This window comes from Pseudomonas sp. BW16M2 (assembly GCF_014268865.1).
GTDB classification, from domain to species: Bacteria; Pseudomonadota; Gammaproteobacteria; order Pseudomonadales; family Pseudomonadaceae; genus Aquipseudomonas; species Aquipseudomonas peradeniyensis.
Genome location: NZ_JABWRI010000027.1, coordinates 1 through 57,671, shown reverse-complemented (window position 1 = coordinate 57,671; position 57,671 = coordinate 1). Strand labels below are relative to the sequence as shown.

Sequence of the window (57,671 nt, the reverse complement as noted above, 5' to 3'; positions counted from 1 at the left end):
GCACCTTCTGCCGCGCCTGCAACGACCAGCACTTCCACAACCGCTGCCCGAACTGCGGCGGCCAGCTGGTGGCCCGCCCCACCCGTGTCGGCAAGGTCCTGGACAACAATCCCGCCTCGACACAGCGCGTGCACAAGCCGCACGCACCCTGTGCCTGAACCTTTCTTGTAGGACTTTTCTACAGGTTGGTGCAGGTATTTCAACACACCTATACTCGCCTATTACCAAGGCTCCTGAATATCCGTAAGGTGCGCGCTGCCCAGCAAGTCCGCTGCCCAGCGCCTGTAATCGTAGGCTGGAAGCGGGCTGCACTTTGACAGGAGTTACCTGAATGACATCCGTGCTGTTGGTCGATGACCATCACATTGTTCGGCTTGCCGTACGCATGCTGCTCGAACGCGAACGCTTCACCGTCGTGGGGGAAACCGGTAAAGGCAAGGAAGCTGCCCGCCTGGCCGAGCAGACCAAGGCGGACGTGGTCATCCTCGATATCGGCCTGCCGGACCTCGACGGCATGGAGGTGATCAAGCGCCTCAAGCTGATCGACCCGCCGCCACGGATCATGGCCCTGACCGGCCAACCCGCCGACCTCTACGTGCGCCGCTGCATGGACGCCGGCATCTCGGCCTTCGTCAACAAGGACGAAGACCTCGACGCCCTGGTCTTCGCCCTCAAGGCGCTGGTCAAGGGTTACTCGACCTTCCCGCAGATGGCGGTCAACAGCAATACCCTGGAAAGCGAGACCGAGCGCCTGGCACTGCTGTCCAACCGGGAAATGGAGGTGCTGCGCCGGCTCAGCGCCGGCCAGAGCAACAAACTGATCGGCGAGCAGATGAACCTCAGCGCCAAGACCATCAGCACCTACCGCGGCCGGATCATGGAGAAACTCAAGGTCGAGTCGCTGGTGGAAATGGTCGATCTGGCCAAACGCAACAACGTGGCCTGAGCCATGCACAAGGGGACATCGCTTTGCCTGCTGCTGGTCGCGCTGCTGTCGCTGCCCGCCACCGCCGAAGTGCACAGCGAGCCCCGCCACCTGCTGGCCCGCGCCCTGAGCGCGGCGCCACCGCTGGCGGTGGCCGCTTCCGACCGGCAGTGGCTCAATGAACGCAGGCGCCTGGTACTGGGCAGCTCGCACCCGGACTACCCGCCCTTCGACATCAACATCAGCCAGGCCGACTACGAGGGCCTGACCGCCGACTACGCCGGCCTGATCGCCGAGCAGTTGGGCGTGCCGATCGAAGTGCGTCGCTATGCCAGCCGCGCCCAGGCCCTGGATGCGCTGCGCGCGGGCGAAATCGACCTGCTGGGCAGTTCAAATGCCTTCGAAGCCAGTGATGCCGACCTGGTACTGAGCACGCCCTATGCCGACGACCTGCCGGTGATCGTGTCGCGACAGAACCAGAGCCTGCCCGAGGGTGACAACCTGGAAGGCCTGCGCCTGGCCATGGTCGACCATTACCTGCCCATCCACACGGTGCAGCAGCTCTACCCACGCGCGCAGTTGAACCTCTACCGCTCCACCCTCGCGGGTGTCGCCGCGGTGGCACTGGGCCAGGCCGATGTCTACCTAGGCGATGCGATCAGCGCCGACTACGCGATTGCCAAGGGTTTCCAGGAACGGGTCAAGGTCGATCACTTCGTCAAGGCGCCACCCAGCACGTTCGCCTTTGCCCTGGCCCGCGACGACCAACGCCTGCTGCAACTGGTCGACCTCGCCCTGGCACGCATCGCCGACAGTGAGCGGCTGAACATCCTGCGCCGCTGGACCGGTGGCAGCACCAGCGTCCTGCTCGACCGACGCCTGGACGCCCTGACGGCCGAGGAACGCGACTGGATCGCCCGACACCGGCAGATCAAGGTGATGATCAACACCTCTCTCGCGCCGCTGAGCTTCACCGATGCTCAACAGCAACCACGGGGCATCGCCCTGGACTTGCTGGAGCGTATCGGCCTGCGCACCGGCCTGCGCTTCCAGGTCGTCGAGTCGGAATCGTTCGAGGACATGGTCGAGCAGGTTGCCCAGGGTAAGGCCGACATGATCGGTGCCATCGGTTACGGTGTGCTTCGCGCCCAGCGCGTGCGCTACAGCCGCCCCTACATGATCAGCCCACGGGTCCTGGTCACCCGCCAGGACGCGCCAGCGCTGGACGCCGTGCAACCTCTGCAAGGCCAACGGGTGGCATTGCTGCGCGGCTCGCCTTCGCTCGAAGGGCTCGAACGCCAGTACCCCGGCCTGCACACCGTCGAACGGGAAAACCCCCTGCAACTGATGGAGGCCGTGGCCAACGGTGACGCCGATGTCGCCCTCAGCTCGCAGATCAATGCCACCTACTTCATCAACCAGGTGTTCAACGGCCGGCTCAGGATTGCCGGCTTGCTGGGCGACGAACCGGCGCTGGCGACCTTCGCGGTAAGCCCGACGGAACACCAGTTGCAGGCGATCCTCGACAAGGCGTTGCTGAGCATTCCACCCGACGAGCTGGAGCAACTGGTCAATCGCTGGCGCACCAACACCGTGGTCAGCGACAGCCCCTGGCGCAACTACCGCACCCTGGCCCTGCAGGTCCTGGTGCTGGCCGCCCTGCTGCTGACGGGCGTGGTGTTCTGGAACACCTACCTGCGCAAGTTGATCCACCAGCGCAGCGAGGCCCAGCGCGCACTGCAGGAGCAACTGGCGCTCAGCCGCGGCCTGCTCGAACAGTTGCGCCAGGCCAAGGACGATGCCGAACAGGCCAGCCGGGCGAAGAGCACCTTCCTGGCGGTCATGAGCCATGAGATCCGCACGCCGATGAACGCCGTCATCGGCCTGCTGGAAATGGCCCTGGAGGACAGCCGGCACGGTCATAGCGACCGCCAGGCCCTGGAGGCGGCCCACGACTCGGCGATCGGCCTGCTCGAGCTGATCGGCGATGTGCTGGACATCTCACGCATCGAGTCCGGCCACATGACCCTGCAACCGGTGGCCATCGACCTGGTCGAGCTGATCCGCTCCACCCTGCGAATCTTCGAGGGCAGCGCCCGCCTCAAGGGGTTGGCGCTGCGTGCAGTGCTGCCTGCCACCCCGGCCTGGGTGCTGGCCGACCCGTTGCGCCTCAAGCAGGTGCTGTCGAACCTGCTGAGCAACGCGATCAAGTTCACCGACCACGGCCAGGTCGACGTGTCGCTGCTGATGACCTCGCTCGATGCCGGCCTGCACCAGGCCAGCCTGCAGATCAAGGACAGCGGCGTGGGCATTGGCGCCAGCGACCAGGCGCGGCTGTTCACCACCTTCTCCCAGGTCGATGGTCGCCAGGCCCGTCAGGGCGCCGGCCTGGGGCTGGTGATCAGCCGCGAGCTGTGCGAACTCATGGGGGGCGAGCTGACCCTGCACAGCATCGAGGGCCTGGGTACCCAGGTCGATGTCCGCCTCACCCTGCCCGGCGCCGAGCCCAACGCCGACGCGACGCTCGTCAACGCGGTGGTCGAGGCCATCAGCGGGCCGCTGCAGGTTCTGGTGGTGGACGACTACCCGGCCAACCTGTTGCTGCTGGACAAGCAACTGCGCTCGCTGGGCCACCAGGTGAGCCTCGCCGACCAGGGCAAGGCGGCGTTGGCACTCTGGCAGGCAGGTCACTTTGACGTGGTGATCACCGACTGCAGCATGCCGGTCATGGATGGCCATGAGCTGGCCCGCGCCATTCGGGCGCAGGAGCGCGAGACTGGCGCATCGGCCTGTCGCATCATCGGCGTCACCGCCAACGCCCAGGCCGAAGAGCGTCAACGCTGCCTGGACAACGGCATGGATGACTGTCTGTTCAAACCGATCGGCCTGCAGGCGCTCAGGGCCTGCCTGCCACTGGCTGCCGCGCCGCAGCCTGACCAGGCAGGGGAAGCGCCGCGCTCCAGCGGTTTCGACCTGGCCGAGCTGCGTCACCTCACCCAGGACGACAACCAGCTGATCAGGCGCCTGCTGGAGCAACTGGCACGAAGCAGCGCCGAAGACCTGCAAGCACTGCAGGCGCTCGGCGCCAATCCGTTACCCGAGGCCCTGGTGCCGGTGGTCCACCGCGTCAAGGGGGGCGCCAAGATGCTCAAGGTCAGGGGCGTGAAGCAGGACTGCGAGGCCCTGGAGCAGGCCATCGCCCAAGGCGAGCCGGTGGACCGGCTGCTCGCCCGGCTCCAGGCCAGCCTGCATGGCCTGGAGCTGGAACTGCGCCAGAGCCTCAGTGCAATTGAAGGGTCGAACTGATCTGGCTGATGGCGTCCACCACGTGCCGCGACCCCTGCTGGATCTCCATGATCACCGTGCCGGCCTCGTTGGCCAGCTCCACGCCAAGCCCCGTGCGGGTCAGGCTTGATTGCATGCTGGCCACTGCAGTCAGTGACAGGTCGTGGTTCTGCCGCACCACCTCGACGATCTCCAGGGTTGCCTTGCTGGTGCGCGCCGCCAGGTTGCGCACCTCGTCGGCGACCACGGCAAAGCCTCGGCCATGCTCGCCGGCCCGGGCCGCCTCGATGGCAGCATTGAGCGCCAGCAGGTTGGTCTGGTCGGCGATGCCACGGATGGTCAGGACGATCTGCCCGATCACCTCGGACTGCTTGCTCACCGCGTCGATGGTGCGGGCGGCGTCATTCAACTCCGAGGAGATCTGCTCGATCACCTCGACCGCCTGCTGCACCACCTGGGTGCCCTTGCGCGCACAGGCGTCGGTCTGCATCGAGCTGGCATGGGCGGCATCGGCGGCGGTCTGCTGGGTACTGATCTGGCGGGTGATGTCGCTGGCGAACTTCACCACCTTGTACAACCGGCCCTTGTTGTCGAAGATCGGGTTGTAGGACGCCTCCAGGTACACGGTCTGGCCTTGCTTGTTGACGCGTTCGAAGCGGTGCGAATGGTACTCGCCGCGATTGAGCGAGGCCCAGAAGTCGCGGTACTCGGCCGACTCGCGCTCATGGGGCAGGCAGAACAGCCCATGGTGGCGCCCGACCACTTCCTCCAGGCGATAGCCCATGGTATCGAGGAAGTTCTGGTTGGCCTTGATCACCCGCCCGGCCGGGGTGAACTCAATCACCGCCATGGAGCGGCCGATGGCCTTGAGCAGGCTTTCGCTCTCATGCTCCTCGATCACGTGCCGGGTGATGTCGGAGGCCACCTTGATCACGCTGGTGACCTGCTGGCGCTCGTCGATCACCGGCATGTAGCTGGCCTCCAACCATACCTCGCGACCGGCCTTGTCCAGGCGCTCGAAGGTGCCGCTGATGGCCTTGCCCTCACCCAGTTCGCGCCAGAGCTGCTGGTACTCGGCACTCTTGGCGTAGGTCGGGTCGCAGAAGATCCGGTGGTGCTTGCCGCGGATCTCGTCGGCGCTGTAGCCCATGGTCTTGCAGAAATGCTCGTTCGCCTCGAGGATCGTGCCATCCGGCGCGAACTCGATCATCGCCATGGAACGGCTGATCGCGGCCAGCTTCGCCTCCATGCCCGCCAGGGCCTGCCGGGCGCGCTGAATTTCGACCAGATCGGACTTGCGATGGTATTCGAACATGGGCCGGGGCTCCTGTATCCACGGGATGCCCTGAGCATAGATCGGCCCAAGCGCCATGCAAGCGATCTGATATCACTTTTGGATTAGGCATTTGTACCGTCTGTCTGCCCGTAGCTTTGCTGTGCGATTACGCCTCGACTTACGTGCGACCCAGGCAGATATGCATCGCCCGGCAACCGACAGCCCAATGCGGACCTGCCAGGTAATAACGGCAATCCAGGCCCCGACTCTTGGTTCAGTGCCAGCCGGCTTCGACAGAGGTATCATGCATGCCTCCCTGATACATGAGGCAAGTCCACACCGTGACCAACGAAAAGGAAGTCAAAGCTAAAACCATCGTCGCACAGGGCTTGCGTGACTGGCGAGGCACATACACTGCATTTCAGGAGTTCGCTGCACAACTGCTCGGCAGCAGGAAACGAATCACCACTGTCGATAAACGAGAGGATGCGCTCCGTAAAGCGCTTAAGACCCGAAAAAGTGATTTCTTCGTTCAAGAGGTCGCCTTTAACTTCAGCCGATCAATGCCCATTGAAGGCATCTCGAATGCGCCTGACGATACGCCAAGCTCCAAGGCGCAACAGCAACGCTCAGCGGAAAACGAGCACAAGCTCAATCGGCATCTGCACCAAGTCAACACCCGTAGGACCCATGCCTTCGTGGTCAAAAACGACTCGCCGACGCCAGCCAACGTCCTGCTGGTCATGATTTTCAAGACGCATGGCACCAACACTCGGGAGTTGTTAAGCAACCACAGTGTCGCCACTATTAGCTTTCACTGCTTGGAACGCATCGTCGAGCGCCTGGGTGTGGAAACCATTGAAGCGGCAATCAAGGAAATCCTTCCCGCACTCGTCTGGCTCGAGAGTTCGGGAAGCGAACTCGCTGTTCGTCCCCCTTACAGTTTTGCCGCGGGTGGCATGAAGAGGCACATTCCGACGCCAAACGGCGCTCTGCTGCTAACTACAACAGTTGCGCCCAGCTATTACGGCAAACCGCAACAGGACTGCACGCTGGTCACCTGGATACATGAGAAACAGTTCAAGAAGTCTCAGCGAGTTACGCGCCGAGAGTTCATTTTCACCCATATGGTCAATTATTGGCTCTCTGACCCCAATCGCACCGCGTCCCTTGAAGGATTGCGCAATGACATCCTTGCTATCGAGTCGAGCCACGGTGTGGAGGAAGTGACAATCAACCTTCACGGCGAAAGATTCCCGGCCAGAGAGTTCTTGGCGGCACTCGAAAAAGGGGAGTATCTGGACTATGTCATCGACTTCGAGCGAGATGCCCCGGCGAAACGCACTGCTTGACCGGCATCCTGCACAGCAGATCACCTGAAATATGCTTTGCTTGAAAGAGGAATCAACGGAGCAAGTCTGATGAAGATCGTGGTCACCAGCATCCTCGTCGACGATCAGGCCAGGGCCCATGCCTTCTACCACCATGTCCTGGGTTTTGAACCCAAGCACGACATCCCCATGGGCAAGCACCGCTGGCTCACCCTCACCTCCCCCAACGACCCCAACGGCGTCGAGCTGCTGCTCGAACCCGACGCCCACCCCGCGGCCAAGACCTACAAGGCCGCGCTCAAGCAGGACGGCATTCCCGCCACCTCGTTCGGCGTGCGCGATATCCAGGCCGAGTATGAACGGCTGTGCAAGGCCGGCGTGCAGTTCACCCAGCCGCCCACGGCCATGGGCCCTGTCACCGTGGCCGTGTTCGACGATACCTGCGGCAACCTGATCCAGATCGCCCAACGGCATTGATCAGCCCTGCGCCACCGGCAAACGCAAGGTGGCGCACAGGCCCCGCGGCGAACCGTTGCGCAACTGCACGCTACCGTCCAGACGCTGGACGACGGTACGCACGATCGACAAGCCCAGGCCGGCACCATTAGGCGCATCCTTGCTGTAGAAGCGTTCGAACACGCGCTCAAGATCCGCCGCCTCGATACCCGGCCCTTCGTCCTCGATCGCCAGGACCAGCGCCTGGTCCTCGCGACGCAGCGTGACGTGTACCCGTCCGCCCGGCGGCGAATGGTCCACCGCATTGGTCACCAGGTTCTGCAAGGCAATGCCCAACGCGCCGGCATCGCTGTACAGCCGATAATCAGCACCCTCGACAATGTCCAATGAAGGCTCCTGGCCGCGTTCGAGCATCCAGGGTGTCAGCTGCGCCAAGGTCTCGACGACCAGTGCGGCCAGGTCGACCTCGGCCCAGTCGCGCTGCGCCAGACGGGGTTCGAGTCGCGCCAGGGTCAGCAGCTGGTTGACCACCCGGGCCAGGCGATCGACTCCGCCGATCAGGAATCCCAGGGCCTTGTCGCGCTCAACCGCGCTGGTGGCGGCCTGGGCGTTCTGCGCATGCAGGCGCAGGATCGCCAGCGGCGTACGCATTTCGTGGGCGGCGTCGGCAATGAACCGATGCTCGCGGCGCAACAGCTCGTCGATCTGCGCCAGCAGTCGGTTGATCGCCGCCTGCATGGGCTCCAGTTCCTTGGGCAACGGCACCAGTTGCAGGGGTTCCAGGGACTCGGCATGCCGCCCGCGGATCACCCGGGCCATGTTCTGCAGCGGTTGCAGGCCCCAGCCGATCGCAGCCCAGACCAGCAGGGCCAGGGCAAGGCTACCGAGCAGGAACGGCATCAGGGTATGCCGCACAATGCGGTCGATGAGGTCATAGCGCACGTCGTTGCGCTCCCCCACCCAGATCAGCCAGCGCTTCTCCGGCACCGGCAGCACGAAGCCGCGCCAGCGCTGCCCCTGTACCTGCATGTCGGCGAACCCCGGCGTGCTCGGTGGCGTGGTGAACGCAGGCGCACTGGGCGTGCGCACCAGCAGGTTGCCGCGATCGTCCCACACCTGGAAGGCCAGTTTGCTTTCATACGGGTGACCGACCCGATGGCGCCCCGCCTTGCTCAAGGCTTCATCGAATGCCTGGTACAGCGCCTGGCGGTTCTGCTCCTGCACCGGCAGGCTCATGACCCCTTGCAGCAGGCGTGCGTTCTGCGCCAGGTGGGCGTCGTAGACTTCGGTGATCTCGTGACGGCTGTCGTGATAGTTGTACAGCGCCAGCAGGCCACTGCCAACCAGCAGCAACAGCATGACCCGCCACAGGGTTCGCTGGCGCAGCGAACTCATGCACGCCCCTCCACCAGGTAACCGATGCCACGCACGGTGCGGATCAGGCCATTGAACAGCTTCTTGCGCAACTGGTAGATGTTGACCTCCAGGGTATTGCTCTCGGGCTCTTCATCCCAGCCATAGAGCAACCGGGTCAGGCGCTCGCGGGTGAAGACCTTGCCCGGTTGCGCGAGCAATTCGTGCAGCAGCAGGTATTCCTTGGGTGTGAGCACCACCGGCTGGCCGTTGTAGTGCACCTGCTGGGTGGCCGGGTCGAGGCTGACCCCGGCATGTTCGATCAGCACCCTGGCGCGGCCGGCGCTGCGCCGCAGCAAGGCGCGCAGACGGGCCTTGAGTTCGTTGAGATCGAAGGGTTTGACCAGGTAGTCGTCGGCGCCGGCGTCAAGCCCTGCGATGCGGTCCTCGAGCGCGTCGCGGGCCGTGAGGATCAGCACCGGCAGGGTGTTTTCCGTTGCGCGCAGGCGTCGCAGCAGTTCGAGCCCGTCCAGCCGCGGCAGTCCCAGGTCCAGGACCAGCAGGTCGAAGGTCTCGACACCCAGGGCGTGCAGCGCGCTTTGGCCATCCTGCAACCAGTCGAGGGTATAGCCCTCCAGGCGCAAGCCATCGCAGATCCCCTCGCCCAAGGCGGGGTCGTCTTCAACCAGCAGCAGGCGCATGCTCAGTCCTGTTTGTCCTTGATGGCCTTGAGTAAAGCATTGATTTCCCCGCGCCGACCCTCGTCGGCCAGTTCGCGCCCCGGACGTGGCGCGGCGCGCAGCGCCTTGCCCAGGGCGGCACTGGCCTCGGCGTAGCGGTTCTGCCGGTACAGGTGGTCGGCCCAGAAGTAGTTGCTGTCGATACCGTCGGGGTTGATTGCCAATGCCTTGCGCAGCATGGCCTCGGCCTTGTCCTTGTCGCCGAACCCCAAAGGCCAGCCCGGTACCCGGTCGTACAACGCGCCAAGGCTGGTGTAGGCCGAGCCTTGCAGCGCCTTGGGATCCATCGCCAAGGCCTTCTCCAGGCTGGCGCGGGCGGCCTTGACCTTGCCCAGCGCGCCGAGCCCACCCGTGGCACCGGCCCAGCTGCTGTCGACGATACCTTCCCAGATCAGCGGCTCCGCCGAGCCCGGGTACTGACGAACGAAAGCCGCCGCGTCCGCTGCCAGGGCCTCGAAGGCTTTGCTGCGCTGCGCCTCGGGCAGTTGGTATTGGATCTGCGCCCAGCGCTGCTGCACCTCGTTCAAACGCTGGCTGCCGGCCTGGTCCAGCGCCCAGACAACGGGCGAAAAGGCCAGCACACTGGCCAGTAACAGAGGTTTCATTTGCCTGACTCCTTGCCCGGGTGGGCACTGTAGCGACGAATCAGCGGCAGTTGTTTGCGCAGGGCACGATCGACCAGCCCGGGCAGCATGCCGTTCAAACGCACGAAGAGTTTTTCCGGCCAGCCCAGGTACAACTCGCTGCGGTCGGCCTGGACCGCGGCAAGCACGGCCCGGGCCACATCCCCCGGCTGATCCACGCCGACCTTCAACGCCTGGTTGAGCGCCGTCGCGGCACTGCTGTTCATCGCCGTGCGCGTTGCCCGCGGCGCGGCGTACAGCACGTTCACCGAGGTGTCGGCCAATTCGCGGCGCAGGGCCTCGGAGAAGCCGCGCAGGGCGAACTTGCTGGCACAGTAGGCGGCATAGCCGGGGTAGCCGATCGAGCCGTAGGTGGAGCCGACGTTGACCACCAGCGCCCGAGGCTGCAGGCGCAGCAACGGCAGACAGCCACGGGTGAGCTGCACCGCGGCCTTGAGGTTGATGTCCAGCAGTTCGTCGAGGGCGGCTTCATCGAGCTGGTCGAGCAAGGCGAAGCGATTGATCCCGGCGGCATTGATCAGCACATTGACCCCGTCCATGGCCCGGGCGGCGCTCAGCACCGCCTGGCGACCCTCGGCGCCGCGCAGGTCGGCCGCCTGCCAGCGCAACTGTTGCGGGTAGCGGTTCATCAACTGCGCCAGCTTGCCCATGTGCCGGCTTACCGCCAGCACCCGCGCGCCGGCGGCACACAACTGTTCGGCCAGTTCCAGGCCGATGCCGCCACTGGCACCGGTCAGCACCACCACGCATTCAGGCAGGCGCATGGCGCACCTCGGTCTGGCCGGCCCGCGGCAAGCCCTGGAACATTTCGGTGTACAGTCGGTACACCACCTTGGCGGCGTGGAGCACCGCCTGCTGGTCGTCGCTGTCCTCCAGGCGGTCCATGAGGCCGCGATAGGTCAGCATGTGGTCCTGGTCGAGGGTGCCATGGGAGCTGAGGTAGCTGAACGCCTTGTCCGGCAGCCCCAGGCTGCCCTGGATCCTGCCGGCGGCCTGGGTGGCCAGGGCGATGCTGGTGCCTTCGAGCACATTGACCATGCCGAACAGCCCCACCGGGTTGCCCCGGGCAATCAGGTCGTAGAGGAAGGCCACCATCAGTTCGATCGGCTGTGCCGGCCGGCCGTCACGGGCCTTGGCCGGGTCGGCGCCGCAGGCGGCGATGTCGTCGAGGATCCAGCGCTCGTGGCCGTACTCCTCCTCGATATATTCGCACACCGCGCCGCGCAGCCACTCCAGGCGCGACGGCAACCGCGCGCCGCAGGCCATCATCAGCGGCACGGTATGGCGAACATGGTGGTAAGCCTGGGTCAGGAAAGCCACGTAACCCTCCAGGCTGACCACCCCACCCAGGGCATCGCGGATTACCGGGACGCTGAACAAGGCATCACGCTCCCTCGCAGTCTGCGCTTGCAGGTTTTCGAAAAAGGACATGGCGTACCTCACGGATGCTGAAGGTCGGACAACAGGGATTGGTAATGCCGCAGGATTACGTCGCGGCGGGGACGGCTATTGGCGGTCAGGGTGCCCGCCTCGGCGCTGAGAGGTTCAGGCAGGCGCCGCCAGGCATGCACCCGGGCGTAATCCGGCAGACCGTCGTTGCACTGGCGGACCGCCGTCGCGATCTGCCCATCACTGACTTGCGGGTCCAGGGGCCAGAGCAGGGCCAGGTTGCCGGGCAGGCCCTCGCCGTGCACGAAGGCCTGGCCGATTACTCCGCCCTGGGTCAGTTCGGCCTCGACCCATTCCGGGTTGACGTTGCGGCCGAAGCTGGTGATGAACTGGTTCTTCTTGCGCCCGGCCAGGTGCAGGTAGCCGTCACGGTCCAGCTGGCCGAGGTCACCGGTAGGCCACCACTGGCCATCGAACGCAGGCTCGCCGAGGTAACCGAGCAGCGCCGTACCCGCCACCAGCACCTCGCCATCCTCGGCGATGCGCACCTGCACATGGGGCAGCGGTCGTCCGACGCTGCCCGGGCGCAGCGCCCCGGGCCGGTTCAGGCACACCACCGATGCGCACTCGGACAACCCGTACCCCTCGTACACCGGCAACCCCACCGCCGCAGCGCGCGACAGCAGACTGTCGGCCACCCGGGCGCCACCCACGGCAACAAAGCGCAACGGGCCGACCCGCATCGCCCCACGTTCGATAGCCGTGACCAACCCCAGCAGCAACTGCGGAACCAGGATCAGGCTCTCGGCACCGCTCAGGGCGATGGCCCCGAGCAGACGGCTGAAATCCACCTGGCTGGCGCCGCCTATGCCCAGCTGTGACTGCGGGTAGAGCATGACGCTGGCGCCTGCCAGAAGCGCCGCGTACACGCCCAGGTTCTCCAGCAGCACCGCCAGCGGCAGCACCGCCAGGTATTTGCCCGGCATCGCCGCGCGGCTGGCGACCTCCAGTTCGTGGGCCACCCTGACCAGGGCCGTCGCGCCCAGGCACACGCCCTTGGGCGACCCGGTGCTGCCGGAGGTGTAGGTGATCTTGGCGGTACCGTCCGGCAGGGGCGGCGACGCGACGCTGTCCCGGCTCCAGAATCGTGCGTCCCGGGTGAATCCGCAGTCGCTCAGTTCCGCCGCCAGGCCGGCATCGGCCAGCACCCGTGTCACGCCACCTTGCATCAGGCAATGGCGTCGCTGGGCCGCACTGAAGAAGCCCGGAAGCAGCAGGCACGGACGCTCGGCCATCAGTGCCGCCAGATCCCACAGCAGGGCTTGCGGGCCGTTTTCCAGGGCCAGGGCGAAGGTACCGGGCGGTTGTTCGCGCAGCCAGCCCGCCCGCTGCCGAACCTCGCACAGCAGTTGCTCATAAGTGAAACTTTCGCCAGTGCCCTGTACCGCTGGCTGGGCACCGCGGTGTCGGCCATGGACCTGCAACGTTTCGAAAAAGCGCTGGATGTCATGCGGCATGACCGGCCTCCTGGCGGATCGTCGGCAGACCCAGCCGCTCGAACACGCCGGCATGGGCCAATGCCGCATGGCCCTGGTCGATGCTGCCGACGAACACCTGTGGGTGATGTGCGTAGTAGCTGCCCCAAGTGCCTGAGTCATCGTCGATACGCCGGGGGTCGGCCTGGGCAACCAACGTAGGCTCCAGGCCCAGCCGGCGAAAACTGTTGAGCAACGTCGCCGCACCGGTGAACGCCACCCAGTGCAGGCCACGGGCGGCCAGCAACCAGGTCACGGCAATGATCATGATCCGCGCATTGCCGGCGCTGAGTGCGGCCAGGTTGCCCACCTCCACCAGTTGCTCGCGGGGCACCGGGCTTCCTGCCACAGCCGCCACGGCGTGCTCCAGCGGCATATCGAGGTAGCGTTCCAGAAACAGCGGCGCAGCGACGGCCAGGCGCAGGCCGGCGGCGGCTATCAATCGACCATGGCGGTCATGCAGGCCCAGCAGCTGCGGCAGGTAATGATGGACATCGGCATGGTGGACACAGGCGAATCGTGCGTGGATGAACTGCTCTACCGCAGCGCGACCGGATGTTTCCGGGTCGTGCAGCGTGAGCTGCGCCTGGTGATGCGCATGGGTGCCAATGGACAAGGGAAACAGGCTGTTCCAGGTCGGCTCGGTCATGACAGGCCCCGTAGGTTGCAGTACGGGCAGTATCGGGGGCGAATCTGAAGGCAGCCTGAAGTGACCCCTTCGATAGGTGATGGCGGGCCTTGCCAGGACTGCTACATTGCTGACTTCCCCCGGCGCAGCCAGAACAAGGACAACCCATGCGCTACGAATTCAGTGAAGTGCTCAACGACCTGATCGACTATTTCCTGCTTGGCGATGTTCAACTGCTCGAACAGTTCAAGGAAGACCACGACCTGCCCGACGACCTCGCCCGGGCCTTCACCAGCACCGACAGCGGCGACCTGGCGGTGGCGCAAGGGGTGATCCTGCCGCTGGCCGGGATCGACAACCTGCCCTACCGCATCCTGTTCACCCTCGACGAGCGCACGCCGGCACTGCTGGAGCCCGGCAGCCGTCTGAAGCATCGTCGTGCGGGGTATGTGCTGCGGGTCGAGAATCGTGCGCTGATGCTGTTCACCTGGCGCGTCCTGCAGCACTTCACCAACAAGGCCCTGGGCGACCTGCTGGCGCGCTACCAGGAGCCGGGGCGGCCGATCATCGAGCTGGACAACGGCTGGTACACGGTGGAGGTGCTGGCGGGCGCCGTGGTGCGCGACGGGCTGTACGAGCCGGCGATCGAGTTCGTGCTCAAGAAGGCGTATGCCAGACCGCAGACCTCAGCGGTGGATGTCGGGTACCGATTTACCTTGCGTGGATACTTCGACTGATCAACCGTCATCGCGGGGCAAGCCCGCTCCCACGAGCGTGTGGAGCGGGCTTGCGGCCGGTCAGGTGTGGTTGATGTCGCGATCTTTCGTTTCCGGCAGGAAGAAGATTCCCAGCACCGCGGTCATTACCGCGATCACGATCGGGTACCACAGCCCGTAGTAGATGTCCCCGGTCGCCGCGACCATGGCGAAGGCCACCGTCGGCAGGAAGCCGCCGAACCAGCCGTTGCCGATGTGGTATGGCAGCGACATGGAGGTATAGCGGATCCGCGCCGGGAACAGCTCCACCAGCCAGGCGGCGATCGGCCCGTAGACCATGGTCACGTAGATCACCAGGATGCTCAGCAACAGCAACACCATCGGGTAGTGGATCTTCGCCGGGTCGGCCTTCTCGGGGTAGCCGGCTTCCTTGAGAGCCGCCGTCAAGGTGGCGGTGAAGGCATCGCCCTGGGTCTTCAGGTCCGCCGCGGCCAGGCTGCTGCCCTCGAAGCTCGGGATCACCCGCTCACCGATACGGATCTGCGCCACGCTGCCGGGCTCGGCCTTCTCGTTTTCATACGGGATCGCCCGCTTGGCCAGCAGGCTCTTGGCGATGTCGCAGGAGCTGGTGAACCGGGCCTTGCCCACCGGATCGAACTGGAACGCGCACTGCCCGGGGTCGGCCACCACCACCACCGGGTTCTGCTCCTGGGCGACGAACACGTCCGGGTTGCCGTACTCGGTCAGCGCCTTGAAGATCGGGAAGTAGGTCAGCGCGGCGATGATGCAGCCGGCCATGATGATCTTCTTGCGCCCGATGCGGTCGGACAGGCTGCCGAAGAAGATGAAGAACGGCGTGCCGATCAGCAGCGAGCCGGCGATCAGCAGGTTGGCGGTCTGCGGGTCGATCTTCAACGTCTGCAACAGGAAGAACAGCGCATAGAACTGCCCGGTGTACCACACTACCGCCTGCCCGGCGGTGCCGCCGAGCAACGCCATGATCACCACCTTGAGGTTGTCCCAGCGGGCGAACGACTCGGTCAGCGGCGCCTTCGACGCCTTGCCTTCGGCCTTCATCTTCATGAACACCGGCGACTCGTTGAGCTGCAGGCGGATGTACACCGAGATCGCCAGCAGCAGGATCGACAGCAGGAACGGAATGCGCCAGCCCCAGGCCTCGAACGCTTCGGTGCCCAGGGCGGTACGACAGGCCAAGATCACCAGCAGCGACAGGAACAGGCCAAGGGTCGCGGTGGTCTGGATCCATGCGGTGAAGAAGCCGCGCTTGCCCTTGGGCGCATGTTCCGCCACATAGGTAGCGGCGCCGCCGTACTCGCCGCCCAGCGCCAGCCCCTGCAGCAGGCGCAGGCTGATGAGGATCACCGGCGCGGCCACGCCAATGGTCGCGTAGCTGGGCAGCAGCCCCACCACCGCCGTGGATATACCCATGATCACGATGGTGATGAGGAAGGTGTACTTGCGCCCGATCATGTCGCCCAGGCGACCGAACACGATGGCGCCGAACGGCCGCACGGCAAAGCCGGCGGCAAAGGCGAGCAAGGCGAAGATGAATGAAGTGGTTTCATTGACCCCGGCGAAGAAGTGCTTGGCGATGATCGCCGCCAGTGATCCGTAGAGGTAGAAGTCGTACCATTCGAACACGGTGCCCAGCGAAGAGGCAAAGATGACTTTGCGCTCCTCCCGGGTGATGCCACGTTGGGGCGCGCTACTGCCCGTGGATGCGCTGTCAAGGACCGCCATGGGTCGCCTCCGTCTGGTTGTGGTAGACCGGAGTGCTCCATCAGATCCCAAAGCACGCACCCAGGCCCAAGGGCATTGCAGGCTGCGCGAAGCACGACGAGGCATCGGCCTCGGATCGCGGCAAGTCACCTCAAGCATAATCGGCCTTTGAACGATATCCACTCGCATGAGTGTTTATCGACCAGTACGGATAGGACGCCCGGAATGAACGAACGACAGGACAGCGCTTGGCGGGGTCGACTCTGGCTGGACGATGACCATTGCCTGCTGCTCGGCACACCAGGGCGCACCAGTGTCCACGCCCACTATGCCCACCAGGTGCTGTTACCACTCGAGGGCGAGGCATGCGTTGAGATCGCTGGCGAACAGTGCAGCGGCAGGTTGCTGGGCATCGAGTCGTTGCAGCCCCACGCCATGCCCGGGCATCAGCCCCCCTGCATCACCTTGTTCGCCGAACCCCTGGCGTTTTCCCTGCAGACCTTGCTCGACGTCTGCCAGCAGGCGCCCCGTGATATCCCGGATCTGGCCCAGGCGTTGCGCCTGGCACCGCGCCGCTCGTTGGACCCGCGCCTGACCCGGGCCCTGGCGCGGATCCGGGCTTTGGACGAGCAGCGCCTGCCAGCCACGACACTGGCGCAGGAAGCCACGGTGTCGATCAGTCAGCTGGAGCGCTTGTTCAGCGGCAGCCTAGGCCTGTCGGTACGACGCATGGTGCTGTGGCAGCGTCTGCGCCATGCCCTGCGCCAAGCGCTGACCGGCGCCTCCCTGACCGAAGCGGCCATGGCCGCAGGCTTTGCCGACTCGGCGCACCTGTCCCGCAGCCTCCGTCAGCAGTTCGGTATCCGCGCCAGCGAGGCCCTGCGCCACCTGCGCTCAGATTCGCTGGTCTAGGGCCTGGCGCAGGCCGCGCGGCAGTGGTGCCGGCGGCTGCGCCGTGGCTGTCGGGCGAAACGGCTCACGCAGCTGTGCCAGGTACGCTTGCGGGTAGTCCGGGCGATCACCGATGCCCATGTCGTCATCGGCCAGCCCATAGCCAGGCAGGTGCAGCGCGGTCCCCAGCAGGCGATCCCACAGCGGGAAGAACAGGGCAAAATTGACGTCACCCAGCGTGCCGTACTTCAGGTGGTGCAGCCGGTGCACGGGCGCCCAGGCGAACAGATGGCGCAGGCCGCCGATGCGCATGTCGACATTGCTGTGCTGCAGCAGCAACTGCACCGAGATACTGAAAGCCAGCAGCGCCGCGACATCCTGCGGCAAGCCCAGCAACAGCAGCGGCAGCACACCGCCGAGGGCCTCGGCGAGCTGGTGCAGCGGGTGCTTCATCAGGCCATTGAAGCCGTACAGCCGGGTCACGCTGTGATGTACCGCGTGCAGGCGCCAGAGCAACGCGCTGCGGTGGCTGGCGTAGTGCACCAGGGTGATGCCCAGGTCGGCCAGGGGTATGGCAAGCAGCAATTGCCACAGCACTGGCCAATGGCTGGGCCACAGTCCGCTGGCCGGCAGCCAGCCGGCGAGCAGTGGAATCGTGGCGATGCTGGCGACATTCAGGGTTTCGTTGACCAGCGCGTGCAGGCCATCGCGCCCGCCCTCCCCGTCAGCCTCGCTCCAGGCGGACTTGTAGGGGTACAGTGCCTCGCAGGTGAACGACAGCAGGATGGCCACGCCTAGCAGGGGCAACAGCCAGAGAATGTCGGCGCCGAGGTTGATCAGGTAGACGGCTGTGCCGATGAAGCCGAGGAAAAAGCATGGGGCATAGAGGATGCGCATGGAGGGCTCCGGTCATGGATGGAGCCCCAGTGTTGCCTAGTGCCTGAGCGTGACGCTTGAACGAACGGCGCATTTCCTGTTGTAACAACTGTCTTGGGCCGTACGCGCACCCTGTAGGAGCGGCCTTGCCGAGGCGTCGGACCGGTCGGAAAGGGCTGCGTAGCGGCCCCAGGATTTCAGCGTCGATGAAAGATCGCCGGGGCCGCTTTGCGGCCCTTTCGCGGCACAAGGCCGCTCCTACAGGGGACCGTCGATCATTATGGAGCGCCTTGGATTCGCGTCGCCAACTGGCGGCGCATCTCGTCATTGGCGCCCTGGGCCTGGGCCAGTATCGCCCGCAACCCTTGCACCTGGGCATCACGCTGCTGCAATTGCTCGTCCAGCAACCGGCTCTGTGCCGTTGCCTGACGCTGCTCGGCCAGCAGGCGTTCGTTGTCTCGGTGCAGGCGGGTCAGCTCATCCTGGCGGGCGATGGCGCCCTGCTGAAGGGTCTGCAGCTGGCCTTGCAACTGGCGCACCTGGGTCTCGCTGCGGCGTTGCTCCTGCTGGCGCTGTTCGAGGCTGACGCGCAGTTGCTCGTCCTTGTCGGCAAGACGTGCCTGCAATTCGCCCTGGGACTGGCTTAGACCGGCGCTGCGCAGCTGTTCGGCCTGCAGGCTGGCCTGGCTGGCGGCCAGGCGTTCGGACTCGACTCGCAGCGCACCACTCAAGGTCTCGACCTGGCGCAGCGCGCCGGCCAGCTCGCGCTGAGCCAGTTGCAATTCAGCCTGCATCGCCGCGCAGCGTGCTTCGGCTGCGGCCTCGGCAGCGTCGATGCGCGCCTGCCCTTCCTCCTGCAGTTGCGCGGCCAGTCGCCCGACCATCCGACCCAGCGGTTCGCTCAGCGCCGTGCTGTTGCCCAGCAGCGACGCAGGCTGACGATCAAGTTCCTTCAGGTAGCGGTGGATGGTGGTCTTCGACCCGGTATTGCCCAACTCGATACGTATCGCATCGATACTCGGATTCTCACCGCGGGCCATCAGTGCCTGCCGCGCCTGCTGAACAGCTGCCTTGTCGATGCCTATGCGGGCCATTGCTCACTCCACCATTACATACCATGGCATGTACCATGTAATTTGGTGAATACTGCACGTCCCGCGCCGCCTTTTCAAGCGCGTCGGTAGCCGGTCATCCAGCGGCCTGCTCGAGGAAGTCCACCGTCGGCACGAAGAACAATCCACCGGTGACGGCACGGCTGTAGTCCAGCAGGCGGTCGTAGTTGCCCGGCGGTTTGCCGACGAACATGTTCTCGAGCATCTGCTCGATCGGTGCCGGCGAGCGGGCATAACCAATGAAATAGGTGCCGAACTCCCCGGCCCCGGGACGGCCGAAGGGCATGTTGTCGCGCAGGATCTTGATCTCCTCGCCGCCCTCTTCCAGGGTCGTCAGCGCGCTGTGCGAGCAGCTGGGCTTGCTGGCGGCATCCAGTTCGATATCGGACAGCTTGGTGCGCCCGATGATGCGCTCCTGCGCCTCGGTGGACAGTGCCTCCCAACCGGTCATGTCGTGCAGGTATTTCTGCACCAGCACATAACTGCCCCCGGCAAACGCCGGATCCTCGGCGCCCACCAGGGTGAAGCGCGCCACATCCCGCGGGCCCGGGTTCTCGGTGCCGTCGACGAAGCCGATGATGCTGCGCATGTCGAAATAGCGAAAACCCTGCACCTCGTCGACCACCGTGACGGCCTGCCCCAGACGCTTGACCAGCAGCGCGGCCAGTTCGAAACACAGGTCCATGTGCTCGGCGCGAATATGCAGGAGGATGTCGCCCGGCGTGGCCACCGCCTTGCGCTGGCCACTGCCGAACTCGCGAAAGGCATGCAGGCCGGCCGGCTGCGCAGTACCGAACAGGCGCGCCCAAGCCGACGCCGAGAAACCGATGACACACGAAAGGTTACCGGCCGGTACGCGCTTGCCCACCGAACGCACCAGCCCGGCAAGGTCAGCGCACAGTTCGCGTACACGGTCAGCGCTGCCCTCGTCCTCGGTGAGCGTCGCCACCAGGAACATCGCACTACGGGTGATCGGGCTGTCGACAGCCTGCGGTTCGATTTCGACAGTGTTCATAGGTATTTTCCCTCCTCGAATAGATCGAACAGGCCAGTACGTTGCCAGCCAGCTCGATGCACGACTACCATCACGGTCGCTTTGGTATAGCACAGCCCGCTTGAACACCCGCCTCTCATAGATGAGATCTATCACCTCATCCAGCCTATCGATTTGACCGCGTCAAATTGCCTCAGCTAACGTGCCGCCCGCTTCGAAACCGCCCCGCCGCTGTCAAACCCCGATCCACGGCCCAAGCCGTCGTCCTTGCGTTCGAGTTGTTGAAATGTCTGTGAATACCCCCTCCCGGATCACCGAGCTGGTCATAGAAGCCGGCACCCGCAAAGCCCACCTGCCCACCCGCGCCACCCTGATCCTCGGTTTCCTGGCCGGGGCGTTCATCTCCCTGGGTTTCCTGTTGGCGATCCACGTCAGCGCCATGATCCCCACGCCATGGGCTTCGTTCGGCACCCTGCTGGGCGCCGCGGTATTTCCCATCGGCCTGATCCTGGTGATCCTGGCCGGAGGCGAACTGCTCACCGGCAACATGATGAGCCTGCCCCTGGCGATGTTTGCCGGGCGTATCCGCCTGTGGGCGGTGGCGCGCAACTGGGCCCTGGTGACCCTGGCCAACCTGCTGGGCGCGCTGTTCGTCGCCTACTGCTTCGGCCATCTGCTCGGACTGACCGAGGGACCGTACCTGGGCAAGACCCTGGCGGGCGCCACCAGCAAGGTCAGCGCCGATTTCCTGCATGCCTTCGTCTCCGGCATCGGCTGCAACTGGCTGGTGTGCCTGGCGGTGTGGCTGTCCTACGCCAGCCGTGAGATGAGCGGCAAGATCCTCGGCATCTGGTTCCCGATCATGGCCTTCGTCGCCATCGGCTTCCAGCACGTCGTCGCCAACATGTTCCTGATCCCGGCGGCGATCTTTGCCGGCTACCTGAGCTGGGGGCAGTTGCTGGAAAACCTGGCGGCGGTGTTCCTGGGCAATGCCGTGGGCGGAGCGATCTTCGTCGGCCTGGCCTACTACGTCTCGTTCGGCGCCCCGGCGCAGGAACAGGGCGCGCTGCAGTAGCAGGCTTCAGCCAGCCACGGCCTTCGCGGCCTGGGCCAGACGCTGCACGGCCTGGCGGATCTCGTCCGGATCCAGCGAGGCGAACCCCAGGCGCAGGGCATTCTCGGGCTGGCCGGCGGGTGAAAACTGCCGGCCGGCACGCACCACCAGGTCCAGTCGCAGCGCCTCGACCACCAGCCGATCCACGTTGATCGACGGGGCGAACCTCACCCACAGCGCCAACCCGCCCTCCGGCACCTGCACCGCGATGCGCTCGCCGAAGGCTTCGCGCAGGCAGCCCAGGAGCATATCCCGGCGGCGCCGGTACTCCCTGGATACCCGCCGCAGGTGCTTCCTGAGCTCACCGGCTTCGATCAGGTCGGCGAGCATCCGCTGCATCACCGCATCGCCCTGCCCCAGGATCAGCGCCGCAGTGCGGCTCAGCGTCTCGGTCACCGCCGGCGGCGCAACGATAAAGCTGCAACGGAAGGTGCTGCCCAATGACTTGGACAGCGAGCCGACATAGATCACATGGCGCTGCAGGGGATCACTGGCCAGCGGCAGGTAGGGCCGCCCGGCAAAGTGGTACTCGTGGTCGTAGTCCTCCTCGATCACGCAGAAGTCATGACGTCGCGCCAGTTCGAGCAAGTGCCGCCGGCGACCGGCGCGCAGACTGACGGTGGTGGGAAACTGGTGGTGGGGCGTGACATACAGAAAGCGCACCGGATGCAGCCGGCACAGCGCCTCGATCTGCTCGACCCGACACCCCTCCTCGTCCAGGTCCACGGTCTCCAGCCGGGCGCCCAGCTGGCGGAAGATTTCCCAGGCCGGCGGATAGCTCAGCCGCTCCACCAGCACCACGTCACCAGGCCTGAGCAACACGCTGGCGGCCAGGTACAGCGACATCTGCGTGCCCTGGGTGAGGCAGATATGCTCGGCCCCCACGTTCAACCCACGCTCCTGGCGCAGCATGTCCGCCAACACGCGGCGCAGGTGATGGCCGCTGCCGTCGCTGCCATGGCGCACGGTATTGCTGGCGAAGCTGTGACGCAGGGCCTTGCGGTAGTAACGGTGCAGGACCGCCTGGGGCAACAGGCGATGGTCACAGGCGCCGTTGTCGAAGAACAGCGCCCCGGGGCGCTGATGCCACGCCGTCGCCTGTTCGCTCGCCGCGAAATACGCAGTGGCAGGCGCATCGCGCAATTTCGGAGCGAATGGCTGCGCCACCTTGCGCGCCGGCGTCGCCTGCGCGGCGAGCTGCTGGCTGACGAAGGTGCCACGACGCGGCACGCTGTACAGCCACCCCTTGGTCGCCGCTTCTTCGTAGGCAAGGATCACCGTCTTGCGATTGACGTCGAGCAGTTGCGCCATGTCCCGAGTACCCGGCAAGGGGGTTCCGGGAAGCAGGCGGCCATCGCTGATCGCGTTGACCAGTCCCTCGACGATCTTTCGATAGGAGGCCTGCGGCTCGTCCCCTTCCAGGTTGAGCAGCGGCCGCCATTTGCGTAACTGGACCATGTGAATTATCCAAAACTGGAGGTTCTCCTGGTCCAAGTCTACCGCAACAATCACCGCTCCCACTGCCGCGAGGTCGCCATGCCCAACCACCATGTCATTGAACTGTCGCCCTCGGGCAGAACCTTCGAGGCCGGCGACGAACTGCTGCTCGACGCCATGCTCGCCAGTGGCCTGGCCGTGCCCTTCTCGTGCCGTCGCGGCGCCTGTGGCTCGTGCAAGGTCAAGGTGGTCGCCGGTCAATATCGCGACAAGCAGCGCGACACAGACACGCCCGCGCCCTCCTACCCCTTGGCCGCCGACGAACTGCTGCTATGCCAGAGCCACGCCTGCGGCGATATGCGCCTGGCGATTCCCGGCTGGTCACTGGACACGCCGACACTGACCTTCAGCGCCCGGGTGCTGGGCAAACGCCCCCTGAGCACTGATATCACCGAGCTGGTGCTGCAACCCGAACAACCCGTCGAGGTACGTGCCGGCCAGTACGTCAGGTTCCGCCTTGATAACGGTGACAGCCGCTGCTTCTCCATCGCCAACCTGCCGGCCCTGGATCAGGGACGGATGGTGTTTCAGATACGCAGTGTCGCTGGCGGCCTGTTCTCCGAACGCCTGCTGCCGTCACTCGACATCGGCGATGTGCTGATGCTCGAAGGCCCGGTGGGGGCCTGCACCTGGCAACATGAAGATGAACGCCCCGTGGTGCTGTTCGCCACAGGGACCGGTTATGCCGGCATCAAGCCCCTGCTGCTGACGGCCCTGGCGCGCAATACCGAGGTCACGCTGTATTGGGGCGGCGCCTCGCCGGCCGACTTCTACGACCGTGCGTTCCTCGACCAGAGCAGCCAGGCGCACCCTCGCTTTCGCTGGTACCCGGTCCTGGCGGCACAGGCCCGCGTACAGCAAGTGGCACTGGCCCAGGCACATTACAGGGCCGATACCCAGGTCTATGCCTGTGGCAACGGCACGATGATCCAGCAGGTCCGCGAACAATGCCTTGGCGCAGGCGTGCAGGCCCATCGCTTCATCGCCGAGGCCTTCGTGCCCAGCGGCGCAGCGCTGCCGTCGACGGCACTGGACCCACAACTGGAGAAAGTCGGCCCGCGCTACTCGCTGGACGGCATGCTCGCCGCCCGCGAACAGACGGTACGGGCCCTGGCCGCCATCGCCAGCCAGCTGGAAGTCGGCATGACCACCGCCCAGGCCTTGGCCATGGCCGAGCGCACCTTGCGGGCCATGGGCGCCTCGTACACCTGGCACCCGACCTATATCCGCTTCGGCGACGACACCGTGCGCACCCCGCGCCAGGGCATCGACCCGCAGCGCAGGCTGCGCGCCAGCGATATTGCCGTGGTCGACCTCGGCCCGGTCTGGGACGGCTACGAGGGCGACTATGGCGACACTTTCGTGTTCGGCGACCATCCCCTGCACCACGCCTGTGTCGAAGCGCTGCACGCGGTGTTCGCCGAAACGCGCCAGGCCTGGCGCGGTGGGCTGACCGGGCGCGAGCTGTACAACGTTGCCGAGCGCAGCGCCCAAGCCAGGGGCTGGCGCCTGGAGCGCAACCTGGCCGGGCATCGCATCGCCGACTTCCCCCATGTCCTGTACGGGCAGGAGAAACTGGCCGACCTGCAGATCGTGCCGGGAGAGATGGTCTGGGTGCTGGAGATCCAGCTGTGCCACCCCAGCGAACCGGTCGGGGCGTTCTTCGAGGATATCCTCATCGCCCGTTGACCCTGCCTGGCTGAGCACCAATCGCATTGCTGGATGTTAATGATTTGCATTGAGGTTTTTCCGTACTGGGTCGGAAAGCCTAGTGAATGCCTTCACTCACTTGCGAATCGAAAGGAATCCAGCATGTCGCAACAGCGTGTCAGCCCGGCGCAGCAGCCGGCTGTGCCCCACTTCGACCTCAATCGCACCTTCACCGCCGTGCACATGGCCTTGCTGCTCGGCCTGGGCGGCGCGTCCATGAGCGTGACCGCGGCGCAGACCGTGGAACGCGCCGAGGAAGTGGAAAAATCCCGCCAAGGCCAGGCCAGCGGCAGCCTCGAGCTGACCGAGACCCGGGTCGAAGGCGACCTCGACGCCCCGAGTGCCTTGCCCCCCGCCTACGCTGGCGGCCAGGTGGCCTCGGGCGGCCGGGTCGGCTTGCTGGGCAACAAGGACTTCATGGAGACGCCGTTCAGCACCATCAGCTACACCGACCAGTACATCCAGGACACCCAGGCGCAAACCGTCACCGACGTGATCGCCGCGACCGACCCCGCAGTGTTCAGCAATGGCCTGAAGGGCACCTACAGCGAGAACTACTCGATCCGCGGCTTCAACTCCAACATCAACGATGTGAGCATCGGTGGCCTGTACGGCATGGCGCCCTACTACCGGATCTCGCCCGAGATGTACGAGCGCATCGAAGTGCTCAAGGGCCCGTCTGCCCTGCTCAACGGCATGCCACCGGCCGGCTCGGTGGCCGGCAGCATCAACCTGGTGCCCAAGCGCGCGGGCGCCGAACCGCTGACGCGGATCACCACCACCTACATGTCCGACGCGCAGTTCGGCGGGCACCTCGACGTCGGCCGGCGCTTCGGCGAAGAGCAGCAGTTCGGCGTGCGCTTCAACAGCGTCTATCGCGACGGCGACACCGCGACCGACCATCAGCGCATGAAAGCCGAGCTCAACGCCCTGGGCCTCGACTGGCTTGGCGAGCGGGCGCGCCTGTCCGCCGACCTGTACGAAAGCGAGGACAGGGTCAGGGGCCAGAACCGCGGCATCGGCCTGGCCGCAGGCGTGCCCGTGCCCAGGCCGCCGAAGTCGGAGACCTTGCTCAACCCGGACTGGGGCTTCGTCCAGACCCGCGACAAGGGCGTGATCGTGCGCGGCGAGTACGACCTCAACGACAACCTCATGGCCTATGCCGCGGCCGGCACCAGCAAGACCGACTACGCCTACAGTGGCACCATGCTCGCCGAGGTGTTCAACACCGCCGGGGATATGGAGACGAACATGGGCCAGTTGAAGATCGACCTCAAAAAGTCCTCGGGCGAGGCCGGCCTGCGCGGCCATTTCGACACGTTCGGCGTCGGTCACCAGTGGTCGCTCAACGCCACGCACTACTCGGACAAGCAGCACGACTATGGCCGACGCAACGTCCCGGGGGCCGAGTGGATCAACAACATCTACCACCCGGTCTGGGGACCGGAAGCCGCCAGGAGCTACCCGCCGATCTCCCACACCGAGTCGCGCCTGAGCAGCTACGGCCTGGCCGACACCCTGTCGTTCCTCGACGAGCGTCTGCAACTCACCTTGGGCGTGCGTCGCCAGCAGGTGCTGACCGACAGCTTCGACGTCAGCAGCGGCGCGCACACCACACGCTACAACGAGAGCGCCACGACCCCGGCGGCGGCAGTGGTGGTCAAGGTCACTGACGAGGTGTCGCTGTACGCCAACTACATCGAGGGCCTGAGCAAGGGCGCCATCGCGCCGTTCAACACGGCCAATCGCGGCGAAGTCTTCGCCCCCTACAAGTCCAAGCAGAAGGAAGTCGGCGTCAAGCTCGACCTTGGCGACTTCGCCCACACCCTGAGCCTGTACCAGATCGAACGCCCCAGCAGCTTCACCGACCCGGTAACCAGGGTGTTCTCCTTCGGCGGCGAACAGCGCAACCGCGGGCTCGAGTGGAGCTTCTTCGGCACACCGCTGACCGACGTGCGCCTGATGGGCGGCGTGGCCCGCCTCGATCCCAAGGTGACCAAGGCCGCCAGCGGCTCGGATGAAGGCAAGACCGCCACCGGCCAGCCGAAACTGCAGGGCAAACTGGGCGTGGAGTGGGACACCCCGCTGCTCGATGGCCTGACCCTGACCGCCAACGCCACCGCCGTGTCGAAACAGTACATCAGCAGCGACAACAGCCAGTCGATTCCTGGGTACACCATCTACGACGTCGGTGCCCGCTACCGGTTGCAGGTGGCCGACCACCCGGTGACCTTGCGCGGCACGGTGGAGAACGTGACCAACAAGGCCTACTGGGGCATGCCGCTGCTCACCAGCCTGGGGTTGGGTGCGCCGCGTACCGTGCAGGTCTCCGCCAGCATCGACTTCTGACGTCAGTCCGCCTTGCCCACCGGCATCGGCTGCCCCGCCAGGACACTGGCGGGCGTGACCACCTGCCCCAGGTCGATATGACGGAAATCCGGCTTGGCCCCCAGCCGCGCATTGAAGCGCACGTTGAAGGTGAACGGGTCGTCGGTCGGCATGTCCAGCGAACGGCCGTAGAGCGCGCTCACGGCCGTGCCGTCATAGCCCATCAGCTTGAGCAGCGTGGGGAACAGGTTGTAATGGCTGGAGGCGTTGCGGTTGGCCTGCAGATGGGCCTGCCAGTCCAGCGTGCGCAGGCCCTCGCCCTGGATCACCACCAGCGGCACCAGGCCTTCTTCGGGCACCGGATCGCTGTCGCAGTGGGTGTTCAGCCCGGGGTTGCCGCGTTCATGCAGGTCCTGGCCATGGTCTGAGGTGTAGAGCACCACGGCCTGGCTGAGGTCGCCCTCGGCGAACAGCCGGCGGAAGAATTCGCCGACATTCCACAACACGGTGTTCTGGTAGGCGTTGCGATACAGCACCCAGTCCTGCGGGCGGCCATCGAAGCCGTCACGGGTACCGGTATCGGCAATATCGACGTAACGCCCTCGCGGCAAGGCCGGCTGGTACTTGAGGAAGTCGTCCGGGTACTTGTCGTGCACCGGGAAGTGGGCGCCGACCTTGTTCACCACGATCAACTGCGGCCTGCCGTCCTTGAGCAGCGCCACCAGCCGCTCCAGCGCCGCCATGTCGCGCTGCACCACAGGCGTGTCGTCGAACTGGATGAACTGGTCGATATCGCGCTTCTCGGTCTCGGTCATCAGGTTCTGCAGGTTGCCGCCGGTGCGCTGGCCATCGATGTATACCGTACCCAGGCCCGCGCGCTTGGCGTACTGCCAGATCGACGGTTGGGTCGAATTGATCCGCAGGTAATCACCGCGGGTGCCGCCATAACGCAGGGTGACATTGGTGTCGGCGCTGCAGTTGGCGATGGACGCGGCGTAGCCGAAGTTGACGATGGACACACCGGGCTGGGCCTGGGCCAGGTGGCTGGTGACCCCGGCCGGGGTGTTCAGGTCCAGGTAGTTGCCCGAGATGCTCTCATCGATCAGCAGCACGATATCCCGCGCCATCGCCGGCCCGGACTGGGCCAGACTCACTGGCTGGCGTGGCCCGACATGGTCGTGCAGGGTCTCGTAGCCGAACAGGCTGAGGTAGGCCAGCGGCGTGTACATCACCGGCAGCCCGCGTGCGCCCTCGCCGGCGCGCACGAACAGGATGGCGATCAGCACCAGCAGGCCCAGCACCGGCGCCACGGGTGGCAACAGCCACGGTAGCCGAGGGGTCGGCCCCGGACGCAAGCCAAGACCCAACAGCAGCAACAGCGCCCGTGCCGCAGCCAGGGTAATGGCGTAGTGATATTGCTGCAGGGCCTCCTGGACGAAACCGCCGGCATAGACCATGGACACGAATGCGCTATAGGTCAGGTAGGAGTCGGTGATGCGGTTATAAGCATCGAGAAAGATCGCGCTGACCGTAAATACAAGCGCCAGCGACCAGCGCAGCCAGCCGGGGCGGCTGAACGCCGCCAGCAGCAGCGCCAGCGCCAATACTGCGAACACCCCCAGGTACAGCACCAATGGCAGGCCAATACCCAGTGCTTCTATGCGCTCGCGGTAATAGGCATGAAAGCTGGCCAGATAGACGAGCAACAGCAAAAGCTTGATCCATCCGCGCATGTTTCGGCCACTCCGGTCATGGAAATCTCCTCAAACCGTAGCAGCTGTGAAACAAACCACAACGCAAAAAAGTCAAAATTCCGACGACATACCGACACCGTAATCTGGCACCTGCCGCAAGTTGTTGTTGATTCTCTCTATCGTCTGAAACCCGCTTATTTCGGTGCGTCCAACCGTTCATCGGTTCGTCGAACGGCCAATTGCCACTAGCTATGCGCGCTAACACACGGATTGGAAACGGGTTGGTGGCAGATCGCCCGTTTCGCCAGGGGTTGTAAATTCGACGAAACATGCCATTGCTTTGACGCAAATCCATCGGGCTGAGCTATACCCAATTCACATCACTGTTTCATCTCCCTTACTCATCCATACGAGGCACCGCGCATGGACGTGAGCGTTTTTGGCACCGGTTATGTCGGACTGGTTCAGGCAGCAGCCCTGGCGGACGTCGGTCACAGGGTCCTGTGCGTGGATGTCGATACCCACAAGATCAACCAGTTGCGCCAAGGTGTGCCGCCGATCAGCGAGCCGGGCCTGTCGGACCTGCTCGAGGACAACATCAAGGAAGGCCGCCTGCTGTTCAGCACCCAGGCCAGCGATGCGGTCAGCCACGCCGAGCTGATCTTCATCGCCGTCGGCACGCCGCCCGACGAAGACGGCTCGGCTGACCTCAGCCATGTGCTCAACGTCACCCGGCAGATCGCCGCGCTGATGGAGACCGACCACACCCTGATCATCAAGTCCACCGTGCCGGTGGGCACCGCCGACCAGGTCATGGCCCTGGCCCGCGACGAACTGCAGCGCCTGGGCAAGGGCCAGTTGCAGGTGCGCGTGGTGTCCAACCCCGAGTTTCTCAAGGAAGGCAGCGCCCTGGCCGACTGCATGCGTCCGGACCGGATCATCGTCGGCACCCTCGACGAAGTCGCCCATGACCAGCTGGCCGAACTGTACGCGCCGTTCTGCCGCAACCACGAAAAGCTGATGTTCATGGACAACCGCAGCGCCGAGCTGACCAAGTACGCCGCCAACGCCATGCTCGCCACCCGCATCAGCTTCATGAACGAGCTGGCCAACCTCAGCGAACACCTGGGCGCCGATATCGAAGCGGTGCGCCGGGGCATCGGCTCCGACCCGCGCATCGGCTACCACTTCATCTATCCAGGCTGCGGCTTCGGCGGCTCGTGCTTCCCCAAGGACATCAAGGCCCTGCTGCACACCGCCGCCCACAGTGGCATGCCGCTGCGCCTGCTGCAGAGCGTCAATGAGGTCAACGACCAGCAGCGGCGCATCCTCTTCGCCAAGCTCAAGCAGCGCCTGGCGGGCCTGGCCGGCAAGTCCATCGCCCTGTGGGGCCTGGCCTTCAAGCCCAACACCGACGACATGCGCGAGGCCCCCAGCCGCTACCTGATGGAGGCCCTGTGGGCCGAAGGCGCCACCGTGCGCGCCTACGATCCCGAAGCCATGGACGAGTGCCGGCGCCTGTACGGCTACCGTGACGACCTGCACCTGTGCGCCACCCGCGACGACACCCTGCAGGACGCCGATGCCCTGGTGATCTGCACCGAGTGGAAGAACTTCCGCGTGGTCGACTTCTCGATGCTGGCCAGCAAGCTGCGCGAGCGGGTGATCGTCGACGGACGCAACCTGTACAACCCCGAGCAGGTCGCCGCCCACGGTCTGCACTACAGCGGCATCGGCTTGCGCCAGGTCGCCCCACAGGTGGATGCGCCATGAAAGTGCTGGTCACCGGCGCGGCCGGCTTCATCGGCGCCCACACCTGCCGCCAGCTGTTGTTCGAGGGGCACCAGGTGGTGGGGCTGGACAACTTCAACGACTACTACGAGCCGGCGCTCAAGCATGCCCGCGTGCACTGGGTGCGCCAGACGGTCGGTGACTTCCCGCTGCACTGCCTGGACCTGGGCGACCGCGACGGCATGGCCCGGCTGTTTGCCAGCGAGCGCCCCGAGGTCGTCGTGCACCTGGCGGCCCAGGCCGGCGTGCGCTACTCGCTGCAGAACCCGCAAGCCTACCTGGACAGCAACCTCGCCGGTTTTCTCAACATTCTCGAAGGTTGCCGCCGCCATCCGGTCAAGCACCTGCTGTACGCCTCGTCCAGCTCGGTGTATGGCGCCAACCAGCAGACGCCCTATCGGGTGCAGGATCCGGTGGACCACCCGCTGTCGCTGTATGCCGCCACCAAGAAGGCCAACGAGGCCATGGCCCACAGCTACAGCCACCTTTATGGCATTCCCTGCAGCGGCCTGCGCTTCTTTACCGTGTACGGCCCCTGGGGTCGCCCGGACATGTCGCCGATGCAGTTCGCCAAGGCGATCAGCGAAGGCCGGCCGATCCAGCTGTTCAACCATGGCCGCCACCAGCGCGACTTCACCTACATCGACGACATCGTCGAAAGCCTGGTGCGGCTGATCCCCCTGCCCCCAGTCGCCGACCCGCAGTGGGACGCGCTCGACCCGGACCCGGCCAGCAGCCACGCGCCCTGGCGCCTGTACAACATCGGCGGGCAGCGCCCGGTGGAGCTGCTCGACTACCTGGCCCTGCTGGAGAAGCACCTGCAGCGCAACGCGGTGATCGAACTGCTGCCGCTGCAGCCGGGCGACGTGCTGGCCACCTGCGCCGACGCCAGCGCCCTGGCCAGGGTCACCGGTTTCACCCCACAGATAGGCCTTGATGAAGGGCTCGGGCGCTTCGTCGCCTGGTTCAAGAGCTACCACTCGCCCGCCGCCAGCGAAGCGGCGCCCACGGGCGAGCAGCCAGATCAGCGGAGGGCGGTATGACAGGACAACCCAAGAGCGCGCAACTGCAGGCGCTGTACCAGGACAAACGCATGGACCCGGCGCACCGGCAGCGCATCGATGCCGCCATCCACATGCAGGGCCGTGGTTGGATGACCGGCCGCGCCGGAGGCCGCCCGTGGACGCTGTCGCGCACCAACCGCGTGCTGTCGTGCCTGGCCGCGCTGACCCTGCTGCTGCTGCTGTCGCCGGTGTTCCTGGTGCTGGCGCTGCTGATCAAGCTGTCCAGCAAGGGCCCGGTGTTCTTCGTGCAGAAACGCACCGGCTACCGGGGCCGCGCCTTCGGCATGTACAAGTTCCGCACCATGGTGGCCAACGCCGAGGCGCTGAAGGACTCGCTGCGCCACCTGAACAAGCACGGCGCCGAATCCATCGATTTCAAGATCGACAAGGACCCGCGCATCACCTCGATAGGCGGCTGGCTGCGCCGCAGTAGCCTGGACGAGCTGCCCAACCTGATCAACGTGGTCACCGGCGACATGCGTCTGGTCGGCCCGCGCCCCACCTCGTTCAACGCCTACCGCTACCACGACAACCACCTGGCGCGGCTGTCGATCTACCCGGGCATGACCGGCCTGTGGCAGATCTCCGGGCGCAGCAACATCGACTTTGACCAACGCGTAGAGCTGGACCTGAGCTACATCAACGAACAGAGCCTGATGCTGGACCTGAAGATCCTGCTCAAGACCCCGTTCAAAGTCTTCACTGGCCACGGAGCAAGCTGAGATGGACGGTTCATCCTCGAGAAGCCTGACGATCGCTACCCCAAGCGAGACCAACCTGACCTCCACCGTGCTCGACCTCGACCAGCGCACCCTGCTGCTGACCGCGGCCAACACCGGCAGCGGCACCAGTACCAGCGCCCTGGCCTTCGCCAGCCAGCTGGCATTGATGAGCGCGGGCAACGTGCTGCTGATCGACGCCAGCCTCAGCCCCGGCGGCCTCAGCCAGCAACTGGGCCTGGGCAAGCTGCGCGGCTACAGCGATCTGCTGTTCAACCAGGACACCCCGCCGTTGGCCCAGGACTGCATCGTGCGCCTGTCCGACCAGCCGTTCGACGTGCTGCCGGTGGGTACCTGGAAGCGCGGCCGCGACCGCCTCGACCATGAGCAGTTGCGCGTGCTGCTGCACCAGCTGAGCAACCAGTACCGCTTCGTGGTGATCGACGGCGAAGCCATCTACGCCAGCGCCGACAGCCTGGTGATCGGCACCCTGGTCGACGGCGTGATCCTGGTGGTCTGCGCCGAGGAGACCCGCTGGGAAGTCGCCCAGGCCGCCAGCCAGCGCCTGACCCAGGCAGGCGCGCGATTGATCGGCAGCGTGTTCAACAAGCGCAAGTACTACATGCCCAAGTGGCTGTACGAAAATCTCTGAGAGGCCGCACAGGATGAACGCCATGAGATACCCATCGATTGCCCTGTGCGTGCTGGCCCTGGCCGGCTGCGCCAGCCAGGAAGACCGCCAGATGCCGGTGCAGATCCTCACCGCGCCACCAGCCGAGAGCCAGGCCACCGAAGTCGCCCGCCGCGAGCAGGTATTGCGCCCGCAGGACGTGCTGGAGGTGATCTTCCACGTCAGCAACCGGTCGGCCGGGGTCTACCGCATCCAGTCCGGCGACACCCTGGACCTGAACTTCATGGCCGCCAGCGGCCTGAACGGCAACCAGCTGGTGCAGCCCGACGGCAGCATCACCCTGCCCAGCACCAACGCTGCGGTGCGCGTCGAGGGCATGACCCCCGGCGAGGCCGAGAGCGCCATTCGCCAGGCCTACCAGGACAAGCGGGTGTTCAAGCCCAACCGCGATCAGGTCACCGTGCGGGTGATCAGCCCGATGACCGACGAGGTCAACCTGAAGAACGCCCTCAACCACCCCGGCACCGGCATGAGCCGCGACATCACCGTGGGCAACGACGGCCGCGCCACTTTCCCGGAAATAGGCTCGGTGCCGCTGCAGGGCATGACCGTCAACCAGCTGCGCGACTACCTCAACGAGCGCTACGCCACCCTGCCCGGGCGCATGAGCGTGGACGTGCTGCTCAAGTCCACCGCCGCCAACGAGATCTACGTGCTCGGCGAAGTCGGCCAACCCGGCGCCTTCCAGATCCGCCGCCCAATATCGGTGCTCGAGGCCCTGACCCTGGCCCGTGGCCCGACCCTGAAGGCCAAGCTCGGTTCGGTGGTGATCATGCGCCGTGAAGGCAACACCGTGCACGCGGTCAACTACGACGTCGACCAGGCGCTGTCCGGCGGTACCCAGAAACTCGCCTACCTGCAGCCCGAAGACATGCTCTACGTGCCCAAGACCAAGCTGGCCAGCGCCGCCGAGCTGTCCCGACAACTGGCCGACGTGATTCTGTTCCAGGGCTTCGGTTTCAGCTTCAGCTACCGCGTCGACAACAAAGAAAGCAACGACTGACCGGGGGACGGACCATGACCACGCAACCCAAAGAAAACTATGTGCATGAGTTCTTCCGCATCTTCTTCGCCAACCGCCAACTGGTGAAGCGGGTGTTCCTGGTGTTCGCGGTGATCGCCGTGCTGTTGCCGTTGGTGCTCAAGCAGAGCTTCGACATCACCGCCGAAGTCATCGTGCAGTCCAAGAAACTCTCGCAGAGCGACACCACCTCGGCGCTCAGCCAGCAGGCCGACCAGTTCATCCCGCCGTCGCTGGCCGACATGGAGACCGAGAGCAACATCCTGCGCTCGCCGACCCTGATCCGCCAGACCATCGGCGAGCTGCGCAAGGAAGGCCACTACCCGGACGAGCCCGGCCTGCTGCGCCGTACCGTGCTCGACCCGGTACGCCACGCGGTGTTCGACCCGCTGCACCGGCTGTTCGGCAACAGCGTGGCCGATGACCGCGACACCCAGCTCGACACCCTCACCGACCAGGCGGTCAAGGATCTCAAGGTCGAGACCCTGCCCGGCTCCAACGTGATTTCCATCACCTACAGCGCCGACGATCCGAAGCTGGGCACGCTGTTCGTCAGCCGCCTGCTGGAGAACTTCCTGGCCAACCGCCAGGACTTGCAGTCCAACGAGCTGCCCGAGGCGTTCTACGAGCAGAAGAAACTGCACTACCAGGCCCGCCTGGGCGACCTGGAAAGCCAGCGCCTGGGGCTGCTGACCGCCATCGGCTCGTCGGACCCCAAGGAAGAGATCACCTTCCGGCTGAACGCCATCAACACCGAGGAGCAGGCGCTCAACCTGCAGCGTGACCGCCAGCTGCAGAACCAGAAGTGGCTCGACTACCTGCAGAGCAGCCTGGCTGCAGCCAGCAAGGCGAGGATGGCCGACTACGCGTTCCCCTACACCTTCACCACCACGGTCGACAACGTCGCCTTCGAAGACCGCGAGATCAAGCAGCTCGGCGAGCAGCTGACCACCCAGCTGGCCCGCTACAACGGCGACGCCACGGTGTTCCAGCCAGGTTCCGACCAGATGGTGATGGCCCGCCAGCAGATCGCCCAGTTGCGCGCGCAGTTCCTCAAGATCGTCGAGAACCGCATCCGTGAGCGCCAGCAGGACCTGGCGGTGACCCAGCAGGTGATCGAGCAGAAGACCCAGCGCATTGCCGACTACAGCAAGCGCATCCTCCAGCTGCGCGAGACCCAGAGCAAGACCCGCCAGCTGGACACCGAGATCGATGCCCTGCACAAGGCCTTCTCTACCTACGCCCAGCGTTACGAGGAAAGCCGCGGCCAGGGCCTGCTCGATGGCAGCCAGTCCAACGCGCGGATCCTCAGCGCGCCCTACGAGCCCACTGCGGCAAGCTTCCCGAAACCTGGCCTGATCATTCCGTTCGGCCTGGTCACCGGCCTGCTGCTGGCGATCGCCGTGGTCTACGTCAGGGAGTTCTTCGACCACCGCTTCAAGCATCCGGCGCAGATCAGCCACGAGCTGGGCCTGCCGGTGCTGCTGGTGATCAACGACCAGGCCCCGGCGCTGCCCAACCCGCACAAGAGCTGGTCGCTGCCACGCCTGTGGCACTGGGTGCGCAATTGAACGCCGCGCTGCATGCCGGCCGGCCGATCCTGCACCTGCTCGGCAGTGGCGGGTTCTACGGCGCCGAGCGCATGCTCCTGGACCACTGCCAGGCCACCCCCGGCCAGCATCGGGTACTGTTCCTCGATGCCCCGGCGGAGCTGGTGGCGCGCTTTCGCGAGGCAGGTGTCGAATGCGACACCTGCCATGGGCTCGGGGCGGTGCTCAAGGTACTTGGCGCGCAGCGCGGCCAACGGCCGTTGGTCAACAGCCACAACTTCAAGGGCCAGCTGTTCGGCTGGATCGGCGCCACCCTGTGGCGCTTGCCGATGGTCAGCACCCAGCATGGTTTCACCCCGCGCAGCCGCAAGCAGCGTTTCTACACCTGGCTCAGCTTGCAACTGTGCCGCACGCCGACGGTGGACACGGTGGTGTGCGTGGCCGAGAGCATCGCCCGCATCCATCGCGATGCCGGCGTGCCCGAGGCCAAGTTGCGGGTGATACCCAACGGGCTGCCCGAGCACACCAAGGATGACCTGCCAGGTGGCGTAGGAGCGGGTTTCGTGGGAGCGGGCTTGCCCCGCGATACGCTGTCAGATTTGACATCGCCATCGCGGGGCAAGCCCGCTCCCACGCCAGGACCTCACCACTGCGATAAAAACCCCTGGCTCGCCGCCTACGTCGGCCGCCTGTCCAGCGAAAAAGGCCCCGACCTGTTCCTCGACACCCTGATCCCGGTGTGCCAGCGCCACCCACAGGTCCACGCCGTGATGCTCGGCGAAGGCCCCGAGCGCGACACCCTGCAGGCCCGCATCGACGCCGCCGGTCTCACCGCGCGCATCACCCTGCCGGGCTTCCAGCGCGACATGCGCGCCTGGATGAAACGCCTGGACGCCCTGGTCATCAGCTCGCGCACCGAAGGCACGCCGATGATCCTGCTCGAGGCCATGCAGGATGGCGTGCCAGTAGTGGCCTTCGGGGTCGGCGGCATTCCCGACGTCATCGAACACGGGCGCAACGGTCTGTTGGCCGCCCCGCTGGCCAGCACCGAACTGGGCGAACACCTCGAGGCCCTGCTCGTGGATCCAGCACAGGCCGCCGAGCTGGTCGCCGGCGCCCGCCGCACGCAACGCGAACGCTACCACCTGCCGACCCTGGCACAACGCTGGGCCCTGGTCTATCGGGGCACGGCCGAGGAGGTTGTCGCATGATCATTCCCCTGTCGCTGGTAGCCCTGGTGGCCCTGCTGAGCCTGGGGCTGCTGGCCAGCCCCTACCCGTTCCTGGCCCCCGGCGGCGTGATCGGCCTGGCCGGCGTGCTGGTGCTGTACCGCAAGCCGGCCTGGGGCCTGCTGGCGATCGCCACCCTGGTGCCGCTGGAGGGGCTGCTCAAGGACGGCCTGGTGTCCGGCGCCAAGCTGGTGGGCATCGGCCTGGTGCTGATCCTCAGCCTGCAACTGGCGGTGCGCCAGTTGCCCGGCGAGCGCCTGCGCAGCAACCAGTGGCGCCTGCTGCTGGCGTTCATGGCCCTGTACCTGCTGAGCCTGTGGACCAGCGACGACCTGGCGCTGTCGGGCGGGCACCTGCGCGAGTTGCTGGTGGGCCTGGTGGTGTTCGTCATCACCCTGCTGGTCGGCCGCGACCTCAACCTGCCGATGCTGGCCCGGCTGATCACCGTCAGCGTGTGCGTCACCTGCCTGTTCGCGATCTTCTCCACCAAGTACCAGGAACAGGGCCGCGCCTCGGCCATGCTCGACCCCAACGCCTTCGCCCTGCTGATCACCATCGCCATGCCGCTGGGGCTGTGGCTGGCGATCAAGGCCCGGCAGATCCCGGTCAAGCTGTTCTGGGCCGGCTGCTGCCTGTTGCTGCTGGTGGGCATGACCAAGACCGAATCGCGTTCGGGGCTGGTGGTGCTGCTGATCAGCCTGGGCATCGTGCTGTACAACTACCGCGAACAGCTGACCTACATCCGCCCGCGCCACCTGGGCTTCGCCATGCTTGGCCTGGCCATCGTCCTGCCCCTGGGCGTGGCGCTGATGCCGGCGGGCTACGCCGAGCGCATCCAGTCGCTGATGCTGCTCAAGTCCGGGGTCAACGCGCACCAGGACGAGTCGCTGGGCCGACGCGCCTCCTACCTGGTGGTGGGCAAGGAAATGATCAGCCACAGCCCGCTGCTCGGCACCGGGCCCGGTACCTTCCCGCTGCATTACGCCGACACCGGCTTCTCCAAGGCCTTCGCCCCGGTCAACAGCAAGACCACCGACCTCTACCGCCGTGCCCACAACACCTACCTGGAGCTGTTCAGCGAGGTCGGCCTGCCGGCGGGCCTGCTGTTCGTCGGCATGATCTTTCTCGCCCTGCGCAACTTCTGGCAGGCCCGCGCCGCCTTCCGCGCGGCCGGTGATGCGGACCGCGCCGACCTGATGACCCACCTGACCATGAGCATGCTGGCCATCGGCCTGTTCCTGATGTTCCTCAGCGCCCCCAGCCACAAGTACCTGTGGCTGATGCTGGCGCTGTCCAGCGTGCTGCTGGGCCAGGCCCGTGAACAACAGCCAGTGGAGGTGGCCCGATGAGCCGGGTGAGCATCGTCATCCCGATGTTCAACGAGGCCCGCCATATCGGCCGCACCCTGGACGCCGCCCGGCGCTCGGCCAGCGCGGCAGGCCTGGCCTGCGAGCTGATCGTGGTCGACAACGGCTCCAGCGACGATGGCCCACGTATCGCCCGCGAGCACGGCGCCCAGGTGCTGACCCTGCCCGGGGTGGCCATCGGCGCCCTGCGCAACGCCGGCGTGGCCGCCAGCCACGGCGAATGGCTGGCCTTCCTCGACGCCGACATCGAGGTGCCCGAGCACTGGCTGGACCTGCTGCTGGACCTGCAGCGCCGCGGCGAAGGTGATGTCTTCGCCCTCGACTGCGACACCCCGCGCCACGCCCCGTGGTTCGCCCAGGCCTGGCAACGGCGCACCCTGCGCACCGGCCAGACGGTGCAGGACTGCACCTGGCTGCCCACCCCCAACCTGCTGATGCGCCGCAGCTGGTTCGAGCAGGTCGGCGGTTTCGACGAGCGCCTGCGTACCGGCGAGGACAAGGACTTCACCCTGCGCCTGCATGAGTCCGGCGCCCGCCTGCGCGTGCTGCGCCAGCCCGCGGTGCTGCACTGGGGTTATGAGGCCAACTGGCGTGAATGGCTGGGCAAGGAGATGTGGCGCCAAGGCAGCCACCTGCAGCTGCTGCGCAGCCATGGCGTGAGCCTGCGCCTGCTGCGCTTCCCGCTGCTTTCGGTGGGGGCGTGGGCGCTGGACGCCATGGCCCTGTCGGCCCTGCTCGACGGTTTTCCCCATGTGGCGCTGTTCTTCCTGCTGGTCAGCGCCCTGCCCGCGCTGTTCCTGAGCCTGCGCCAGAGCCGCCGGCACCGAGACCCGCTGCTCACCCTGCAACTCTGGGGCCTGCACTGGCTGCGCCTGCACCTGGCCGGCGCGGCGTTCATCCTCAGCCTGTTCAACCGCACCGCAAGGAGGCCCGCCCGTGGCTGAGTTCATCTTCTGGCTATGCCTGTTGCTGCCGTTGTACGCCTGGGTCGGCTATCCCCTGCTGCTGACCCTGGCCGCGCCGTTCTTTGCCCGTCGCACGCATTCGCCATTACCGGCGCAACGGGTGAGCGTGGTGATCGCCGCGCATAACGAAGAGCGGCATATCGAAGCCAAGCTCGCCAGCGTGCTCGGTCAGGACTACCCGGCTGCCGAGCTGCAGGTAGTGGTGGCCAGCGACGGCTCCAGCGACCGTACCGTGGCGCTGGCCCGCGCCCTGGATGACCCGCGGGTGCAGGTGCTGGACCTGCCGCGCCTGGGCAAGGCCGGGGCGCTGAACAGTGCCGTGCAGGTGTGCACGGGCGACCTGCTGGTATTCACCGACGCCGACAACCAGTGGTCGGCCGACACCCTCGGGCTGCTGCTGGCCCCGTTCGCAGACGCCCAGGTTGGCGGCACCGCCGGGCACATGATCATCCCCGACCCGGGCAAGGGCCTGAGCATCGGCGACAGCCTGTACCGGCACTACGAAGCCTGGGTGCGCAAGGTGGAGAACCGCACCGGCTGCATGGTCTCGGCCGACGGTGCCCTGCTGGCCCTGCGCCGGGCGCTGTACCAACCGATTCCCAAGCAGGTCAACGACGACTTCTTCATCAGCACCTGCGCCCCGGCTGCAGGGCTGCGTATCGTCTACGTGCCCGAGGCGGTGGTGCTGGACCAGGGCGTGGACGAGGCCGACAAGCAGTTCCGCCGCCGCCAGCGGGTCACCGTCGGTGGCCTGCTGAGCCTGGCCGCCCGCCGCGAGCTGCTCAACCCGGCGCGTCACGGCCTGTACGCCATCGCCCTGATCAGCCACAAGCTGATCCGCCGCCTGGCCCCGGTGCTGCTGCTGCCGTTGCTGCTAGCCAACCTGTGGCTGGCCATCGAACCCGGATTCTACCGCCTGACCCTGGCCCTGCAGCTGCTCGGCTACGCCGCCGCCATCGCCGGCCTGCTCGACGCCCGCCGCCGCCTGCCACGCCCGTTCCGCCTGGCCGCCTTCGTGCTGGTCACCCTCGCCGGCATGAGCGTGGGCCTGTGGCAGTTCCTGCGCGGGCACAGCTACAGCCAATGGAACCCAGACCAGAATCGATGAGCGACGGACATGCCGATCAAGACCCACATCAAGCAGGCCAGTGGCTGGTTCTATTTCAAGTCGCCGCGTGGCCGCGCCGAACTGCGCGGCGCCGGAGTGATCCTCATGCTGCACCGGGTGCTGGCCGATGACGCCAGCGCCGCCCTGCCCCATCGCAACGAGCTGTGCGTCGGCCCCCGGGCCTTCGAAGGGCTGCTGCGCTGGCTGCCCCGGCACTTCGACTGCGTCAGCCTCATGGACTTGCTCAAGAGCCACGAGGAGCCCCGCGGCGATACCCGCCCCAAGGTGGCCCTGACCTTCGACGACGGCTGGCGCGACAATGCCGTCAACGCCTTCCCGCTGCTGCAGCGCCACCAGGTGCCGGCGAGCATCTTCCTGTCCACCGACTACATCGGCAGCCGCCAGCGCTTCTGGTGGGAAAGCGTCGGCGAAACCCTGTGGGGCAGCCATGGCGAGGAGGCCCGTCGGCAACTGATCGAGCGCCTGCGCAAGCTCGGCCGGCCACTGCCTGCGGCCTACTTCATGCACGACCACAGCAAGGCCCGCAGCCTGGTGCTGGCGCGCTACCTGCAGACCCTCAAGAGCCTCAGCCCCCAGGCCCTGCATGTGCTGACCGACGCCTGCCCGCCGGAGTCGCTGCCCCAGGCCATGGACTGGCAGCAGGTGCGCGCCCTGGAGGATTCCGGCCTGGTGCGCTTCGGCCCCCACGGCGCCAGCCATGCCCTGCTGCCGTACCTGGACGACCACCGCCTCAACGAAGAGCTGCAACGCAGCCACGCCGCGCTCAACGAAGGCTGCCGCGAACCGCTGCCGGTGTACTGCTACCCCAACGGCGACCACGACGAGCGCGTGCGCGCGCGGGTCGCCGCGCACCGCTACCCCTACGCCCTGAGCACCCGCCCGGGGATCTGCCAGGGCCAGGACGACCCGCTGGCGCTGCCGCGCATCGGCGTCAGCCAGCGCAATGCCAGCCGGCCTTCGTTGCTGGCCTGGCGCATCAGCCGCGGAGAACGCTGATGAACCGCAACAGCTACCTGCGTCACCTGGCGCTGAGCATGGGCACAAAGCTTGCGATGATCGCCCTGCGCCTGCTGCGCAACGTGCTGCTGGCGCGCATCCTCGGGCCCAGCGAGCGCGGCCTGTTCGCCCTGCTCAGCACCTTGCCCGACCTGATCAGCGCCGCCACCAGCGGCGGCCTGAACAGCGCGGTCGGCTACCAGGCGGCCAAGCAGCGCGACATGGGCCTGCTGCTGAGCCAGGTGCTGGTCTATGGCTGCCTGCTGGCCGGGTTGCTGACCCTGATTTGCGTGTTCCTGGTGCGCGAGTTCGGCACCGACCTGGAAATTACCGTGCAGCTGGGCCTGCTGGCCTGGCTGTTGCTGCTGGCGGTGCCGATGACCGTGCTCAAGAGCGGCCTGCTGACCCTGCACAACGCCAGCGGCGGTGTCGGCGCCTTCAACGCCCTGCGCCTGACCGAATCGCTGGCGCCGCTGCTGCTGTTCCTCGGGCTGTTCTGGATGTGGCGCGACGAGGCCCTCGAGGCCGCGCTGATCAGCTGGCTGTGCGGCATTGCCCTGGTGCTGGTGCTGGGTTTGTGGTGGCTGCGCCGCCAGCACCCGCTCACCCTGCGCTGGGATCGCGGCGGCCAGCGCGAGCTGCTGAGCTACAGCGCCAAGAGCCACCCTGACCTTTTGTTCCAGCAGGTGATCCTGCGCTCGGACTACCTGTTCATCGGCGCCATGCTCGGCAGCACCGCCCTGGGCCATTACGCCATGGCCAGCGCCGCCGCCGAACTGCTGCTGATCGTCCCCGAGGCGGTGACCACGCCGCTGATGAAACGCCTGCTGCAGCAGGACGCCGGCATGGAGCGGCTGACACCCCTGGCCCTGCGCCTGACCGCCACGGTGATGCTCGGCGCCTGCCTGAGCATGGCGCTGATCGGCCAGTGGCTGATCGTAACCCTGTTCGGCGCCGACTACGCGCCGGCCTATCCGGCGCTGCTGGCCTTGCTGCCGGGCCTGCTCGGCCTGTGCTACGCCAGCATCCTGCGCCTGGACCTGCTGGGCAAGAACCGTCCCGGCACCGTGTCGCTGCTGATGGGCGCGGGCGCCGCGCTGAACCTGGTGCTCAACGTATTGCTGATCCCGGCATGGGGCATCGTCGGCGCCGCGGCGGCCTCGTCCATCGCCTACCTGGCGGTCACCCTGGCCATGCTGGTGCTGTATTGCCGCCTCAGCGGCGTGCCGCTCGGCCAGACCCTGATCATCCTGCCCGCCGACCTGGCGCCGCTGCGCCAGATGCTGCAACGGAGGGCGGCATGAAAGCCCTGCTGCTGTGCACCGCGCTGCTGGCGCAAACGGCGCTCGCCGCGCCCGTGCAATGGGGCGAGATCCGCGATGGCAGCCTGTACCTGCTGCCGGCCCGCGCCGACGAGTTGCGCATCCAGTGGCGCCCGGCCTGGCAGGCCGACGCCAACCCGGAGCGCCTGTACCTGCTGGACGGCCAGGGCCGCCTGGCCGGCGAACGGCACATCGAGGCCGCGCAGGTGCGCGGCGAGCAGCGCTGGCCCCTGGCATCGGGTGGCGGCACTTATCGCCTGGAAGTGCCCGGCTACAGCTTCCGCGACTACCGTATCCAACACGATGCCAGCACCCGTGCGCTGTTCGCGCCGGCCAAGGTGCACTTCAGCGCCGAGGTCGGGCCGGGCGTCGAGCTGTACTTCCGGGTCAAGGCCGGCGAACGGGCGGTGTTGGCCGGCAAGCACCACGGCGGCGTCCACGGGCTGTTCGCCGAACGCCTCGGTGACGGTCGCCGCGTGCAGTTGCCGCTCAAGCCCTACCGCGCCTACTGGCGCTTCGACCAGCTGCCGCTGCCGGTCAGCAGCCGCGACGAGACCTGGCGCCTGGGCCTGCAGGGCAGCGGCAAGGCGGCGTTCTGGCTCGACGGCAGCGCCAACCTGTTTGCCCAGCGTGCTGACGACCTGGGCGACCTGCCCCAGCAACCAGGCCAGGTGCGCCTGGCCCTGGGCAGCAAAGTACTCGGCCCCACGCCAAGGCTAGGGGTTGCCCTGCCCTATGTGCTGCCGCCGGCCTCGAGCTTCGCCGCCCTGGACGCCCTGCGGCCCCAGGCCGCCGGGTTCTACAGCTTCGTCGACGTGCTGCAACGCCAACCCAACTTCGAGAACGCCTGGCGCAAGCTCTACCAGGAACGTTTCGGCATCCTCCAGGACATCACCCTGCTGGCCGGCAGCGCCCGGGTCGCCGACCTGCGCAGCGACCGCACCAGCAGCGATGGCCTTGACGCCTGGCTCGAGGCGACCAAGGCCCTGGGCGGCAAAGGCATCCACTACCTGGCCTTTGCCGACGAGCCCAACCTCAACTACCGCGACTACGCCAGCTACCGTGACTTCTTCCAGGCCATGGCCAGGCGCGTGCGCGATTACCCCGGCGCCCGCGAGGCCGGCGTGCGCATCGCCATGCCGGCCTCCTCGCGCCTGCTCGGCGGGCCCTTCACCGACGACGGCAAGCAACGCCGCGGCATCGACTGGGCGCGGCGCCTGCTCGCCGAACAGGGCGCACAGATCGACGCCCTGGCCTGGCACGAATGGATGGTCCGCGACCTGCTCGCCACCCGCAGCTACCGCGACAACGTGCGCCAGGCCGCCGGGCTGGTGGGCCTGGACGACCAGGGCCGGCCACGCAAGGCATTGCTGCTGGACCAGACCAACCTGTCCAGTGGCTCGAGCCTCAGCCCCTACGAACAGAACACCCACTACGCCGGCCTGTGGTGGACCTCGGTGGTGATCAACGCCGCCGGTGACGGCCTGCTCGACATGCTCAACTGGTTCCATGTCGCCGACGAGCCCGAATGGCCCAAGGGCATGCTGCGCGATACCGGCGAGCAGCGCTACGAACTCAAGCCGGTGGGCCTGGCCCAGCAGTTCATCCAGCGCCACTGGCTGGACCAGGTGCTGGCCCTGGACAACGACGCCTTCGAGGTCGACGCCCTGGCCATGGCCCGCCAGCACCAGCGCAGCCTGCTGGGGGTGAACAAGGCCGAGCGCCTGCAACAGGTGGCGCTGGCCCTGGGCGACTGCCCCGCCGGCCAGCTCGAACTGTTCGGCCCCGACAACCAGAGCCGTCGCGCCAGCTTCAGCTGCGCCGATGGCCAGGTCCGTTTTCAACTGCCAGGGCAGACCGTATTCGCCCTGACCTGGAGCGCGTCATGAGACGCACCTCGATCAGCCATGCCCAGGAGGCACCATGACTGCATTCACCAAGATCCAGGACCGCATCAAGCGCAAGGGACTGCGCGACACCCTCGGTAGCGCCTTCCGGCACTACGTCTTCTATCATTGGGAACTGCTGTGGATGGAGCGCGACCTGGTCAGCCCGGTGCCGCCGCACCGGCTCAAGCCTTACGGCAGCCTGCGCGTCGAAAGCATCACCGTGCACAACGTGCAGGCCTTCGCCCGTCACTTCGGCGACCGCGTCGAGACCATGCGCGAGCTGGCCGCCGAAGGCCATACCGGACTGATGTTCCTCGACGACGACAACGACGCCGTGGCCTTCATCTGGGGCAGCAGCCGCCACTACCACGACCGTCACTACTATGGCTGCTGGTTCCCGGTCGGGCCGGGCGAGTTCTTCGAGTTCGGCGGCGAGCTGATCCGCAAGTACTGGGGCACCGAGCTGTCGGTGGACCTGCAGCTGGCGCTATGGAAAGCCATGGCCTCCCAGGGCTGCACCAAGGTGGTGGACGTGTGCGAGCAGCACAACATCCCGGCGCTCAAGCTGCACCTGCGCATGGGCTATAAGGAGCAAGGACGGATCATGAACGTGTACTGCCTGTTCGGCCGCTGGAGGTTCTACCGCGAGAGCCGCTACACCACCTCGCGCCTGGAGCCACTGCGCAAACCGGAGGCTCCGGCCTCCTCGGCCACGGCGGGCTGAAGCCATGGCCCTGCAGCTCAGATGGTGCGCCTCGCTGCGCAGCGACGACTTCCCCGCCGCCGACTACGAGGCGCTGCGCCGGCGCCTGCCCGGCAGCACGCCGTTCAATCACCTCGGCTGGCTGCGCGCCGCCGAGGCCGCCCTGCTGCCCAGCCAGCGGCTCGGCGTGCTGCTCGGCTTCCAGGACGAACGCCTGTGCCTGTGCCTGCCACTGGTCCGCGCCCGGGAGCCCTTCGGCCCGCTGTTCGCGCCGGTGGTACGCCACCTGGGCTATCCGCTGAGCGACCGCATCGCCCTGCTCATCGACCTGCCGGCGCTGTACGCCGACCAGGTCCTGCAGGCCATCCGCAAGCACATGCCCCATGCCCTGCTGCAACTGAACGAGGTGCCAGACAACGCCGAGCACGAAGGCTGGCTGCGCCAGTGGGCCGGCGCCAGCTCCACTTGGCAGCAGCGCCTGACCTGCCGCGTGCCGGTGCACCGCATCAACGAACAGGATCGCCAGGAGGTCAGCGGCGATCCGCGCTACAAGCTGCGCCGCGCGCGCAAACGGATCAACGCCTGCGGCGCCAGCGTGCGCCGGGTCATGGCCACCGCCGAGAACATGGGTGAACTGCTCGACGCCATCAGCGCCGTCGAGGCCGTGAGCTGGAAAGGCGACGACGAGGTCGGCATTTTCTCCGGCCCCCTGCGCCGCCAGTGGATGGACCAGGCCTTCACCGCGCTGGCCGGCGAAGGCCTGGTGTGCCTGGTGCTGCTGGAGCTGGACGGGCGCTGCATCAGCTACCGCCTGGGCCTGGTGGAGCGCGGCCGGGTCTACGACTACAACCTCGCCTTCGTGCCCGAACACCGTGACTTGGGCAGCGGCCGCGTGCTCCTGGAGGAGTGGATCCACTGGGGCCTGGATGCGGACTGGAAATGGATCGACGCCTCGCGAGTCAGCCTGGACAACTCCAGCCACCAACTGCACGAACGCATGACCGGCCAGCTCGAACAGTGGCGCCTGAGCAGCTACAGCTGGCGTCCCGACGGCGTGCTGCTGGGCCTGGCGCAGCGCTGCTGGCACTGGCTCAAACCACGCCTGCGCAGGCGCTCGCCGCGCAACGAAGCCGATGTTGTCGCCCCCACCCCGTCACAGGAGCGCCCGGATGCCATCCCAGGTCATAGTCAACGCTGACGATTTCGGCCTCAGTGCCCACACCAACGCGGTCATCCTGCACGCCTTCCAGGCCGGACTGATCAGCTCGGCCACGGCCATGGCCAACATGCCGGCCTTTGCCGCCGCCTGCGCGTTGGCCCAGCAGCCGGCGCTCAAGGGACGCATCGGGCTGCACTTCAACCTCACCTACGGTCGCCCGCTGAGCCAGGCAATCCTGGCCGAGCCACGCTTCTGCACGCCCCACGGCGAGTTCGACCTGCGCCTGAAGCAACGCACCCTGCGCCTGTCACGCCGCGAGCGAGCCGCCGTGGAAGCGGAGCTCGAGGCCCAATGGAAACACTGCCTGGATCATGGCCTGATGCCCAGCCACCTGGACTCGCACCAGCACGTGCACAACATCTGGCCGGTGGGCACCGTCGTCGCCCGCTTCGCCCGCGACCAGGGCGTGCCGGTGCGCCTGGCGCGCAACCTCGGGCACAACATCGGGCCGGCCAAGCGCGCGTTCAAGACCCTGCTCAACTGGCGCCTGCGCCAGCTCGCCGGGAGCACCGCCGACTTCGTCTGCACCCCGGCCGACCTCAAGGCCGGCCTGGCCCCCGCGCATGGTGTGCTGGAGCTGGTGGCCCATCCCAGCGCGCTGGGTGGGCATGATTTCGGCGACGCCTACCTGGCCAGCGGCGAATCGCTGCTGGCGCTGGTCGAGCAGCGCCTGGGACAGGTGCCGCGGGTGGGGTATGCGAGCCTGAGCATCGAGCAAGCGAGCTAACGCCCCGGCGGCCGATGCCGCCGTTCATGGTTCTCGGCCAGCCAGCGACGTAGCGCCTCGGCCGGCATCGGTCGCCCGAGCAGGAAGCCCTGGCCCTGGTCGCAGCCGGCATGGCGCAGGAAATCGTACTGTTCCTGGGTCTCGATGCCCTCGGCGGTGATGCGAAAACCCAGGGCGTGGCCAAGGTCGATGATCGCCCTGGCGATGGCCACTGCGTCATCGTCGCCGGGCAGGTCCTTGATGAAGGCGCGGTCGATCTTCAGGTGATCGATCGGCAACGCGCGCAGGTAGGCCAGCGACGAATAGCCGGTGCCGAAGTCGTCCACCGCCGTGGCCACGCCCATGGCCTGCAGCTGCGCCAGCACCGCGCAGGCCTGTTGCTGGCTCTCCATCAGCAGGCTCTCGGTGATCTCCACTTCCAGCAGGTTGGCCGGCAGGCCATGGCGCTCCAACGCCGAGGCCAGGCTGGTGACGTAGTCGCTGCGCTCGATCTGCAAGGCCGCGACGTTGATCGCCAGCGGTCCGGGCAGGCCGTCGCCGGCGCGCCACTCGGCCAGCTGTGCGCAGGCCAGTTCCAGCACCCGCTCGCCCAGCGGGATGATCAGCCCGGTGCGCTCGGCCAGGGGAATGAACTCCCCCGGCGAGACCAGGCCATGCTCGGGGTCGCGCCAGCGCAGCAGGGCCTCGACGCCCTCCAGCTGGCCGCTGAACAAATCGACCTTGGGCTGGTACCACAGCTCGAATTCGTTGTGCTCCAGCGCCCGACGCAGGTTGCGTTCCAGCTCCAGGCGCTGCTGCAGGCGCTCGGTCATGTCCGGGTGGTAAGGCCGCCAGGCATCGCGCCCGGCTTCCTTGGCCGCGTACATGGCGGTGTCGGCATGGCGCAGCAGGCTGTCGGCGTCCTCGCCGTGCTGCGGGCACCAGGCCAGGCCGATACTGCCGGTGACCAGGGCGGCGTTGCCATTGAGGTCGAATGGCCGCTGCAGACAGCGCAACAAGGCACGGACCTGGTGGTTCACCTGGCCCTGGGCGCCTTGCAGCATGAACACGAATTCGTCGCCGCCCAGGCGGCACAGGCGGTCCTGGCTGTCCAGTTCCTGCAAGAAGCGCGCGGTCGCCTGTTGCAGCAACAGATCGCCCATCGGATGCCCGAGGCTGTCGTTGACCTGCTTGAAACCGTCGATATCAAGCATCAGCACCGCCAGGCCATGCCCCTGCAGGATCGCCGCGCCCAGCTGCTGCTGGAACAGGATCCGGTTGGGCAGCCCGGTGATGGTGTCGTAGTGGGCCAGGCGTTCGAGCTGGGCCTGGTAGCGCTGCAGCTCGCGGTTGCGCTGCTCGAGCAGGCGCTGCTTGCGGTTGAGCTGGGCGACGAACAGGCTGAACAGCCCCGTGCAGCTCAAGGCGAACAGGAACAGCGGCGAGCCGAACAGGTCCAGCCCCGACCAGCCACCCCGTGGCGCCGCCACCAGTTGCCAGACACCGCCCGGCACTTCCACGGTCATCTTCACCTGCGACGTGTCGAACAGCTTCGGATCGCCCCAGATCAACGCACCCTCGGCGCCCTTGCCGTCGCCGCCGCGCACGGCGACCTCGAACTCGGTATCCGGGCGCAATCCCGCCGTCAGCAGCAAGCGGTCGATATCGGCGACGATCGACACATTGCCCCAGTAGAAGCGCACGCCGCGCTTGCCAGTGACGAACACCGGGCGCCGGTAGACCAGCGCCCGGCCACCCTGGTACAGCAGCAGGGGACCGGCCAGCACCGGCTGGGCCTGGTCGCGGGCCGATCGCACCAGCGGGAACTGGTCTGGCAGCTGGCGATAGTCCAGCCCGATCAGCCGCTCGTTGCCCGCCATCGGGTAGACATCGCTGATCACATCCCCCGGCGCCAGTGCGATATGACGCATGTAGGGGACCGACTGCACGGCATCGCGGGCCATGCCGTGAAAGTGCGCCGGGCTGATGCCACCGTCGGCGCTGATCAACTGGGCGATGCCTTCGGCCTCGCCAAATGCCGCGCCCAACTGGGCTTCCAGGGTGCCGCGCATCCCTGCCAGGCGGGCCGCAAGATTGCCAAGTTGCTCACTGCGCTCGCGCTGCGCATCCAGGTGCCCCAGGGCCACCGACAGGCCGATACCCACCAGGGCGAGACCGACCGGCAGCAGGCGATTGAGCGATTGGCGCAAGGTCCCGGCTGGGGCTGGCGTGGGGTCTTGTGGGGGCTGGGGAGTGATCATAGGCAGGCGATGGCAGGCAATTACGCAGTTATCGGCGCTGCGCGGCCAATGTTGAGGTTTGTTTTGCCGGTACAAACTTGTACCTCCCACAGCCCCGTCACGGCTGCTCTGATGTGCGCTTTGCAAGGAGCCACAGATGACAGCGGATACCGTTCACCCACACCACGCCCTTCTGCAACGCCGACTGCCCACCTGGGCAAGGGAAGCCAGTGCCGAACACTGGCAGCAACTGAGCGACGCCATCCTGCCGGCGCAGGGCCTGCCCGGCGCCGAGGCGGCCTGGTTCGCCAATGCTGCGCCGCACCTGCGCGAAGCGGTCGAGGCCAGCCAGACACGCCTGATGCAGGCGCAACGCGCGCTGGCACGGCGCCTACGCGGCCTTAATAACATCAACGAATTCGCCGAGCCCCTGCTCACCGAACGCTTGCGCACGCAACACGGATTCAGCGCACCGCTGCGTAGTACATCACTGGTCTGGGTGAAGCACCTCTACAGCTTCCAGGTCTACCTTACCCACCACGAACACCGCAGTCTGCTCGAAGCCGCCTTGCACAACTTCAGCGACACCGTGACCTTCAGCCGCGACAGCGCCCTAGCCCTGGACAGCGACTGGCAGGTCAGCCAGACCGTGGTCACCGGCAAGACGACCCTGGGCGACAGCGAGACCGAAGTCGATATCGACCTGCCTTCGGAGCAGATCCAGATCAAGCCCCTGGCGCTGACACCCGAAGCGTTCGCCAGAACCTGCCGCGAGCTGGACCTCGGCCAGGCTTACCAGGATCACCTCGATACCGCCTTCGCCGCGTCCGGCGTGCGCCCGGCGGCGCTGCGCGTGTACCAGGACAGCCTGCGTCTGGCGGCTGACCTCGCCCGAGTCCGCAACCGCCTCAGTGGTGCGGGATGGGATGCGCTGCAGACCTTGCTGGAAAATGGCAAAGCATTGCCCAGTAGCCAACTGAGCCTGTTCGGCATCACCCTGCACGAGGCCGTCCTGATCGACATCGGCACTCCGGGCATCGTGCTGTACCTGCCGGGACAGGCAGACAGCCTGCGCGCCTTCGATAACCTCGAAACCCTGCACCGACAGTTACGCAGCGACCTGCAGCAGGAGCCATTTCGCCAAGGTTTCATGGCTTATGTGCCAAGCGAGCAGCAGGGCCAGTTCGCCAGTCGCCTGCGTCAGAATGCCGGTGGCAACCTGCGCTTGCGCACCCTGCCCATCGCCGCAGACCTGTACGACTTCCTCCACGACGACCACTTTGCACGCCTGAAATACGAAGCCCGACAACTGGCCGTGCCTACCGCGCAGGCCGACGAACAGGCGCTCAAGGCGCGCAAGGCCCTCTGGGCCAGCGCCGGCCTCGACATGCTGATGATCGCCGGCATGTTCGTCCCCGCATTAGGCACGATCATGACCGCGGTAATTGCCTACCAACTGCTGGATGAAGCCTACGAAGGTTATGAGTCCTGGCAGGTCGGTGACCGCGAGCAGGCCATGGCCCACCTCAAGTCGGTGGGCCTCAACCTGGCGCTGATCGGCGGGCTGCATCTGGCCGGCAAGACCGCGTCACGCCTTGCCGGCAGCCCGTTGATGGAAAGCCTCGAACCCGTCACCCTCGAAGACGGCAGCCAGCGCCTGCGGCGCGTCGATCAGCGTGACGAGAGCGTCCTGAAGAACGCCCTGAAGGGGCTGTATCTTCCCGAGCAAGCCAGCCTGCTGAGCGAGCGCCTGATCATCAACGCGATGCCGCAGCTGCCTGGCTGGCCGGAGCAACTGCGCCTGGAGCTGCGGGCCGCGTCCCCCCAAGGCCCGCTGCTGCTGGTCGCCGGTACCCTGGACGCCAGTCGTGTCTGTACCGTGCTCAAGTCTGCCGAGGGCTACGAAGCCTACCTCGGAGAACGACCGGTCCCTCTGCAGCAGGACCACGACCTCTGCCGTGCCATCGTGCAGGCCCTCTCCTCCGGCGACCGTGCGGCCCTTGGCCTGACGGCCACCAACATCGATGAACTGCGCCGCAAGATCCACGCGCTGGCCCTGTCGGAGCGAGCCATGGCCGGACGTCTACTGAACGACTCGACGTCGGGTTGGGGCAACCATGGTCAGTTACGCGGCGGTATGGACGAGCCTGCACCACCCGCACAGCGCATCGACGTCGGCGCGTTCTTTCGCCGCTACCGCGCGCTCTACCCCGAAACAGCCGATTACCAGGTCAACGAGCAACTGACCCAATGGTTCGAGGCCGGCCTGAATCCGGCACAGCAGCTCGCCGAACTGGAACGGCAACTGCTGGCGTTCCGCGACCAGATGCGTGCCTGGGCAGGCAACAACCCGCTGCGCCAGGCCGCCGCACGCCGGCTGGTAAGCAACTGGCAACGGATCTCGGAGTACTCAGAGGAAGAAGGCCGGGTCATCCACCTGATCAGCCTGACCGACTTGAACCTGACCAACCAGGACCTGGCCTCGCTGGCGTTACCTGATCGCTTCACCCATATCCAGCGCATCGACCTGGGCGCCAACCCCGCCCTGAGCGAGCTGCCCGCGGAGTTCCTCGAACGCTTTCCCGACTTGCAACGCCTGCACCTGATGAACTGCGGCTTCGAGCAAATACCAGCGGTCGCGGTGCCGCGCTCACTGGAATGGCTGGATATGCAAGGCAACAGCATCCTCTGGAACGACGCCAACCAGGTTGTCCTGGATCGCCTCGACAACCTTCGCCTGCTCGACCTGTCGCACAACCCGCTGGCCCGCAGCCCGGACCTGAGCCGCCTGGCCGCGCTGGACATGCTCAACCTCAACACCTGCGAACTGGCGGACTGGCCAGCCGGCCTGCGCAACGATGACGACTGGCGCCCCATCGTTTTCGATCTGCGCGATAACCGCTTCACCCATTTGCCGGACGACCTGCACCTGTCGCGGGTGGCGGGCCAGGCCCTGTGGCTGGAGAGCGCCGAACTCAGCGAGCGCGTCAGCCAGCAGATCCAGGCCTACTACGAGCGCAATGGCGTCGACCTGCTGGTGGCCGACGCCGAGTACGAAGAAATGCTGGAGGACACCGATGTCGACGACTGGAGCATCTGGAACGCCCTGCCGCTGCAATATCGCCGTGACCTGCGCGGGCTGCAGGACCTGCCGGACTACACTCAGCCGCAGCTGTGGCAGCGCCTGCGCACGTTCGCCGACCCACGGGCCATGGACTATGGCCTGTCGATCGGTGCGATGCGGCTGATGGACGCCGAGGTGTTCCCGCCGCCCTTCGAGGAATGACCGCGTGCGGCTGCGCCAGGCTGGCAATTTTCAGCCGGTCGGCGCATGCTCGCAGGCTGAAGCGTTTCACCATCCGGATTTGAGAGGTGCAGTACCCATGGACCGTCTGCTCGATTCGCTGTTTCCCGCCCCCGAGGACATCCCCGAAGCCTGGCGCCTGGGCGCGCCGCTGGAGCAACGCGACTATCTGGTCGGCGGCGAGCTGCGCCGCTGGGACGGGCCGCTGGCCACCGTGCGCAGCCCGGTATGGCTCAAGGAGGGCGACAGCGAACGCCAGGTGATCCTCGGCAGCGCGCCGCTGCTGGACGCCGACACCGCGCTGACCGCCCTCGACGCGGCCGTGGCCGCCTACGACAAGGGCCGCGGTGCCTGGCCGAACATGCGCGTGGCCGAACGCATCCAGCATGTCGAGGCCTTCCTGGCGCGCATGCGCGAGCAGCGCACGGCGGTGGTCAAGCTACTGATGTGGGAGATCGGCAAGAACCTCAAGGACTCGGAAAAGGAGTTCGACCGCACCTGCGACTACATCGTCGACACCATCGACGCGCTCAAGGACCTCGACCGCCGCTCCAGCCGCTTCGAGCTCGAACAGGGCACACTCGGCCAGATCCGCCGGGCACCGCTGGGCGTGGCGCTGTGCATGGGCCCCTACAACTACCCGCTCAACGAGACCTTCACCACGCTGATCCCGGCACTGATCATGGGTAACACCGTGGTGTTCAAGCCGGCCAAGTTCGGCGTGCTGCTGATCCGCCCGCTGCTTGAGGCCTTCCGCGACAGCTTCCCGCCGGGGGTGATCAACGTCATCTACGGGCGTGGCCGCGAGACCGTCAGCGCGCTGATGGCCAGCGGCAAGGTCGACGTGTTCGCCTTCATCGGCACCCACAAGGCCGCCAGCGACCTGAAGAAGCTCCATCCGCGCCCGCACCGCCTGCGCGCGGCCCTGGGCCTGGACGCCAAGAACCCCGGCATCGTCCTGCCCCAGGTCGACCTGGACAACGCCGTCGAAGAGGCCGTCACCGGCGCCCTGTCGTTCAACGGCCAGCGCTGCACGGCGCTGAAGATCCTGTTCGTGCACGAGGACGTGGTCGATGCCTTCCTCGACAAGTTCCAGCGCAAGCTCGCCGCGCTGAAGCCGGGCATGCCCTGGGAGCCAGGCGTGGCGCTGACGCCGCTGCCGGAACCGGGCAAGGTCGACTACCTCGACGGCCTGGTGGCCGACGCCACCGCCAAGGGCGCGCGGGTACTCAACGAAGGCGGTGGGCAGAGTCGCGGTTCGTTCTTCTACCCCGCCCTGCTCTACCCGGTCAGCCAGGACATGCGTGTCTACCACGAGGAACAGTTCGGCCCGCTGGTGCCGGTGGTGCCCTACCGCGACCTGCAGACGGTGATCGATTACGTGCTCGACTCCGACTACGGCCAGCAGCTGAGCCTGTTCGGCAACGACCCCGAGACCGTCGGCGCGCTGGTCGACACCTTCGCCAACCAGGTCGGCCGGATCAACCTCAACGCCCAGTGCCAGCGCGGGCCGGACACCTACCCGTTCAACGGCCGCAAGAACAGCGCCGAGGGGACCTTGTCGGTGCATGATGCGCTGCGGGTGTTCTCCATTCGTACTTTGGTGGCGACCAAGTTCCAGGAGGCGAACAAGGAACTGATCAGCGAGATCATCCGTAACCGGCAGTCGAGTTTCCTGACCACCGATTACATTTTCTAAAGCTTCACGCACTTCCCCTGTAGGAGCGGCCTTGTGTCGCGAAAGGGGCGCGCAGCGGCCCCAGATTTTCAGCGTAAAAGCATCAATCGCCGGGGCTGCTATGCAGCCCTTTCGCGACACAAGGCCGCTCCTACCCCGATCGCATAAACCCATAAACATGGTTTTTTATCGACAATCGATATAACGCGACTGTCGATTTTCCATCCGCGTAGACGACTCTAATCACCAGGCTGTTGCACACAACAACCCACGTGAAAGGAGCTTACGAAAATGCCAGTCAAACCCATCCCCGAAGGCCAGCGCAGCATCACCCCCTACCTCGGCATCAGGGAGGCCGCCAAGGCCATCGAATTCTACAAGCAGGCCTTCGGCGCCATCGAGATGTTCCGCCTCGAAGGCCCTGACGGCAGCGTCGGCCATGCCGAGCTGAAAATCGGTGATTCGTCGCTGATGCTCGGCTCACCCTGTGACATGGAGGGCGGCCTCAAGCCCAGCGAGGACATCGAGGTCCCGGGGGTCGGCCTGCACCTGTATGTAGAGGACTGCGACAAAGTCTATGCCCAGGCCCTGCGTGCTGGCGCGACACAAGTGCGCGAAGTGCAGGACCAGTTCTACGGCGACCGCAGCGGCACCCTGATGGATCCGTTCAACAACCTGTGGTTCGTCTCCACCCACAAGGAAGACCTCACCCCCGAGGAAATCCGCGCCCGCGCCGCCAAGCTGTTCAGCGGCCAATGAGCGGCGGGCTCCAGGCCGCGAGCTTCAAGTTGAAAGCCGCCGCGCTTTGCTTGAAGCTTGAGGCTTGTAGCTTGGAGCTGCCTCTCAATGCGTATCATCGAAAAATCCGGCGCGCAGGTGCACAGCCTGACCCTGGCCGAAGAGGAACTGCTGGCCAGCTTCGCCACCGGCACCCTGGCCGGCCCCCGCCTGCTGCAGGCCAACCAGTGGCTGATGAAAGTGCGCAGCGCCAACCAATGGTTGGCCTGCGATTGCCGCCAGGACGCCCTGCCGGTGCTCAACGTGTCGCTGAACGGCAACACCGGCACCCTGTTCCTGCGCAACAATCCCGACACCCCCGAACACACCCCGGGCTGCCCGTTCAGCAAGGATGAGCGCGAGACCGGCGCAAGCGCCGAGGACAACACGTCTCCCGCGGCCTGGCTGGCGCCGGATGCGCCGTTGCGGCTGCTCGGCGACTACCGCCGTGCCAGTGATGGCGAAGCGGCCGCCGGACCACGCGACCCCGGCGAGCGCCGCGAGCAGCAACGCCTGCTGTCGCTGCTGCTGACCTGGATCGAGGCCAGCGGCCTGAACGTCTACGCCACCCACCTGAAGAAGGACCTCACCGCCCAGTTCGCCGAGCTGCGCGGCGTCGCCGGGCGCTACCCGTTGCTGGAACGAGTGCCGGCCAGCAACTACCTGGAAACGCGCCTGGACATGAAGCACATGATGATGCTCAAGGCGCGCCTGCGCGAGGCCACGGTGTTCGGCAACCATCGCCGGCATGGCCTGCTGCTCGACTGCGTCGACCAGATCAAGGGCCGCAAGGTGTTCAACAACCGCAGCGAGGACGGCTTCGACTTCCAGGGCCATCACCACTACTGGGGCGGCAACCGCGCTTCAGGCCCCTTGCTGGCCCTGGCGCTGTACTCGCCGGCCACCGCCGGCAGCCATTTCTACGAACTGATCCATGTCGCCAGCGTGCCGGTGCTGTCACGTGGGCACCTGTTCCCGGTGTACCGCGACGAAGAGCGCGAACCGCTCAAGGCGCTGGTGTCGCTGATCGACTGGATGGCGAGCAAGGGGGTGAAAGTATTGATGCGCCGCCCGGTGATCGGCGGCCAGGTGATGGACGAACTGGTGCTGACCTCGGACCAGGACCGGGTGCTGTCGGTGTCGTTGCTGGAGCAGCCGATCGGGCCGGAGCCGGATGCCGAGAACTTCAAGCGCTACGCCGACTTCAAGAGCCTGGAGACCTTCCGCAAGTACGTGGCTGGGTTCTTCATGCGCGAACGCTGAGCAAGCCCCACAAGGGCCGATTTTCACGGCCCTTGTGAGAGCTGGCTTGTGTGGGAGCGGGCTTGCCCCGCGATGACTCGACCAGGCTAGAACGCCGCCTTGAAGATCGCCTCGATCTCCACCTGGCTGGCCACCCGCGGATTGGTCAACCCACAGGCATCCTTCAAGGCATTGGCCGCCAGCACCGGCACATCCTCGACCTTGGCCCCCAGCTCCGCCAGCCCGGCCGGGATGCCGATGGCCGCCGCCAGGTGCTCGATGGCCGAGATCGCCGCCCCGGCGCCCTGCTCCGCGTCCAGCCCGCAGACCTTCACCCCCATGGCCTTGGCCACGTCGCGCAGGCGCGAGGCGCTGACCTTGGCGTTGAAGCGCTGCACATGGGGCAGCAGCACCGCGTTGCATACACCATGGGGCAGGTCGTAGAAGCCACCCAGCTGGTGCGCCATGGCGTGCACATAGCCCAGCGAGGCATTGTTGAACGCCATGCCCGCCAGGAACTGGGCATAGGCCATGTTCTCCCGCGCCACCAGGTCGCCGCCGTCGGCGACGGCCTGGCGCAGGTTGTCGCTGATCAGGCTCACGGCCTTGAGCGCGCAGGCGTCGGTGATCGGCGTGGCGGCGGTGGAGACATAGGCCTCGATGGCGTGGGTCAGCGCGTCCATGCCGGTGGCGGCGGTGAGGCCCTTGGGCATGCCGACCATCAGCGCCGGATCGTTGACCGAGAGGATCGGCGTGACGTTGCGATCGACGATGGCCATTTTCACGTGGCGCGCCTCGTCGGTGATGATGCAGAAGCGGGTCATCTCGCTGGCCGTGCCCGCCGTGGTATTGATCGCGATCAGCGGCAGCTGCGGCCTGGCCGAGCGATCCACGCCTTCGTAGTCGCTGATATGCCCACCGTTGGTGGCGCACAGGGCGATGCCCTTGGCGCAGTCATGGGGTGAGCCGCCCCCCAGCGAGACCACGCAGTCGCAGCCCTCGCGACGCAGCATCGCCAGGCCCGCCTCGACGTTGGCGATGCTCGGGTTGGGCTTGGCGCCGTCGAACACCCGCGAATCGATGTCGCGCATGGCCAGCATCCCGGCGATGCGCTCGGCGACGCCGGCCTTGGCCAACCCGGCATCAGTGACGATCAATGCCTTGCGCAGGCCATAGCCGGCGATCGCGGTCATCGCCTCGTCCAGGCAGTCGATGCCCATGATGTTCACGGCAGGGATGAAGAACGTGCTGCTCATGGCCGGATCCTCTCAAGCTGACGGTAGGTTTTCAGCATCCGCCGGAATGGGCGTGGAGGCGTTGATCCAGGGCAAGACTGATGCGGGCCGGGGTTCGAAAAACGAATCTAGTTGTATCCGGCCGGACTCTTTCACCAAGTAGTAACAATTAATAAAACACCAACTAAGAAACATCCTACAAACCCACAAAAATAAGAACGCAAAGTTTATTTAATTATTTTAAACATCGTTCTAGCCTAGGCCTTCGTCTTTGCCAGGGGCATTTTCTTGCTCGCCATTTACAGGGTCCTACGGACTCTTCTGCAGCCCTGACAATTCCAGATAACAACTAGTTACATATAAACACTGGAGTGCCATGACCCACCAATCCAACCTGAGCTACCGCTTCGAGCCCCTGGCCAGCCAGGACCCGTTCGAGGTGGTCTCGTTCACCCTCGACGAAGCCCTCAGCACCCCGTTCACGCTGGTGCTCGAACTGGTCAGCTACGAAGACAACGTCGACTTCGCCCACCTGCTCGACAAGCCCGCGCTGTTCACCATCCTGCGCGGCCAGCGCCCGATGCGCTACGTACACGGCCT

46 protein-coding genes and 1 pseudogene (1 of these 47 running past the window's edge) are annotated in these 57,671 nt (G+C 66.2%); 31 read left to right on the top strand and 16 right to left on the bottom strand.

Annotated features, from left to right (window positions below; all coding sequences use genetic code 11):
* The 3 genes from HU735_RS20775 to HU735_RS20765 form a co-directional block, all read left to right on the top strand.
* Positions 1-158 carry the 3' portion of a DUF1272 domain-containing protein gene (locus tag HU735_RS20775; protein ID WP_186715038.1) on the top strand. 85 nt of this gene lie to the left of the window's left edge, so 158 of the gene's 243 nt are visible here — the last part of the coding sequence; the start codon falls outside the window, past its left edge; its stop codon occupies positions 156-158.
* A gap of 173 nt (positions 159-331) precedes the next feature.
* Positions 332-946 (top strand): response regulator transcription factor, encoded by a 615-nt coding sequence (locus HU735_RS20770; protein WP_028690792.1) that lies wholly within the window; start codon positions 332-334, stop codon positions 944-946.
* 3 nt (positions 947-949) lie between these two features.
* Entirely contained in the window at positions 950-4,231 is a 3,282-nt protein-coding gene (locus HU735_RS20765) for a transporter substrate-binding domain-containing protein (RefSeq protein WP_186715037.1), read from the top strand.
* On the opposite strand, the gene HU735_RS20760 is transcribed toward HU735_RS20765, so the two are convergent.
* Positions 4,206-5,525 (bottom strand): PAS domain-containing methyl-accepting chemotaxis protein, encoded by a 1,320-nt coding sequence (locus tag HU735_RS20760; RefSeq protein ID WP_186715036.1) that lies wholly within the window; start codon positions 5,523-5,525, stop codon positions 4,206-4,208. The genes HU735_RS20765 and HU735_RS20760 overlap by 26 nt on opposite strands.
* Before the next feature lie 302 nt (positions 5,526-5,827).
* On the opposite strand from HU735_RS20760, the gene HU735_RS20755 reads away from it, so the two are divergent.
* Entirely contained in the window at positions 5,828-6,838 is a 1,011-nt protein-coding gene (locus HU735_RS20755) for a hypothetical protein (protein WP_186715035.1), read from the top strand.
* A gap of 69 nt (positions 6,839-6,907) precedes the next feature.
* Entirely contained in the window at positions 6,908-7,294 is a 387-nt protein-coding gene (locus tag HU735_RS20750; RefSeq protein WP_186715034.1) for a VOC family protein, read from the top strand.
* On the opposite strand, the gene HU735_RS20745 is transcribed toward HU735_RS20750, so the two are convergent.
* The 7 genes from HU735_RS20745 to HU735_RS20715 are packed head-to-tail and all read right to left on the bottom strand — an operon-like array spanning position 7,295 to position 13,583.
* On the bottom strand, positions 7,295-8,668 hold the full coding sequence (locus tag HU735_RS20745; RefSeq protein ID WP_186715033.1) for a sensor histidine kinase: 1,374 nt from the start codon (positions 8,666-8,668) through the stop codon (positions 7,295-7,297). It abuts the gene before it with no gap.
* Entirely contained in the window at positions 8,665-9,327 is a 663-nt protein-coding gene (locus tag HU735_RS20740; protein WP_186715032.1) for a response regulator, read from the bottom strand. Before HU735_RS20740 ends, HU735_RS20745 begins: the two co-directional genes overlap by 4 nt.
* Positions 9,328-9,329: 2 nt before the next feature.
* On the bottom strand, positions 9,330-9,971 hold the full coding sequence (locus HU735_RS20735; RefSeq protein ID WP_186715031.1) for a tetratricopeptide repeat protein: 642 nt from the start codon (positions 9,969-9,971) through the stop codon (positions 9,330-9,332).
* Entirely contained in the window at positions 9,968-10,774 is an 807-nt protein-coding gene (locus tag HU735_RS20730) for an SDR family oxidoreductase (RefSeq protein ID WP_186715030.1), read from the bottom strand. Before HU735_RS20730 ends, HU735_RS20735 begins: the two co-directional genes overlap by 4 nt.
* The gene (locus tag HU735_RS20725; RefSeq protein WP_186715029.1) at positions 10,761-11,441 is read right to left on the bottom strand and encodes an iron-containing redox enzyme family protein; all 681 of its coding nucleotides are present in this window, start codon (positions 11,439-11,441) and stop codon (positions 10,761-10,763) included. The genes HU735_RS20730 and HU735_RS20725 overlap by 14 nt, the downstream gene beginning before the upstream one ends.
* An 8-nt stretch (positions 11,442-11,449) precedes the next feature.
* Entirely contained in the window at positions 11,450-12,916 is a 1,467-nt protein-coding gene (locus HU735_RS20720) for an AMP-binding protein (protein ID WP_186715028.1), read from the bottom strand.
* The gene (locus HU735_RS20715; RefSeq protein WP_186715027.1) at positions 12,906-13,583 is read right to left on the bottom strand and encodes a thermostable hemolysin; all 678 of its coding nucleotides are present in this window, start codon (positions 13,581-13,583) and stop codon (positions 12,906-12,908) included. Before HU735_RS20715 ends, HU735_RS20720 begins: the two co-directional genes overlap by 11 nt.
* A gap of 146 nt (positions 13,584-13,729) precedes the next feature.
* Here HU735_RS20715 and HU735_RS20710 point away from each other — a divergent pair, with 146 nt between their 5' ends.
* Positions 13,730-14,299, top strand: a complete 570-nt coding sequence (locus HU735_RS20710) for a hypothetical protein (RefSeq protein WP_186715026.1) — start codon at positions 13,730-13,732, stop codon at positions 14,297-14,299.
* A gap of 60 nt (positions 14,300-14,359) precedes the next feature.
* Here HU735_RS20710 and HU735_RS20705 read toward each other — a convergent pair whose 3' ends face one another.
* Positions 14,360-16,039 carry an MFS transporter gene (locus HU735_RS20705; protein WP_186715025.1) on the bottom strand — a complete coding sequence of 560 codons (1,680 nt, stop codon included), beginning with the start codon at positions 16,037-16,039 and terminating at the stop codon, positions 14,360-14,362.
* Positions 16,040-16,243: 204 nt separating this feature from the next.
* Here HU735_RS20705 and HU735_RS20700 point away from each other — a divergent pair, with 204 nt between their 5' ends.
* Positions 16,244-16,930 (top strand): AraC family transcriptional regulator, encoded by a 687-nt coding sequence (locus HU735_RS20700; RefSeq protein ID WP_186715024.1) that lies wholly within the window; start codon positions 16,244-16,246, stop codon positions 16,928-16,930.
* Here HU735_RS20700 and HU735_RS20695 read toward each other — a convergent pair.
* The 3 genes from HU735_RS20695 to HU735_RS20685 all read right to left on the bottom strand — a co-directional run bounded on the left by HU735_RS20695 (position 16,913) and on the right by HU735_RS20685 (position 19,912).
* Positions 16,913-17,806, bottom strand: coding sequence for a sterol desaturase family protein (locus tag HU735_RS20695; RefSeq protein ID WP_186715023.1), 894 nt, complete (start codon positions 17,804-17,806; stop codon positions 16,913-16,915). The two genes, HU735_RS20700 and HU735_RS20695, sit on opposite strands and share 18 nt — an antisense overlap.
* 257 nt (positions 17,807-18,063) lie before the next feature.
* Positions 18,064-18,879, bottom strand: a complete 816-nt coding sequence (locus HU735_RS20690; protein WP_186715022.1) for a DNA-binding protein — start codon at positions 18,877-18,879, stop codon at positions 18,064-18,066.
* Between the two features lie 94 nt (positions 18,880-18,973).
* Positions 18,974-19,912: a Dyp-type peroxidase gene (locus HU735_RS20685; protein WP_186715021.1), complete on the bottom strand. Its 939-nt coding sequence runs from the start codon at positions 19,910-19,912 to the stop codon at positions 18,974-18,976.
* 265 nt (positions 19,913-20,177) lie between these two features.
* On the opposite strand from HU735_RS20685, the gene HU735_RS20680 reads away from it, so the two are divergent.
* A complete protein-coding gene (locus tag HU735_RS20680; protein ID WP_186715020.1) occupies positions 20,178-20,966 on the top strand; it encodes a formate/nitrite transporter family protein in 789 nt (262 codons plus the stop codon).
* Between the two features lie 6 nt (positions 20,967-20,972).
* Here the strand turns inward: HU735_RS20680 and HU735_RS20675 are convergent, their stop codons facing one another.
* Positions 20,973-22,463, bottom strand: a complete 1,491-nt coding sequence (locus HU735_RS20675) for a PLP-dependent aminotransferase family protein (protein WP_186715019.1) — start codon at positions 22,461-22,463, stop codon at positions 20,973-20,975.
* On the opposite strand from HU735_RS20675, the gene HU735_RS20670 reads away from it, so the two are divergent.
* Together HU735_RS20670 and HU735_RS20665 are read left to right on the top strand one after the other, a co-directional pair.
* Positions 22,464-24,191: a M24 family metallopeptidase gene (locus HU735_RS20670; RefSeq protein WP_186715018.1), complete on the top strand. Its 1,728-nt coding sequence runs from the start codon at positions 22,464-22,466 to the stop codon at positions 24,189-24,191.
* A gap of 123 nt (positions 24,192-24,314) precedes the next feature.
* Positions 24,315-26,561: a TonB-dependent siderophore receptor gene (locus HU735_RS20665; protein ID WP_238349866.1), complete on the top strand. Its 2,247-nt coding sequence runs from the start codon at positions 24,315-24,317 to the stop codon at positions 26,559-26,561.
* A gap of 2 nt (positions 26,562-26,563) precedes the next feature.
* On the opposite strand, the gene HU735_RS20660 is transcribed toward HU735_RS20665, so the two are convergent.
* Positions 26,564-28,273 (bottom strand): sulfatase-like hydrolase/transferase, encoded by a 1,710-nt coding sequence (locus tag HU735_RS20660; RefSeq protein WP_186715017.1) that lies wholly within the window; start codon positions 28,271-28,273, stop codon positions 26,564-26,566.
* Positions 28,274-28,657: 384 nt separating this feature from the next.
* On the opposite strand from HU735_RS20660, the gene HU735_RS20655 reads away from it, so the two are divergent.
* Genes HU735_RS20655 through HU735_RS20580 form a run of 16 tightly spaced genes read left to right on the top strand, consistent with a single transcriptional unit; the run spans position 28,658 to position 46,616 of the window.
* On the top strand, positions 28,658-30,007 hold the full coding sequence (locus HU735_RS20655) for a UDP-glucose/GDP-mannose dehydrogenase family protein (RefSeq protein ID WP_050705465.1): 1,350 nt from the start codon (positions 28,658-28,660) through the stop codon (positions 30,005-30,007).
* Positions 30,004-31,068 carry an NAD-dependent epimerase gene (locus HU735_RS20650; protein ID WP_186715016.1) on the top strand — a complete coding sequence of 355 codons (1,065 nt, stop codon included), beginning with the start codon at positions 30,004-30,006 and terminating at the stop codon, positions 31,066-31,068. The genes HU735_RS20655 and HU735_RS20650 overlap by 4 nt, the downstream gene beginning before the upstream one ends.
* Positions 31,065-31,811 (top strand): sugar transferase, encoded by a 747-nt coding sequence (locus HU735_RS20645; RefSeq protein WP_050705463.1) that lies wholly within the window; start codon positions 31,065-31,067, stop codon positions 31,809-31,811. Before HU735_RS20650 ends, HU735_RS20645 begins: the two co-directional genes overlap by 4 nt.
* A gap of 1 nt (position 31,812) precedes the next feature.
* Positions 31,813-32,460 carry a CpsD/CapB family tyrosine-protein kinase gene (locus HU735_RS20640; protein ID WP_050705462.1) on the top strand — a complete coding sequence of 216 codons (648 nt, stop codon included), beginning with the start codon at positions 31,813-31,815 and terminating at the stop codon, positions 32,458-32,460.
* Between the two features lie 22 nt (positions 32,461-32,482).
* Positions 32,483-33,502 carry a polysaccharide biosynthesis/export family protein gene (locus HU735_RS20635; protein WP_186715015.1) on the top strand — a complete coding sequence of 340 codons (1,020 nt, stop codon included), beginning with the start codon at positions 32,483-32,485 and terminating at the stop codon, positions 33,500-33,502.
* Positions 33,503-33,516: 14 nt separating this feature from the next.
* Positions 33,517-35,091 carry a lipopolysaccharide biosynthesis protein gene (locus HU735_RS20630; protein ID WP_050705460.1) on the top strand — a complete coding sequence of 525 codons (1,575 nt, stop codon included), beginning with the start codon at positions 33,517-33,519 and terminating at the stop codon, positions 35,089-35,091.
* Positions 35,088-36,281, top strand: a complete 1,194-nt coding sequence (locus HU735_RS20625) for a glycosyltransferase family 4 protein (RefSeq protein WP_238349865.1) — start codon at positions 35,088-35,090, stop codon at positions 36,279-36,281. The genes HU735_RS20630 and HU735_RS20625 overlap by 4 nt, the downstream gene beginning before the upstream one ends.
* Positions 36,278-37,648: an O-antigen ligase family protein gene (locus HU735_RS20620; protein ID WP_186715014.1), complete on the top strand. Its 1,371-nt coding sequence runs from the start codon at positions 36,278-36,280 to the stop codon at positions 37,646-37,648. Before HU735_RS20625 ends, HU735_RS20620 begins: the two co-directional genes overlap by 4 nt.
* Entirely contained in the window at positions 37,645-38,610 is a 966-nt protein-coding gene (locus tag HU735_RS20615; protein ID WP_186715013.1) for a glycosyltransferase, read from the top strand. The genes HU735_RS20620 and HU735_RS20615 overlap by 4 nt, the downstream gene beginning before the upstream one ends.
* On the top strand, positions 38,603-39,739 hold the full coding sequence (locus tag HU735_RS20610) for a glycosyltransferase (protein WP_186715012.1): 1,137 nt from the start codon (positions 38,603-38,605) through the stop codon (positions 39,737-39,739). Before HU735_RS20615 ends, HU735_RS20610 begins: the two co-directional genes overlap by 8 nt.
* 9 nt (positions 39,740-39,748) lie before the next feature.
* Positions 39,749-40,756 carry a polysaccharide deacetylase family protein gene (locus HU735_RS20605; RefSeq protein WP_186715011.1) on the top strand — a complete coding sequence of 336 codons (1,008 nt, stop codon included), beginning with the start codon at positions 39,749-39,751 and terminating at the stop codon, positions 40,754-40,756.
* On the top strand, positions 40,756-42,060 hold the full coding sequence (locus HU735_RS20600) for an oligosaccharide flippase family protein (protein ID WP_186715010.1): 1,305 nt from the start codon (positions 40,756-40,758) through the stop codon (positions 42,058-42,060). The genes HU735_RS20605 and HU735_RS20600 overlap by 1 nt, the downstream gene beginning before the upstream one ends.
* Complete coding sequence (locus HU735_RS20595; protein ID WP_186715009.1) at positions 42,057-43,967, top strand: hypothetical protein; 1,911 nt, start codon at positions 42,057-42,059, stop codon at positions 43,965-43,967. The genes HU735_RS20600 and HU735_RS20595 overlap by 4 nt, the downstream gene beginning before the upstream one ends.
* 34 nt (positions 43,968-44,001) lie before the next feature.
* On the top strand, positions 44,002-44,691 hold the full coding sequence (locus HU735_RS20590; RefSeq protein WP_186715008.1) for an N-acetyltransferase: 690 nt from the start codon (positions 44,002-44,004) through the stop codon (positions 44,689-44,691).
* A 4-nt stretch (positions 44,692-44,695) separates the two neighbouring features.
* Positions 44,696-45,868, top strand: a complete 1,173-nt coding sequence (locus HU735_RS20585; protein ID WP_186715007.1) for a GNAT family N-acetyltransferase — start codon at positions 44,696-44,698, stop codon at positions 45,866-45,868.
* Positions 45,840-46,616 (top strand): ChbG/HpnK family deacetylase, encoded by a 777-nt coding sequence (locus tag HU735_RS20580; RefSeq protein WP_186715006.1) that lies wholly within the window; start codon positions 45,840-45,842, stop codon positions 46,614-46,616. The genes HU735_RS20585 and HU735_RS20580 overlap by 29 nt, the downstream gene beginning before the upstream one ends.
* Here the strand turns inward: HU735_RS20580 and HU735_RS20575 are convergent.
* Positions 46,613-48,667, bottom strand: a complete 2,055-nt coding sequence (locus tag HU735_RS20575) for an EAL domain-containing protein (protein ID WP_238349869.1) — start codon at positions 48,665-48,667, stop codon at positions 46,613-46,615. The genes HU735_RS20580 and HU735_RS20575 overlap by 4 nt on opposite strands.
* 325 nt (positions 48,668-48,992) lie before the next feature.
* On the opposite strand from HU735_RS20575, the gene HU735_RS20570 reads away from it, so the two are divergent.
* From HU735_RS20570 to HU735_RS20555, 4 genes are all read left to right on the top strand, one after another.
* The gene (locus HU735_RS20570) at positions 48,993-52,121 is read left to right on the top strand and encodes a DUF6543 domain-containing protein (protein ID WP_186715004.1); all 3,129 of its coding nucleotides are present in this window, start codon (positions 48,993-48,995) and stop codon (positions 52,119-52,121) included.
* Between the two features lie 97 nt (positions 52,122-52,218).
* The gene (locus HU735_RS20565; RefSeq protein ID WP_050705448.1) at positions 52,219-53,838 is read left to right on the top strand and encodes an NADP-dependent glyceraldehyde-3-phosphate dehydrogenase; all 1,620 of its coding nucleotides are present in this window, start codon (positions 52,219-52,221) and stop codon (positions 53,836-53,838) included.
* Between the two features lie 270 nt (positions 53,839-54,108).
* The gene (locus tag HU735_RS20560) at positions 54,109-54,576 is read left to right on the top strand and encodes a VOC family protein (protein ID WP_186715003.1); all 468 of its coding nucleotides are present in this window, start codon (positions 54,109-54,111) and stop codon (positions 54,574-54,576) included.
* Positions 54,577-54,663: 87 nt separating this feature from the next.
* Positions 54,664-55,857, top strand: coding sequence for a hypothetical protein (locus HU735_RS20555; protein ID WP_186715002.1), 1,194 nt, complete (start codon positions 54,664-54,666; stop codon positions 55,855-55,857).
* An 86-nt stretch (positions 55,858-55,943) separates the two neighbouring features.
* Here HU735_RS20555 and yiaY read toward each other — a convergent pair whose 3' ends face one another.
* On the bottom strand, positions 55,944-57,092 hold the full coding sequence (gene yiaY / locus HU735_RS20550; RefSeq protein WP_186715001.1) for an L-threonine dehydrogenase: 1,149 nt from the start codon (positions 57,090-57,092) through the stop codon (positions 55,944-55,946).
* A gap of 355 nt (positions 57,093-57,447) precedes the next feature.
* On the opposite strand from yiaY, the pseudogene HU735_RS20545 reads away from it, so the two are divergent.
* Positions 57,448-57,671, top strand: a pseudogene (locus tag HU735_RS20545) (type VI secretion system tip protein VgrG); the annotation flags it as partial.

What these genes read in the sequence shown, in the direction of transcription:
- HU735_RS20730 (WP_186715030.1), bottom strand. Translation starts at nt 10,774, where the DNA reads ATGCGCCTGCCTGAATGCGTGGTGGTGCTGACCGGTGCCAGTGGCGGC.
- HU735_RS20615 (WP_186715013.1), top strand. Translation starts at nt 37,645, where the DNA reads ATGAGCCGGGTGAGCATCGTCATCCCGATGTTCAACGAGGCCCGCCAT.
- HU735_RS20585 (WP_186715007.1), top strand. Translation starts at nt 44,696, where the DNA reads ATGGCCCTGCAGCTCAGATGGTGCGCCTCGCTGCGCAGCGACGACTTC.
- HU735_RS20725 (WP_186715029.1), bottom strand. Translation starts at nt 11,441, where the DNA reads ATGTCCTTTTTCGAAAACCTGCAAGCGCAGACTGCGAGGGAGCGTGAT.
- HU735_RS20590 (WP_186715008.1), top strand. Translation starts at nt 44,002, where the DNA reads ATGACTGCATTCACCAAGATCCAGGACCGCATCAAGCGCAAGGGACTG.
- HU735_RS20600 (WP_186715010.1), top strand. Translation starts at nt 40,756, where the DNA reads ATGAACCGCAACAGCTACCTGCGTCACCTGGCGCTGAGCATGGGCACA.
- HU735_RS20640 (WP_050705462.1), top strand. Translation starts at nt 31,813, where the DNA reads ATGGACGGTTCATCCTCGAGAAGCCTGACGATCGCTACCCCAAGCGAG.
- HU735_RS20580 (WP_186715006.1), top strand. Translation starts at nt 45,840, where the DNA reads ATGCCATCCCAGGTCATAGTCAACGCTGACGATTTCGGCCTCAGTGCC.
- yiaY (WP_186715001.1), bottom strand. Translation starts at nt 57,092, where the DNA reads ATGAGCAGCACGTTCTTCATCCCTGCCGTGAACATCATGGGCATCGAC.
- HU735_RS20740 (WP_186715032.1), bottom strand. Translation starts at nt 9,327, where the DNA reads ATGCGCCTGCTGCTGGTTGAAGACGACCCCGCCTTGGGCGAGGGGATC.
- HU735_RS20745 (WP_186715033.1), bottom strand. Translation starts at nt 8,668, where the DNA reads ATGAGTTCGCTGCGCCAGCGAACCCTGTGGCGGGTCATGCTGTTGCTG.
- HU735_RS20630 (WP_050705460.1), top strand. Translation starts at nt 33,517, where the DNA reads ATGACCACGCAACCCAAAGAAAACTATGTGCATGAGTTCTTCCGCATC.
- HU735_RS20680 (WP_186715020.1), top strand. Translation starts at nt 20,178, where the DNA reads ATGTCTGTGAATACCCCCTCCCGGATCACCGAGCTGGTCATAGAAGCC.
- HU735_RS20735 (WP_186715031.1), bottom strand. Translation starts at nt 9,971, where the DNA reads ATGAAACCTCTGTTACTGGCCAGTGTGCTGGCCTTTTCGCCCGTTGTC.
- HU735_RS20685 (WP_186715021.1), bottom strand. Translation starts at nt 19,912, where the DNA reads ATGAACACTGTCGAAATCGAACCGCAGGCTGTCGACAGCCCGATCACC.
- HU735_RS20560 (WP_186715003.1), top strand. Translation starts at nt 54,109, where the DNA reads ATGCCAGTCAAACCCATCCCCGAAGGCCAGCGCAGCATCACCCCCTAC.
- HU735_RS20770 (WP_028690792.1), top strand. Translation starts at nt 332, where the DNA reads ATGACATCCGTGCTGTTGGTCGATGACCATCACATTGTTCGGCTTGCC.
- HU735_RS20605 (WP_186715011.1), top strand. Translation starts at nt 39,749, where the DNA reads ATGCCGATCAAGACCCACATCAAGCAGGCCAGTGGCTGGTTCTATTTC.
- HU735_RS20620 (WP_186715014.1), top strand. Translation starts at nt 36,278, where the DNA reads ATGATCATTCCCCTGTCGCTGGTAGCCCTGGTGGCCCTGCTGAGCCTG.
- HU735_RS20660 (WP_186715017.1), bottom strand. Translation starts at nt 28,273, where the DNA reads ATGCGCGGATGGATCAAGCTTTTGCTGTTGCTCGTCTATCTGGCCAGC.
- HU735_RS20655 (WP_050705465.1), top strand. Translation starts at nt 28,658, where the DNA reads ATGGACGTGAGCGTTTTTGGCACCGGTTATGTCGGACTGGTTCAGGCA.
- HU735_RS20645 (WP_050705463.1), top strand. Translation starts at nt 31,065, where the DNA reads ATGACAGGACAACCCAAGAGCGCGCAACTGCAGGCGCTGTACCAGGAC.
- HU735_RS20650 (WP_186715016.1), top strand. Translation starts at nt 30,004, where the DNA reads ATGAAAGTGCTGGTCACCGGCGCGGCCGGCTTCATCGGCGCCCACACC.
- HU735_RS20760 (WP_186715036.1), bottom strand. Translation starts at nt 5,525, where the DNA reads ATGTTCGAATACCATCGCAAGTCCGATCTGGTCGAAATTCAGCGCGCC.
- HU735_RS20665 (WP_238349866.1), top strand. Translation starts at nt 24,315, where the DNA reads ATGTCGCAACAGCGTGTCAGCCCGGCGCAGCAGCCGGCTGTGCCCCAC.
- HU735_RS20700 (WP_186715024.1), top strand. Translation starts at nt 16,244, where the DNA reads ATGAACGAACGACAGGACAGCGCTTGGCGGGGTCGACTCTGGCTGGAC.
- HU735_RS20695 (WP_186715023.1), bottom strand. Translation starts at nt 17,806, where the DNA reads ATGCGCATCCTCTATGCCCCATGCTTTTTCCTCGGCTTCATCGGCACA.
- HU735_RS20570 (WP_186715004.1), top strand. Translation starts at nt 48,993, where the DNA reads ATGACAGCGGATACCGTTCACCCACACCACGCCCTTCTGCAACGCCGA.
- HU735_RS20595 (WP_186715009.1), top strand. Translation starts at nt 42,057, where the DNA reads ATGAAAGCCCTGCTGCTGTGCACCGCGCTGCTGGCGCAAACGGCGCTC.
- HU735_RS20720 (WP_186715028.1), bottom strand. Translation starts at nt 12,916, where the DNA reads ATGCCGCATGACATCCAGCGCTTTTTCGAAACGTTGCAGGTCCATGGC.
- HU735_RS20690 (WP_186715022.1), bottom strand. Translation starts at nt 18,879, where the DNA reads ATGGCCCGCATAGGCATCGACAAGGCAGCTGTTCAGCAGGCGCGGCAG.
- HU735_RS20765 (WP_186715037.1), top strand. Translation starts at nt 950, where the DNA reads ATGCACAAGGGGACATCGCTTTGCCTGCTGCTGGTCGCGCTGCTGTCG.
- HU735_RS20750 (WP_186715034.1), top strand. Translation starts at nt 6,908, where the DNA reads ATGAAGATCGTGGTCACCAGCATCCTCGTCGACGATCAGGCCAGGGCC.
- HU735_RS20710 (WP_186715026.1), top strand. Translation starts at nt 13,730, where the DNA reads ATGCGCTACGAATTCAGTGAAGTGCTCAACGACCTGATCGACTATTTC.
- HU735_RS20705 (WP_186715025.1), bottom strand. Translation starts at nt 16,039, where the DNA reads ATGGCGGTCCTTGACAGCGCATCCACGGGCAGTAGCGCGCCCCAACGT.
- HU735_RS20635 (WP_186715015.1), top strand. Translation starts at nt 32,483, where the DNA reads ATGAGATACCCATCGATTGCCCTGTGCGTGCTGGCCCTGGCCGGCTGC.
- HU735_RS20555 (WP_186715002.1), top strand. Translation starts at nt 54,664, where the DNA reads ATGCGTATCATCGAAAAATCCGGCGCGCAGGTGCACAGCCTGACCCTG.
- HU735_RS20715 (WP_186715027.1), bottom strand. Translation starts at nt 13,583, where the DNA reads ATGACCGAGCCGACCTGGAACAGCCTGTTTCCCTTGTCCATTGGCACC.
- HU735_RS20565 (WP_050705448.1), top strand. Translation starts at nt 52,219, where the DNA reads ATGGACCGTCTGCTCGATTCGCTGTTTCCCGCCCCCGAGGACATCCCC.
- HU735_RS20575 (WP_238349869.1), bottom strand. Translation starts at nt 48,667, where the DNA reads ATGCGCGGCACCCTGGAAGCCCAGTTGGGCGCGGCATTTGGCGAGGCC.
- HU735_RS20675 (WP_186715019.1), bottom strand. Translation starts at nt 22,463, where the DNA reads ATGGTCCAGTTACGCAAATGGCGGCCGCTGCTCAACCTGGAAGGGGAC.